Below are 54405 nucleotides of genomic sequence, written 5' to 3'. Positions count from 1 at the left end.
TCCCCTTCTGCTACTACGATATGGGCCGTACCCGTCACTTCCTCCGGTATGATCTGAACATGCGTGACATCGACATCGTGTCGTTTGAAGTTTTCAACAACCTGTTGACCGAACGGATCACTTCCCACGCAACCGACCATCTGAACAGTGCCGCCTAATTTGGAGGCAGCGACCGCTTGGTTCGCACCTTTTCCCCCTGGAACGGTGCGGAACGACTCACCGATGACCGTTTCTCCGGCTTGTGGCCGTTTGTCGGATGTGACGACAAGATCCATCGATATACTGCCAATGACAACAATGCGTTTCATTCTTTATCTCTCCTTCCGCTTTGTCGTGTGTCTTTCAAGTAACGTGACCGGTAATAACATCTCTTTCGGTCGCGTGTCTTTTTTCTCAATCAAATCGAGCAATCGTTCTGTCGCCACTCGCCCCATCTCATAGATAGGCTGGACGATGGTCGTCAGCGGCGGAGACGTCATCTCGCCTAATTCGATCCCGTCATATCCGATGACCTGTAGCTCTTCTGGGACACGAATGTCTCGACGGACTGCTTCCTGTAATACGGCGGCTGCAATCACATCGTTCGCTGCGAAAATGCCATCGAATGGCCAAGCATGGTCGAACAGCTCTTGGGACGCTTTCAAGGCGTCTTTGAACGTGAACGTGGACTCGGTCATCCCGACGAGCTTCTCTCCCGCTACTTCGACAAATCCTTCGGTTCGGCGTTTGACCGTTTTGAGATGATCCGGTCCGGCAATGTGTGCCAGTCGTGTCGCACCACGTTGTAACAGCGTGTCGGCCGCCAACTTTCCACCCTCATATCCATCTGATACAACGGCGTCGATCCCCGCTTTTACGATTCGGTCTAGTGCGACCATCGGTAAATCCAACGTCTCATAATTCGGATTGTGCGAATGATTTGTTGTAATAATCAGGCCATCGACGTGCATCGTTTGCAAGGCGACTAAATACGTCTGTTCTTTTTTAAGTTGTTCATCCGTGTTACATAAGACGACTTGATACCCATGTTGATTGGCGACATCCTCAATCGCCCGAGCCAGCTGTGGAAAGAACGGGTTCGTGATATCTGGCATGATAAGTCCAATCAAATTCGACGATTTTTTATAGAGCGAACGAGCAACTCGGTTCGGCGCGTAATTCAGTTCCGCAATCGCCTTTTCGACCGCTTCTTTCGCCTCTTCGCTCACATATCCGCTTTTATTCATAACGCGTGATACGGTCGCCACTGAGACGTTCGCATGTTTTGCTACTTGTTTGATGGTCGCCATTTGACATCCTCCGTTCTGGAAACGCTTACAAAACCATCTTAATGTGTAACCGGTTACATATCAAGAGATTTTTAAGATTTCATGAAAAAACACATTGAAATCGTGCTTCAATGTGTAGAGAACGTAGGATTTAGTTGAACATAGACGAGACATTCTACCGTTCGTCCATCGAGCCGGGTCAATTCCTGTTGTTTTGTAAACGCATAAGTGAATCCAGACTTTTCAACGACGCGTCGCGATTGGTCATTGAAGCTGAAGTAGCCGCACCAAATCCGCTCTAACCCTAACGCTTCGAACCCAAATCGAATCATCGCCTGAACGGCTTCCGGCGCGTAACCATTCCCCCAATTGTCTGGACTGAGCACATAACCAATCTCACGCTGTGCCTCATGTTGAATCGAAGGGTCTGGTCTTCGGTCGTGTAACCCGATGCTACCGATTACTTGCCCAGTCTCTTTCAAGACGATGGCCCATACATCTGCTTCCTCGATAAACAGTTGAATGACGTCCCTTGTTTCTTCAATCGATTCATGGGGTGCCCAACCAGCCATCGGTCCGACTCGTTCATCTTTTGCATAATGATACATATCTTCTGCGTCTTTTAACGTAAATGCCCGTAAAATCAATCGTTCTGTCTCTAGAGTGATCATATCAACCCGTCCTTTTCCTTCAAGTTGTTTTCTCCACCGACCTAATGGGAAACGTTAGGCGAGGAGGAATGAACATGCCATTTGATTATGACTTAAACTTCGATGAAATCGACTTCCGACAACAACCCGAATTGTATCGGGTCGGGCGTGGCGAACAAGGCGTACTACTCGTCGAACCGTATAAAAGTGAGATTTTGCCACATTGGCGATTCAAGACGCCCGAGATTGCGAAGCAATCTGCTGAAGAAATTATGGAATTGTTTGAAGCGTATCGCGCGAATGACGATTTCGTCGGGATGGACATGGCCCGAAAGTTCATCCAAATGGGCTACACGCGGGCCCGACGCTATGCCAATTATAAAGGCGGTCGTAAATATAAAGAAGACGGTGACCTCCATGAGCGCGAAATCGACGAAGAGAAGGCAGAGTCTGCTCGCATCTTCAAAACGTATTGGGATCAACTTCGTGCCGATGAGGATTATTTACGACGTAAAAAGGCACATCAAAAACAATATGGTTAATCGCGCACCATCACTTTAAACGGGGTACCATTCCGCTCGAATGATGTGATGGTGCGAAATCCGACCGTATCGTATAGATGAATCGCTCGTTCGTTAAAAGCGGCGACGGTCAAGCGAAGCGGTTTGCCCCGTTCCATCGCTCTCTCCATGACGTACGTCACAAACAATCGGCCATGTCCTTTCCCCGTCATATCGGGTCGCATCCCCAACCCGATATCCGTAAATTCTAAACAATACGGATATGTCGAATTGGGCACTTGAGCCGGGGAACCGATGCAATAAAATCCAATCAGCTCATGCTCCTCTACAATCACCTGATACGTCATCAACTCGGCGATTCCCTCTTCAGAAGGCGATTGATTATAGAAGTCATAAGGAGCTTCATAGGTCCATTCTTGAATTTGACATGCCCATTCACGCGTCATCGGTCGGTGATGCATTCGTCTTCCCTCCGTACTCTTTTCACGATTTCTATGTAAAAAAGATGAGGTTGCCCTCATCCTTATTTTCGAGTCCATTCTGCCGTCATCGCTACGTCTGCTGCATGCATGAGATTATGAATTGGACAACGTGCCTCGACAGCCTTCCTTAATGCTTCGATTCGCTCATCCGATTCGGTCGTATCCAATACGATTTTCATATGTGTCGACTCAAAGTAAGTTCGGACACCTTCCATCCCTTGGAATCCTCGAGGATCGAGCGTCCCTTCTGTTACAAACTCGACCCCTTCATACTCAAAGTTCAAATCCTGGGCGGCATAGGCAATCATGATGGTCGTACAGGACGACTGGGCACCGAGAAGATACTCGAGTGGATTCGGTCCCTTGTTCGTCCCACCGAGTCGTTCTGGCTCATCCACGATAAATGGGGTGTGATCGCCTACACGCACAGTCGTCTTAACGCCTCCGGCTTCTCCTTCGGCGCGCATCGTTACTAATGGTCTTTCTGACATGTTGCATCCTCCTCTCCATAATCAAACACAACTATTTTCCCTTTATTTCGGACCATGTAACGCCTCGTCATAGATGGCGTAATCATTTTTTTTTTTTTGCTTGATCTGATACATCGCCTGATCCGCTTTATGGATCAACGTGTCTAAATTTGTTCCTTGGTCGGGAGCATGACTGACCCCAATACTCGCACGGATTGGAATCGTCACATCGGACGTGTGGTAAGGGTTTTGATTTAACGTCATCTGAAGTTCGTGAATAAATGCAAGCACTTCCGATTCTGTTAGATCCACTAAATAAATATAAAACTCATCCCCGCCAACACGAGAGGCCAAGCCAACGTCTCGTGTCGACGCTTCCAGCAATCCACCCAAATGAGTTAAGAAATAATCTCCAATCTGGTGACCGTACGTATCATTGACTGCTTTAAAACCGTCCAGATCAATAATCAATAAAGACAGCATCGAGGAACTAAGCAACGCCTGGTCTGCGCGTTCATAAAATGCACGTCGGTTCGCCAGCTTCGTCAGTGGGTCATGATAGGCAAAGAATCGGATTGTTTGCTCGGCCTCTTTAAACGAGTGGACATCCCGAATGATAATCATCCCGTGAATCGTGCGGTCGATATCGACAAAATCACCATCGATGACGACGTAAAGCTCTTGCCCAGACTTTGTCATAATCTTCGTTTCAAACTCTATAAACTTTTTACGTGTCCGAAAATGTTGGCTGTAGTGTTCCATCCACTCTGCTTTTTTCTTTTCTTGCAACAAATCGATAAACCGTTCATTCACGACACGGACAGTATGAAATAGCGTGCGTGCGGCCGGATTCGCACTTTCCACCCTCCCATCCGGGTCAATCAACAAGATGGCGGATGGATTTAAATTATAAAGTGTCCCATATCGTTTTACATAAGAGGTTAAGAAGTCTAAACGATTCATCGCAACGACCAATGCTACCGCCCAAACAAGCCCCCCATACATGTATGAATAGGGTGGGATCAACCCACGAAATTGAAAGTAGCCGAATACAATATCCCATATTAGTACGGCATTTGCAGTCCAAAAAAGCATGCGCAATACGCGTTGGTGTTCTCTTCGTTCCGCACGCTTCAATGCATAAAAAATGAGACCAATAATCAATAGATGAAAAATGTTTCCGACGGTCAACGTAGTTAAATACGATGAGTTGAACTCAGGATAAATCCAAATGCCTACTTGTTCAAACTGTTGACTGTTGATGATATTCTCCTGACGGACATACGTCAACACAACAGGAATCAATGGTAAATAGACGACCCATGGATACAACCACTTCGGTGCCTTTGCGCCGACGCCTGTGATACTTAATATGAAATGAACAGAGAAGATAAAAATGAAAATCCCAGCGTTCCCAAACCAATAGGCAATGAGTGCCGGACTGTATTCAATCGGCGATAGATGGCGGACAAATTCAGCCAAGAAGAGCATCGAATAACCGAACACAAACAGGCTCAGCAAACGATGCTCGACTTTATTCGGATTTCGTTGAAAGAAATCGAGTGCTAAAAAGCCGAGTAAAAATGACGGCAACAAATAGACCGCCAGATAAATGAACATCTCGGTCATGCGGAACCTCCTCACCTGTTCGTATTCTTCTATTTCGTTATCCTGCGTTCTTTTCCCTCTTTAACGCAACAAAAAACGGGATGGTTTTCTCATCCCGTTTTTGATGTCACACACTTATAGCGTTTCTTCGATTGGGGTATCCCCTTTGATCAAATCAATTGCTTTGTTCTGCACGTTTGAATGGTTATGAAGGACATGCACCAAGAATGATGCGACGTCTTCGCGTGGGATCTCTCCACTTCCCTCGAATTTCGTGTTCACTTTGCCCGTTCCCGCATCATCTGTCAATGCACCCGGACGAACAATCGTGTACGTGAGTCCACTCTGTTCGAGTAAACGATCTGCATGATGCTTCGCTACGTAGTACGGCTTCATCGAATCTGGCCAAGCTGAGCGATCCTCCGCTTTCAAGGCACTGACCATGACGAAGTGTTTGATGTTCCCGTTCGCTTGTGCTGCTTCGATACTCTTCGCTGCACCGTCTAGGTCGATCAAGAGTGTCTTGTCTGCTCCAGTACTTCCACCAGAACCTGCCGCGAATACGATAACATCCATTCCATCAATCGCTTTTTGCAAATCATCTACTGAACCTTCGAGGTCACCGAGTACCGCATTGTACCCTTTTGACTTAAAATCCTCGAGTTGTTTTTTTTTACGCACCATCGCCGTGACGTGATGCTTTCCTTCCTTGTGTAACTTCTCCACCAATTGATGGCCAATTTGACCGTTTGCACCGATTACAAATACGTTCATCTGTCTTCCTCCTCAAAAATGAATTCAGAGACAAGCGAAACGCCGGGTAGCCGTTGCTACATCCGGTGCAGAAGCAATGGCAGAAATGACGGCAACGCCGTCTGCCCCGTCACGAATGATTGAAGGCACATGCTCTGGACGAATACCTCCGATCCCCACAATCGGAAGCAGTGGATAGTGATGGCGAACTTGTTGAATCAGTTCCGTGCCACGCACATGTCCTGCATCCAGTTTACTTTGCGTCTCATGAATCGGACCAATGCCGACATAATCTGCAAATGGAAGAGCCGTTCTGACTTCCTCCATCGTATGGACAGACACCCCCAACCATTTATCTGGTCCTAGCCGTTCTCGAACCTGTTTGGCAGGTAAGTCGTCTTGTCCGACGTGAATGCCATCCGCGTCAATCGCGAGCGCCAAGTCGACGTCGTCGTTGATTATGAACGGAACACCCGTTTCTCGACACAGACGTTGGAGCGTCCTTGCCATCGCTTCTTTTTTATCTCCATACAATGCATCTTTACCTTTTTCGCGAAATTGAAAACATGTCACACCACATCGAAGTGCCGTTTTGACGGTCGCCACCAAATCGGACGCGTCCGTCGTTCCACACACAAAGTAAAGGCGAAGCTGCTTAGCGAGCGCTTGTTTCGTACAGAACGTCAACGGTAATCACCTCTTCTTTCGCTAAACGATGTCCCCAATGATTCGTCGGTCCATGCCCCTGTCCAATCGATAATCCATGTGCAATCGCCTGATGAATAAACTGCTTCGCATCTACGACGGCTTGGCGTAGTGTCTTCCCATACGCTAGTTCGGCCGTCAATGCGGCAGAGAACGTACATCCCGTCCCGTGCGTATCTTTCGTTTGGATTCTAGGCGCTTTTACACAGAACGTTTCAGTCTCGCTCATAATCAAATCAACGGCCTCCACATCATCCGTATGCCCACCTTTGATAATGACGGTATCGACACCAAGTGCTCGAATCGCCTGTGCGGCTTTCATGCGGTCTGCCTCGGTTCGAATTTCCATTCCTGCCAGCACTTCTGCTTCAGGAATATTTGGGGTCACGATGGTCGCCTGTGGTAGCAGCTTCGTGCGCAGTGCTTCGACTGCACTAACTTGCAACAAGGAAGCGCCACCTTTCGCCACCATGACCGGATCGACTACTACATGTTCGAAACGATATCGTTCGAGCCCCTTCGCTACCGCTTCAATTCGTTCAGCGTCCACCAACATCCCGGTTTTACAGGCGGTGATGTTAAAATCATCCGCTACCGCATCAATTTGTCGGATAATCATTTCCGTGGAAATCGCCTCGATTCCATGGACCCCAAGTGTGTTTTGAGCGGTAATCGCAGTCAACACGCTCGTCCCGAATACACCGAGTTCTTGAAACGTTTTAAGATCGGCTTGAATACCGGCCCCTCCTCCTGAGTCAGATCCTGCAATCGTCAACACTTGAGGTCTCATGATGTCGACACCTCAATTCGATTCGTCGGGATGGTATGCTGTGCCAATTGATGAAGAGCATTTACAAAGTGAATCGCGAAGTCTCCAGGTCCTTCCGCTCGTTCACTCGCCAACTCACCGCAGTAGGCATAACCTGACATGGCGGTCACCGTCGCTTTAAGGGTGTTCTTTTCGACTGCTAAGCAAGCCCCGACCACTGCACTGAGTAAACATCCCGTACCGGTCGTCTCGGTCATGCGTTTCGTCCCGCCATGTATTTCCATAACGACGTTCCCGTCACTTACCATATCTTCTTTTCCTGTCACGGCCACGACACATCCGTATCGTCTCGCTGCTTCAAGCGCCAATTGTCGAGGCTCGCATGCACCGTCACCAGCATCGACACCACGAGCCGCCCAATCGACGCCAATCAATGTCGCAATCTCTCCTGCATTCCCTCGAATGACCGATACACGAACATGACGCAAAATGCGTTCGACCACATCTCGTCGAAATGACGTCGCTCCGACACCGACCGGGTCGAGTATAATCGGGCATCCCGCTTCGTTCGCAGCCTGACCTGCGCGAATCATCGTCGCTTCCGTCATCGTTCCAAGTGTACCGATGTTAAGTACGAGCGCATCGCTCACGAATGTCATCTCCGCTACTTCTTCGATTGCATCCGCCATGACAGGAGAGGCGCCGATGGCGAGCAATCCATTCGCCGAAAAGTTCGCCACGACCGTGTTCGTGATATTGTGAATCAATGGCGCCTGCTGTCGAATCTCATTCCAAATCTCATGTCTCATTGGTTGACCTCCTGCGACAATGACCACGACTCAAGCGTCCAAACCATTTCCCAAAAAGCGACTTCGTAATAGCAACTCTTCAAGAATAGTTTCGTATAGCGCACGCGCTCTTCTTCTGTCGCTTGACCAGCCAGTTCATCCAACCGATCAATTTGCTCTTCCACCAGCTCACGGAACCACTCCGAACCATACGTCGCAATCCAAGCTGAATAAATCGGATGATCAGGACGCTTGTCTTTAAGACGTTCTCCAATCTCGTAATACACCCAATAACACGGAAGGATTGACGCCAATACGTCCCCGAGAGTCGGTCCTGCCTGTTGCATATGAAGGGCATATGCATAAGCGGTCGGTGCTGGCTCAAATGTCGCCAATTCGACATCCGTCACGTTGAGCATCGTAAAGAACTCTCGATGAAGGGAGAGTTCCGCCTCAATCGTGTGTAGCGCATGCGTCAAAAAGCGGCTCGATAGTTCCATCGTCGGAGCGAGGGTTGCCCCTTTGGCCTGCACTTTTGAAAACTGATTCAAATAGTATGAGTCTTGCATGACGTAATGTCTGAATTTCTTCTCATCGAGCGTCCCTTCTCCGAGTGAACGAACAAATGGGTGATGAAAGCTTGCTTCAAACAATCCATCCGCCTCTTGACGTAAGTGATCTGTAAATTTCATAATAACTCCCCCTTATAAACTGATAAAAAAGACGCCGCCTCCCATAACGGAAGCGGCGTCTCGAACAATCATATCTAGGTGAAGCCATATGAGTCGTCTCGCCCACTTCCCTACGCTAGCGTGAACTAGATCAGGTTCGAAGGGTCTGGACCATGTCCATCTCAGCCGCGTGACGCGACTCCCCTAGTGGCAAACATTATGAAATTCAGTCGTCTTCGACCACATTCTATCAATCTTTTCATCAATTGCAAACCTTTTCTGATTCCGTTTCCTATTCTTCGTTACGGGAATGGGTAAGTGACTCTGTTCGTACTGAAAAGGATGTGTAGAGATTGAATACCATTTTATTGACGATTGCCTTACTGTTCATCAGTTTGAACGTATTTTGGTTTTTCAAACGTCGAACGTACAAGCAAACAGGATTTGATGGAAGATTGTTCACTCAGTTGTTCGTCAGCCTATTCGGTGTCATGTTAGGATTCACATTGATTTATTATGCACTGTCTCGTGATTCAGTCATTCTCGTGACTTCACTCGAATCCATGAATGCCGTCGAACCGACTTGGGAAAATTTATTGTATTTTAGCGGTGTCACTTTACTTTCGATTGGCTTTGGTGATTTGTTACCGGTCGGTTTAACCCGATTATTCGCTATCATCGAAGAAGCCATCGGTATTTTGTTACCGAGTGCCTTCTTCATCAAATCGATTTATCAAAAAGACAAGTGAAAATCTTCCTATCGTCCCGTGATGAGTAAAAACATATTAAATGCCACAAGACCAAGGGGAAGCATCGCAACCAGAATGATCGGCCATTTCTTTAGACGAATGCCGACAAAGAGGACCAGACTCCCAACAAGTAGGGCAATAAATGTCGTGTAAAAATTCATGAAAAAACGCTCCTTTCTCTATAAGGAGCGTTTCCCGGCTCTCGCCGTCATTAATCGTTTGAATGTCGAAGTGTTGCACATGCGGCACGAACGCGTCTGGCTTCCTCTTCTCGAAACACGAAATCCCCTTGTTCGGCGACACGTTGTGCACAAAAGAAGAAGAGCGACTGCAACCGATCATGTGTATCTTCAATGGCACTCAACTCAGCTGAAGCGTATGTTGCCGTGAGCATCTCCCATAACTCTTCTGGCAAATGGTCGCGGATCCCGTCACCGGACTTCCCTAGATTCACGGAGAATTCCGTCGCATAGCCAATGTTCCACTCCATCATCTGACGGAGCATATTCCGCATGATATCGAGGTGGTCGAGCGCGTATAACACCTGGTGTCGCTTGATTCCTTTGACAACATAAAGTGACACCCACCAAAACTCATTCCAACATGCCGCATACTCGTCAGCAGACGGACGTTTCACGCGATACGACAGGTCAGAAGGCGTGACGACCGGATGATGATCTCGGTCAAAGATTATTTGACTGAGCGAGTCGGCTTCAAGCATGGTTTCAAGTTGATCCACACTTCGAATCGTCAAATCAATCCGATGTCCGTCCACATATTGCACTAAAAACGTTATATGTCGTTCGGAATCAGTCGTTTCAGGTGTCTGCATGATCAAGACCTCTCCAAACGTGTCAATCCATGAGCGATCGACCGCAACCGCTCGGACGTCTTCCACATAAAAGGCAAGGTCGACATCCTGGTACGGGTCTGGTCGGATGTTCGGATTGACGAGTGAGCCGTTCAAGACGACCGTTCGAATGTGTTCACGTTCTTTTGCGAACGCAGTCAATTGCTCAATGATTTGTTCTGGTTTCATTCTACAATCGCCCCCAATGAGCGCGCGACTTGAATCGCCTGCATCGCGTCTAGTTTTGTTTGTTGTAACGTCACGTTCGAAAAATCAACCCCATCGACGAGTGCTCCTTTGAAGTCGGCACCACGGCACACCGCATGTTGGAGTGTCGCACGGGTCAAATCGGCCTGATGCCAAACGGTTTCGGTCAAATCGGCACCGTACAGGTCCGCCTCAACCAATCGTACGTGGGACCAATCCATCTTCTTGAGCGACACGTGACGAAGGTTGACGAACGACCAGTCCCCCTCTGTTACAAGGACGCCTTCAAACTGACTTTCTTCAAAAGATGACCCGGTCATTTTACATTGTTCAAACTCACTCGTGAACAAATTGGCACCATGAAATTGACAGTTTAAAAATGAACTCCCGACATGACGGGACGCATTCCATTTCGAATCCGTGAAATCACAGTTGATGAACTGACAGCGCTCCGTCTGTAGTTCCGTCGCATCGACGTATGTGAAGCGACAGTTCTCGAACGTGACGTGTGACAACACTTCGTCACGGAGTGTCACGTCACGGAAATCTTCATCTCGATATTGCGTATGTGGTTGAAACATATGATCCCTCCTTCAGGTATACTAGAACAGATTACAATGATTGGAAGTGATATAGATGGATCTCGTATTTCCTACTGAACACGGCGTTTTCAATTACCGCGTTGCTGGTATTTTTGTGAAAGACGGTCACTTATTGATTCACCGAAACATCCGAGATGACTTTTGGGCATTACCCGGGGGGCGCGTCACGCTCGGTGAAGAAGCCGCAACCGCCCTCGCACGCGAGCTACATGAAGAGTTGAACATGCACGTGACTGATACCACGTTCGCTTTCGTGCACGAGAACTTATTTACGTACAACAATCAGCCGTTTCATGAGATTGGACTGTACTTTTATGTAGACGGTGACCTCCCGCTCCAAGACGGAGACTTTTATGGACCTGAAGGAGATCACCTGATTTATCGTTGGATAAAGCTTGACCGTCTACAAGACGTCACGCTTTATCCGGAAATACTCGCTCAACTCCCGAACCGTTTGCCAACTCATTCACTCAATCCAGCTTGAACTTAGAGTAGCGATTTCAACTCGTTTAAATGTCGAATCTCATACGTTGACTCAATCGTCGCAGCCACTTCGTTCGGATTGAACCAGCACGTATCCAAACCATACATCCGCCCACCGGCGATGTCTGCCGTGACCGAGTCACCGATAATCAAACCTTTCTCTGGCGCTACATTCGGGATTCGGTCGAAGACGTAGTCGAAAAACGGTTTCATCGGTTTTTGCGAGCCGGTCGCATCCGATACGAAGACATCTTGGAAGTACGGCAATAGTCCAGATGACTCTAACCGTTTGAATTGCGTCTCCGTCACACCGTTTGTGACGATATAGAGCGGATAATCCTTGCTCAGCTTTCGCACGACCTCCAAAGCACCATCAACCATGTGCACGCCTGCATGTAAATAGTCTCGATATTGCTGTTCGACATATGGTCCATCGACCGTGAGACCGAGCGAATCGAACAGTTTCGTGTGACGACCGATGAGCACTTCTTCCCGGTCCACTTCGCCGCGCTCAAACGCACGCCACAGGTCCGTGTTGATGTCGACATAGCGCGACTTCACTTCATCCGTCATCCGGACGTTGTAGGATGCAAGTAACTGTTCCAAGGCGACATGTTCACTTTGTTTAAAATCTAGTAGTGTGTCATCAATATCAAATAAAATCGCTTCATAACGTTTCATATTTCTTTCTACCCCCTCTCTTCGTCTTAACTGTACAGGAAGTAGAAACAAACATCAAAAAAGGGAGATATGCCGTATCCCCCTCTCAATGTCTATTAGATGACTGGTTTTATTTTTGAGCTCCATAATTAATCAATATCACGAGTACCCCAATCAATATCGCGACCGACCATGCGTGAACAACCCCACTGAGCGTTAACGGCTTGAAGAAGTATCCCCAATCGTTCTCAAACAAGTAGGCCAAATAAACCGACACACCATACGATCCAAGCAAGAAAGCTAATACAAAGCGTATTTGCAAATGCCTCAAAGATTGTTTTGTTACCCACCAAATGATCACCGGTACAATCAAATATCCAAATGGAAAACCCCATACATAATCCATTGCCGCCACAAAAAATGCCCAAGGCACGAAGAGGAATAAACTCACACAGCAAGTTTTCATCGTCTGCTCCTAAACTTGTTGAATTTACTTGATTCAAGTTTACCAAATCCAATACATTGATATGTTTATTTTTCTAAAACAAGTGAATACTTCTTATGGTGAAGAAAAAACAAAGGAGTGTTCAAATATGCATACAGATTTTACGAACATGTACATCAATGGTGAGTGGGTAAATGGATCAAGTGAAAAGTCGATCGACAACGTCAATCCATTCTCGAACGAGACTCTCTTCTCGATTCAATCAGCGGATGAAGAGGACTTGAATCGTGCTTATGAAGCAGCGAAAGCGTCTCAGACGGACTGGGCCGACATGCTTCCACAAGCACGACGTGAGTTGATTGAGAAGTTTGCCCAGCTGACGATGGACAACAAAGACTTTATCGTCGACTGGCTCGTGAAAGAGTCCGGTAGTACACGTATCAAAGCAGAGAGTGAGTTCGCTGCATCAATGGCAATCATCAAAGAAGCCGCGACGTTCCCTTTCCGTATGGACGGGCTCATCAAACCTTCGATCGTTCCGAATAAAGAGAACCGGGTATATCGCAAACCACTTGGGGTCATCGGCATCATCAGCCCATGGAACTTCCCGTTCCACTTGGCTGTCCGTTCAATCGTGACAGCTCTCGCGACGGGGAATACGGCCGTCGTCAAACCGGCTACGGCGACACCAGTCACGGGTGGTCTCCTATTCGCATCCCTCTTCGAAGAAGCAGGACTTCCAAAAGGTGTGCTCAACGTTGTCGTCGGACGAGGGTCTGAAATCGGGGACGCCATCGTCGAACACCCAATCCCGCGCCTCATCTCGTTCACAGGTTCGACCGAGGTCGGTCAAGGGATTGCGGAAAAGGCAGGTCGTTTGTTGAAGAAAACAGCACTTGAACTCGGTGGGAATAACGTGTTTGTCGTTCTCGATGATGCCGACCTCGACCGTGCCGTCGAATCAGCCGTCTATAGCAAGTTCTTCCACCAAGGACAAATCTGTATGTCGACGAACCGAATCCTCGTCGCCGAGTCGATTCATGACGAATTCGTGGAGCGCTATGTCGAGCGCGTTAAACAGTTGAAAGCGGGTAAACCGAATGAAAAAGATACACAAGTCGGCCCGCTCATCGACCACGATCAAGTCGATCGCATCTTAGACCAAATCGAGAAAACGGTTGATGCCGGTGCGACCGTTCATACTGGCGGGACAGCGGACGGCAACGTCCTCGAACCGACCGTCCTCAGTGGCGTCACGAATGACATGCCGCTCGCGAAAAACGAAATATTCGGTCCGGTCGCGGTCATCCTTTCGTTTAAAGATGACGAAGAGGCTGTTCGTCTTTCGAACGAATTACCGTACGGATTGAGCGGTGCCGTTCATGGCTCGGTTTACCGTGCAACCAATTTTGCACGAAAAGTCGAAACTGGCATGATTCACGTCAACGATCAGTCGGTCAACGATGAACCGCACATGCCGTTCGGAGGCGAGAAAAACTCTGGTCTCGGACGCTTCAACGGTGAATGGGTACTCGAAGAGTTCACGACGCTTCAATGGGTGTCCATCATGCATGAACGTCGCGAGTACAAACCGTTCTTCTCGTAATACAAAAAGTGTTTCGGCAACTCGCCGAAACACTTTTTTAGATTTTCTTCACGAACTCCGACTTCAGTTTCATCGCACCAAGTCCCTCGATTTTACAGTCGATATCATGGTCACCTTCCACGAGTCGAATCCCCTTCACTTTCGTTCCTTGTTTGACGACAAGCGAGGTTCCTTTCACTTTCAAATCCTTGATCACGGTGACAGTGTCTCCGTCTTGAAGCGGGTTTCCGTTCGCATCTTTGATTTGTGACGCTGCTTCTGCTTCTGCCGCCTCACTCGGTGACCATTCATAGGCACATTCTGGGCATACAAGCAACGGGCCATCCTCGTACACATAAGATGATTGGCATTTTGGGCAATTCGGGTACTCAGTCATTCTATTTCCTCCATTCGATTCACTCGTTCCAGTATATCGTATGGTGGCTCCATCTTTCTAGACCGTTCACTCTTCGGTAGGCGATGCAGGACCTTCTAAATCAAGTTGATAAAACGATAAATCGAGCCATTTGCCGAATTTATATCCGGCATTTCGAATCGTACCGGAATGAACGAATCCAACTTTTTCATGCGCACGGATACTCGTCACGTTCGATGCGTCAATTCCACCAATCACCGTTTTCATTCCTCTCACTTCGGCGATACGGATGATTTCTTTTAACAGTTTGTTGCCAATGCCTTTCCCGCGGTAACCGGGATGCACGTATACAGAATGTTCAACCGTATAATGGTACGCTGGCCACGGACGGAACGGACCGAACGTCGCAAACCCCATGACGACGTCATCCTCTACCCATACGATGATTGGACAATCTTGCTCTTTCTTCTCCTCATACCATGCCACTCGATTCTCGAGTGTCACCGGTTGATAGTGATAGACGGCCGTACTGTTTACAATCGCATCATTGTAAATATGTAAAATCATTTGAAGATCATCTCGTCGACAATTGCGAATCATCCCCATACCACCTTTTCGTTTTTTTTTTTATTCGAATCCCCTCTTCAAAAGACACGAAAAAAGTGACCGGTCCCATCAACCGGTCACTCAAATCATGCGGCCAAGCGGTCACACATTGAGGCGCATTCTGTACAAACTCTTGCGCATTCCTGGCAATGTGCGTGCTTATGTTTCCCGCACTCCTGTGCGCATGCTTTACAGATGACTGCACACGCTCGCGCGAGTTCAGGAACGAATGCCGAATCACGCGTCATCGCTTCCGCAAGAAACGCACAGGCAGCGGCACATTCCCGATCCAGTCGGATACAATCAACCATCATCTGTACATCTTTTTCTTCTAAACAAGATTCCAGACAATAGTTGCACGTTTCCACACATTCGTGGAGCATTTCGAGTTCGTTCGCATAGATACGATGAGCCATACATCATTCCCCTTTCGTTTCTTCTGCAATTTCGGACACGTTACTCCTGTTCCCTAATCGGCAAAAGAAAAACGATCCGGCTCAAGAATCCGGATCGTTCACGAACCTGCGATACAAGTAAGCGATTCGATTCAGTAATGTCTCGTCATATTGTTTCGGCATGAAACGATAGCGATATAATCGATACATTCGTTTCAAGTCTTCCCACTGATGATCGATTTGTTGCCCTTGTCTGAAGCGTGCCAAATCAATCAAGAATATCTGTCCGTTTGGCGTCAAAATGATATTACGCAAGTGGACATCCGATGGTGTCAGTCCTAGTAAACGTGCCTGTCGAAGCGCTTCATCCACTACCTCGATGTAAGAAGGGTCAATCCAGACGCCTTCCGTCAGACACTCAAACAGCGTCTTTCCTTCGATGTAATCCATCACTAAATATGACGGACCAGAATCATAGCACTTCGGAAAGTAAGGGAGTCCCTTAAGTTTTTCATAGATTGCTGCCTCTTCGGTTGCGATTTGTTCATAACCTGGAAAGAACACTTTAATGACACGATCCTTTTCCTTTAAACGAAACACGGCCGCACTTCGTCCAATCCCATGTAAACGAAGATCTGGGTGCATCGAGGCTACCTGAAACGAGTCACCCACCTGTTCGAAGGTGACGTCCGCATATTGTTCATAGTCACTCATCTGTCACGCCTCTTTCCTATTTCTCTTCCCTCTCATCATAGCGCATACAAGCTCATTTGACGCCAAAACTGCTTGAGTAGGTGACAAGTGACGTCCATTCTCGTAAGACGTATAATGAAGAGCGACTGACAACCAAGGAGGAGTTATAATGCAACGTATCGCTTTGACAGAAGAATTATCATTCTCACGCATCGTCCATGGGATGTGGCGGCTCGCTGATTGGGACATGACCCCACAGGAACGCCTCACATTCATCGAACAATGTCTCGAGCTTGGCATCACGACATTCGACCATGCAGACATTTATGGCGGTTACACATGTGAAGGTTTATTTGGAGAAGCCTTAAAGTTAAAGCCTGAACTCCGAGACCAAATGGAGATCGTCACAAAGACAGGAATTAAATTGACGGGGTCATTTAACCCAGGTCAAACACTCAATTATTACGATACGACAAAAGAGCATATCATCGCGCAAGTAGAGCGTTCGTTAAAAGAGTTGGCCATTGACCACATTGATACATTACTCATCCACCGTCCAGATCCGCTGATGAATCCGGATGAAGTGGCCGAAGCCTTCATCATCTTGCGCGATAGTGGTAAAGTACGTGAGTTCGGTGTATCTAACCATGTTCCGGCTACACAGAACTTGCTTCAATCTCGTCTTCCATTCCAACTTGTGACGAATCAACTCGAACTCTCTCCGATGCAATTGAAACATTTTGAGGATGGATCGGTCGAAATGTGTCACGAAAAACGAATGCCACTTATGGCTTGGAGTCCACTAGCCGGTGGTCAACTCTTCAAAGATGAACTGTATGCACCCCTTCGTGAAAAACTCGAGGAAATTCGTTCACGTCACAATGCAAGCGGAATTGACTCGATTGTGTATGCATGGCTCGTCAAACATCCTGCAAACATTATGCCGATTATCGGATCCGGAAAAATCGAGCGCGTTCAGACGGGAGTCGACGCCCTTCAAATCGACCTCACTCGTGAAGAATGGTTCGAAATTTTGAAGGCGGCACGCGGTCGAGATGTTGATTGAAGGAAACTTCATCAAATAAATCCCACTGAATTATAAAGTGATAATTTAGAAGAATAATCGACTTTTTTCAATGTCTCATAATATCAACGTTTTTTCGTCAAAAATCGACATACGAAAAAAGTTAAAAAGTAAAAATAAGTCATAAATGGTTTTATCCCCCGTCCAGTTCAAGTTGGACGGTTTTTTTTTTTTTTTTTCTAAATAACAAATTAATTTTCCTAAGAATAAAGTCACAAAAAATTGGTGCTAGAATGGTGAAAGTGATTCATCGAAGGAGAGTAACGATGTGAAAAAGTACCTGATTTTCAGTACCCTCGTCATCCTGTTTTTTTTTTTCGGATGCGAGGAAGAACGCGCACTCCGACTCCAACCCGCTCCTGAATATTATCAAGGACGTGCCCTGTTACCAAACGGACAACAAATTGAAATGCCCGAATCGGATCGTGCAGCGATTATCGAGTTATGTCAGCCTGACAACGCGATTCAAAGAATTCCAAGTGGTGAAAGACATTGGCTCGGGACGGTCACATTGAACCAACCGTTGACTGATGCCGCCACCGAATCTTCTTTTCCAACCGCAACTTTTTTCACTGTCGAAAATAAATCATATGTCCAATGTCAACTCGATTCCGTCACATATGCCACCGAAATTAACACGCTTCCTGAAAGTTTAAACGATGTTCAGTATACGGCCGAACCTTATCCGGATGTTCCGAAATTCCGATTTGCTGAGCCCCATGAATATGAGCATTTCGAACAAAAAAAGAAAAAGCCGATAGGTAATGAGCCCTATCCAGAAAGAAAAGGGATCGAGCATACACTTTTCCATATCACGATGCCTTTCAGTGGTGAATTTGAACTGACCTTTACATCGTCCGAAGCCAAAGACCGCCTCGTCATTCCTGTCGAATCAATAAGGCATCCCTATTTGTCACTCGGGCTCGGGACAGAAAAGTCTGATGAGGTGTTACAATACGCGATTTATACGAGCCGAGATCAAAATGACTATCAAGAAGTATTGCGACCGAAAGAAGCGCATATTTCACAAATGTTCGGAGCCAAAACAGCTCCGCAACTCCCTTCGGTTCTTGTACCGGGTCACGAGTATCCACTCTACAGTTATACGTTCATGAAAAACGGAACGGCCCATCGTCAGAACGTCTCCTTGACGTATCATGAACCCAAGTTGTTGTATGGAAAAGAATTGAGTGAACAAATTCACGACAAATTAAGTAGTCAACGTCATGTCATTTTTCATGACTTGGCACTCCTTGGAACGGAATCAAAAGATGCCTCCTTCCTACAACATGTCGGTCAAGATGAAATGGAATTTATTTTTGGCGCCATCAAACGAGCTAACGCGACCGCCTATGCAGGCAAGACCGCTTCCACACCTTATGTGACCCTATTTCAAGGGATATGCGCCCAAACGTTTGATGTTAGCTATGATGGTGCAGATGTGTACGTGACCAATTCAGAGACAGGCGCCCATTTTAAGCTACTACGTGAGGATGCCATCAAGTGGTATAACCTGTTTGAACAAAACACTTAATCTGACAGATGCGAATGCGTCTGTCTTTTTGCATATTCATGAAGCAAATATAGTACGATGAGACATATTTTTTGGTAAGATAGGAAGGGAAAGGAGTGAATTTTTGTGACAAATCCATTTATACGTGACGTGAACCATCATTGGCGCGTCTCCTATCGACAAAACGGGTATCCCCATGTGCAACAGGGCTGGGTGTTACCTCCAGAACAAAAAGAGGAGTTCGATCCATTTATTTTGATGGCAGAAGACTGGTTCAAGCGTGGGACGTTTTCGGACCATCCCCATCGTGGGTTTCAAACCATCACGTATGTCATCGATGGTCGTCTAGAACATATTGATAATCATGGGGGACATTCGATTTTGGACGCCGGTGATGTTCAGTATATGAACGCCGGATGGGCCGCTAGACACGCCGAAGAAGCGGTTGACGATGATTTGATCCATACGCTGCAGCTCTGGTTGAATTTGCCGAAGTCGTTAAAAACAACAACCACTTCCTATCAGAACGTATACGTCGAGGACGCACCCCTCGTTCCTTTCGACGGCGGGCAGCTTCGTGTCTATTCCGGCGAAATTGTGGGTGTAAAAGGGCCGATGGAAAGTCTCGTCCCCATCACGATGACAGAAATAACGCTGAAAGAAGGTGGCGAATACGAACACATCTTGCCTGCGAATCATAACAGCTTTTTGTACGTACTCGCTGGTTCAATTGAAGTTGGGTCTTCCAAAATTCCGCTCAGTAAAACTGATGTGGCGACACTGACGTTCGATGAAACATCTGAAGCGATGAGCACACTTCAACTGAAGGCCACGACGCGTACACGGGTGCTCATCTATTCCGGAAAACCGATTCGCGAAGACTATATTGCGCATGGTCCATTCGTGATGAACACGGAAGAAGAAATCCGCCAAGCTTTCCGCGATTATCATAGCGGCGGGTTCGGTCCCCCAGCCGTCAAATAAACAAAGGGAGTCTCTCGACTTGAGAGCTCCCTTTTCTGATTATGATCGATCCGGTTGTAACACCGTCTGTTGTGTCGGAACATGACCAATCGGTACGGTCCGTTCGACGAGAACGTAACGCTTGCCCTCCACTTCAAACTTGCGGTCGCCAAGATAGTGAGCGCTTTTCCCATCTTCGTATAGTTTCGACAAGATAGCAGGTACGTACTCTTCTAGTTTTGTATAGTGCTCATCGAGGGTCATGACGATATTGCCCCCTTTATATCCGAGCCAGTAACTATAAAAGAACCAACCTAACGACAGAACTCCGAGAATACCAATTCCAATTGTAAGTAACTCCTCCATGATCTCATTCCTCCAATTTTTTCATGACAATCTGACGTTTTGGGGTGAACCCGATTTCGCTATAAAACGAGGCGGCATCCGTATTGCTCATCCAGTAATCTAGTTCAATCGATCTGAATTGGTGGTCAAGTGCCCATTGCTCCATCCATTCCATCACACGTCGACCGTAACCGTTCCGTTGATACATGGGGTCGATACTGATGTGATGAACATACACCACGCGAACGGCTTGACGAAACGCGTTCGCCTCACCCACTTTCTCTTCGAACCATATGTAACCGATTGGAGTTGCTTCAAGCTGCATCACCATATAGTGATGGCCGGGTCTTCCAATCAGTGTCGAAAAGGCTTCGTACATCTTCTCTTCCTAATACTCCGCAAAAAAGGTCGGATTCATATGGACGTGATGCTCATGGATGGAACGATTCAACCGTGCGATGAGACGGGCATCAATCGTAGGGATAAATGTGATCTCCATCATCAGGTATAGTTTGAATGGTTTCGATCTTCGTTTACACCGTGCGGTTTTTCAGTTCCGCGCAACGTATGCTCACTCGAAGCCTCCGTTCCTTTCCCATTTAGGCGACGTTGAAGCGGACGGGCCAAAAAGTAACCAATCAAGAGCGAACTAGGAAAGACGAGAAAAAATGTACCGAGCAATGTCAACATGTACCCTTTGTCCGAGTCACCGGCAATCGCGCGAAGGACAAAGAACAGACCGACGAAGACAAGTGCGGCCAAAGAGTATTCCACACATTTCCCGAGAAATCTTTTCATATGACATCTCCCCCTTTAAGGTTTGATGTATTATACGACCATTTCCATAAAAAGGTTTCACGCGTCTTGATTTTCTTTATACCACTTCGTCGCCAACCGTTCCGTCTCGATGACCCAGTCATGCTTTCCTTGAATGTATCCTTCCATGTCTTCTGGGTGCTGTGCCGCAAGTTGAAGCTTCAGCTCACCATACGCATCGCGAACGTCAGGATAAGCTCGCAAGTAATCCCGGAAGGCAAGGTGTCTTATGACATCCGGATTCCCTTCTTCAAACACATGCACGTGAACCGTCCGTTCTTCTTCTCCTTTACGGAAATAGCGACGCTTCGGAATCCCATATTCACCAAGTCCACGGTACCCGAGTGCCTCCATCCGCTCCGTGTAGTCATCGACTCGTTCGATGTCCCGTACGACCGGCATCATGTCGATGATTGGTTTTGCCGCCAATCCTTCGACCGATGTACTTCCAATGTGATGGATCGCGACAAGCTCCTCTTCGAATAACCGACTCAATTTACCAGCCTCTTCTTCAAACTTTTGATTCCATTCTGGATTGTATTTCACTACTTCGACTTTTCTCATGATTCGTTCCTCCTTTTTTTAAAGAACTCTTTATTCTCATCATACCCTTTCTAAACATCGCTCGACATGAGGGATTCCACTTCAAATGGTTTGTACACAAATAAAATGGGAAACCTTATATTAATGACTTGAGAACTGGAGAGTGAATGGATATGTTGACTGAAGAACAAATCGAAACGTTTAAAAAACGATTATTGAAAAAAAAAACAAAAACCGAAGGATACATGGATAATCGGGAAGAGACATATGATGAAGGAGAGCTCTCTCATTACGACAACCACCCTGCCGACTCGGGCGAAGAGCTCTTTTTACGAGAACGAGACCAAGCCCTTAATGAGCTCGATGAAGAGTTCTTGAGTGACGTCGATAAGGCGCTATTAGCCATTCAGAATGGGACATATGGACAATGTGAGGTGTGTGGGAAAGACATTGAACTAGACCGTCTGGAAGTCATTCCAGAAGCCACCCTTTGCATCGAACACGCCCGGGCACAAGAAGAGGAAGAACACGCGCATGAAGTCGATCGACCGGTTGAAGAAGACGTGTTGAACCCTAATGAGACAGCTCGACGCAAAGAGTTAGACGGAACGGATCAACCTGGTCAAAAAACGGACGCCTTCTCCCAAGTAGAAGACTACGGAAGCTCAGATACGATTGCCGACAGCGAAGGCAACCACGATCCGACGCGCGAACAGTAAAAAATGCCCTGACCTCATCCGAGAGGCTCAGGGCATCTGTCTGCTTAAAACGTGGCTTTTACCGGAGAAGCACCACCGAGGCGCTCTGCCAGTTTCATCGGGTCGACGGCATTCCCAGCTGAACTAGCCGAGAAATTGTAGTCCCCTTTATGAATCTCAAAGTGTAAGTGCGGACCTGACGAGTTGCCCGTGTTTCCGATTTGACCGATCGGTTCACCTTGGTGTACCAACTGACCTGTCTTGACATCCACTTTGTGCAAGTGTGCATACACGGTCGTCCATTTTTGACCGTCTACGTTGTGTTCGATTTGTATGTGGTTTCCATATGGTCCACTGGAGCTGACTTTTGTCACTTTTCCAGCTTCCGCGGCGTATACAGGTGTGCCTGTTTTGGCGGCGATATCGAGACCGTTATGGAATGTGTATCCGAACTGCCCACTCGCCGAACCGAATCCTTGAGAGAGGCGACCTTCCGCCGGCATTAAGAACCGATCGGGTGCCATCGCTTCATACTGTTTCTTCAAGTCACTCAATTGATTCGTTTGTTTCTTATATTGTTTCGACTTTTCGTCATACGACGCTTTCACGTCTTGACGTGTCGCTTCAATTTGCTCTTGCTCTTCTTTCAGTTGCTTCAATACTTCGTTTGCTTGGTTTTTTTTTTTAACAAGCTCTTGATGCGCTTCTTCCGCTTCAGCGGCCTCAGCTTTCGCACTCGGCAACACGGAAGAAACGACTTTTGCGAAGAGTGACTGTTCTGCCGGAACGAGCGACTCTTCCACTTCTTCTAATTCTTTAGAAGTCCCTTCAATTTTATCTCGCAACGCCTCCGCCTTATGGTCGACTTGCTTCAACTTTGTTTGAATGGCTTGAATCGATTGCTTCGTATCTTTAACCTGCTGCTTCGTTTGTTGCAATGACTTTTCAGTTTGAACGAGATCTTGCGGGGACATGTTGTCGGCAGATGCGGTTTGTCCTTGGAATAAGAGAACACCAACACCCGCTGTCATGATGAGTTGTTTCCACATATATATAATAAACCCTCCAAATTGATACATTCAAGAAATTCAAAAAAGCTACATGTGCGAATATACCACTGGGGGTTAAAAATTTCAATATATGAAGTTTTTCATTTTCATGTCATACATGACAGCATGATGTGATATTTTCAAGTGTCACTTCACAAGGATTTCACTAGCGTTTTTTTGTATTTTATCCCACCCAGACGATACCACCGATGGAAAGGAGTGTTACACTCACACTAACTACTAGTATACCTCGCGACAGGTCGGGAGAAAGATTTGTTGTCAGCGCAATCAGGGTCGCGGTATTTCCACTAATCAGCGCAATGATACAGATGACCAACAACCGCTTCATCAAGCGTCCTTCACCATTTCAAATTGGGCAATCTCGTCTTGGACAAATCCCAATCGTCGTGCCGCTTCAACCCATTCAGGACGGTCTGATGTCAACGTGATATGAAGTGGCGATCGGCTCGCGGCCGCCCGCAATAGCCATTCCGCTTCTTCTGCTTGTCCAAAAACATCGAGCAAGACGTGATCGCGGTATAACAAAAATCCTATTCGATTCCCTTCTACGACTTTCACTAACTCAGCAGCTTGTTGGGTCACGCGCACATCGCGTTGCCAAATCGGAACGTGACTCGCCGCCGGATACAACTCATCAAATAACGTTTGAATCGGTTCATACGTTATGTCTGCGTTCGTTTCTAATGACACCGCTTGGAAGTAGAGGATTTCTCGAGTCGTTTCGTAACCTAGTCGTTCATAGAGAGACACTGCCGCATCATTGCCTTGAATGACTTCGAGTAAACGAGTGCCTACTGCCGCCTCTTCAAATCGTTTCATCAATTCGGTCGCGACTCCTGCTTTTCGGACATGTGGGGCGACAGCAAGCCCACCACAACGTGTCTGCCATCCTGAATCAAGATGTGCAATCCCGGTTAACACGACACCGACAGGTTCTTCACCATCATAGGCTACAATGGAACGGGACGGCTGATTTTGAACAAGAACAAGAAAAACATCTTCGAAAGTCTGCTCATCGAATTGAAACGGAATGATGTAATCAGAAAAACCGCTCATAAACGCACGATATAAATCTTGTAATGGTGGATTTTGACGGTATGTAAACTGTGTCGACATATAATTCCCCTTTCTGAATGAAAATCAATAAAGCCCGAAGGAGACTCCTTATGAAAATTACGCTCGAATATCGAAATGATACGCATCAATCGATTCTCGATACGTTCGCACTACCGACGGACCAAGAAAAGTATACGACCCTGCCCAAAGACATGGATGATTCATTACCTAATGGCGTTCATCCGATTGTCATCGTCGCATCGAAACCAGTCGGGATGTTCTTACTGCATGACAACGAACGCGTCACTTCCTATACGACCGAGTCGAATGCTTTGCTCTTCTCCGCCTTTGCCATTAACTATGAGGACCAAGGGAAAGGCTACGCTAAAGCGGCACTCCAAGCACTTCCGCAGTTCGTAAAGCAACATTTCCCTCACATTCGTGAAATCGTCCTGTCGGTCAATCTGAAAAACGAAGCCGCCTTCTGCCTTTATATGAGCGTTGGGTGGAGCGATACTGGACGTCGAATCGGTGGACCGATCGGCGAACAGCGTATTCTTTCCTTAACGATTTAAAGCATCCATTCGTGTCAAACTCTCAAATATGTTTTGCCAGTAAGTCTGACGATGCGGAACTAAATCGGCTTGCGTGATTTGAACAAGATGATTCGTCATAAGAGAGCATCCTTCAATCGTACACATGCATCCTTCTGTCAGCGACCTCAGTTCATTTCTTTGAACAGCTACGACATCCATCACTTCCTGGTCGTCAAAATGAATCGGCTCACCTTGATAGAGATAGCAATACGTATGTGCAAACTCGCGATCAAGAAACTCGTCCAGTTCAATCACGTCTTCAAAGATTCCCATAAAGGTGAGCTGTTCGAACGTCAATGACAGTCCGAGCTCTTCTTCAATTTCACGAACGCCATTCGCTATTGTCTCATCTGTTGCGAGGTGTCCCGCTGCCGTAATATCATATTTCCCGGGGAAATCCTGTTTCTCCATGCTTCTTCGCTGAAGATAAATGAGGTCTTCTTTCCAGAACCAGCAGTGGAACGTCTCATGCCAATCCCCGTCAAGATGAACTTGATTTCGCTCCTTCTCCCCTATTTTCCGGAGATTCTCGTCAAAAATAGTGAGGTGCTCCTTCATTCCGACACCCCATCTTCTAAAAATCGGATAATCCCATTCGTCGTATCTAACTCAACTTGAATCCCAATCGGGAAAACGTGTGATGGAAACGTGTGACCGATATCGACATTCGTCAAAATCGGAAAATCTTTTTCTCCGATGATTTCAAGCAACAAGTCGTTGAATGAGAAGGGAGCTGATTGATCTTGAAAATGCTCGTGCTTCCCGATAATCAGACCCGAAATCTCATCAAACACACCCGCCAGCTTCAGCATACTAAGCGAACGTTCTTCTTCAGCCATCGTCTTAAACGAGTCTTCTAGGAATAGAATCGCGCCTTTCAAATCGGGATAATAATCCGACTTGAAGAACCCAGACATCGTGTTCAGATTCCCGCCAATCAACGTTCCTTGTGCCTTTCCATCCTTCAGAGAAATCCATCCTTCATTCGGTTGGAACGTCTTGACACGTTGTTGCGTCGACCAATCGAGCATCTCTTCCGTCCATTCATCAGGGATATGTAACTGAAACGGAGCCGTTCGTTCTAAACAGAGGATGTCTTTGACATATTGCTCCCCCGTCTCGAACATCCCTCCGTATTCACCGAATGAGGGGACGATTGCCGGACCGTAAAATGTGACGACGTCCGTTTTGGCATAACAGGCCATCAAGATTGCCGTGACATCACTATATCCCATGATGATTTTTGGATGACGTCGGAGTTGTTCATAATCGATATATGGTAACACCGAGTTCGAATTTGTTCCACCAATTGTACTGATGATCGCTTTCACTTCAGGATCATGTAAAAATGCGTTCAATTCGTCAGCACGATCCCGAATGGACGAGGACCGATATCCTTCTGTTTTATATGTACACGTGCCCTCTTTCACCTTGAATCCCATCCGCTTGAGCTGTTCAACCCCACGTTGGTAACGCCCCTCAAACTGAACAGGTGCCGGAAAAGAAGGCGTAATGATCCCTATCGTATCCCCCACTTGCAACATTGGCGGTTTAATCATGATCCCCACTCCCTCACAACATCATTATGACCGCATTATACCGTAGGAGTGGTAAGTCATGCTTCAAAATAAATCAGGGTCTTCTGATAACGTTCTCACTTTTCGAACTTTCGCCGGGCGTCCTGTCCATCCGAGTGCAACAAAGAAAAATGCACCTGCGAGTACGCCGAATAAAGCGGTCAACCCTACTTGAATCCCAACAAAACCATACTGTTCTCCCAGTTTCACGAGGAAGAGCGGTGCAAACAGACAAGTCATACTGAGTGAAAAAAGACCTCCCCATACCCGTCGCTTTGCATTACCAATGGTGAACCAACCGAACGCGATCCATACACAAGCAACCAATCCTAGCGCACCAACCATCATCCACATGCCCACACCTCACCTTTTCGTTTTCCTTTCTATTCCCCATTTTTCTTGTTATTCCTACTATTTTTTTAAGTAATGAGAGAATTTCCGGGTAAAGGTAAATTAGACAAGATGCGAAACGGGACAACAAAGGAGTGAGGTGTGCATGCGTTCACGATTAACCTTTGCCTTAATCTTTCTCGGTCTTTTTTTTTTCGCCGTTTATTGGATGAGCACGTGGAATGACAACTTAGTCGAGGGACAGATTGAACGAGTCGATATCCCCCAAATATTGATTGAATCTACCGGATCCTCGGAAGAAGTCACATTGCGCGTCGTCTTGATCAATGATCAAACCGAAGTCACCGGCATCGTCAATAGCGTACAAGGGTTACAGAGCGGACAACTGGTGACAATCGAGGTCATCCCGACGGATTCGAATTTGAACATCGCACGCACCATCGAAGTCAACGCTCCATGATTTTTTGAAATGAAGCGTAACTTTTCCAGAACTGTGGAATATGAGAACAGAAACATAAAAAGGAGTGATCGGATTGATTTCAAATAAATTACTATCTGGAAAAGTAGCTTTTGTGACCGGGGCAGCCTCCGGAATCGGACGTGCCGCGGTCATCCGCTTCATTCAAGCCGGAGCGAAAGTCGCCATTGTCGATTTGAATGAAGAAGATGCGATGCGTCTCGCAAGCCTTGTCGGGGAAGAACGCGCCATCGGCATCAGTGCAGATGTGTCAGATGAATCTGCAATGAAAGAGGCCTACGAACGGACAATGGAACGATTTGGTCAACTCGATATCGTCTTCGCTAACGCCGGTCGAAACGGGACCATCACACCGATCGAACATTTATCATTGGATGATTGGAATGGAGTGGTGGAGACGAACCTCACGGGAACCTTTTTGACCGTCAAACATGCTATTCCCCATTTGAAAGAGAATGGCGGTAGTATCATTATCACTTCATCGATTAACGGGAACCGCTATTTTAAAAATTTCGGATTCAGTGGCTACGCGACGACGAAAGCAGGTCAAACCGGCTTTGCGAAAATGGCTGCTGCGGAACTCGCTCAATTCGGGATTCGTGTCAATTCCATCTGTCCCGGGGCCATCGATACGAATATTGACGATTCGACCAATCGAGACGATGCGTTGCTCGAAGAAGTCGTTATTCCAATCGAATATCCACTTGGGAATCAACCGCTTGCCGGAAAATCGGGCTCCGCGAAACAAGTCGCCGATGTCGTCTTATTTTTCGCGAGCAACATGTCGAGCCACGTGACCGGCTCTGAAGTATACGTCGATGGGGCTGAATCGCTCTTGTAATCGAAAAGCAGGTCACCTCACCCGAGGCGACCTGCTTATTTAAGGATTGGACTTTTCATGACCGCTTTTTGATAGAACGGCTGAAATCCAAGCCGTTCCATATTGCGACCAGACGCCGAATCGACTTTCGTCGTAACCGTCAACAGATTGCATCCAAGTGCTTTCGCTTCGGCAATTCGTTCCAAAATAAGTTGCGTCTGGTACCCTTTTTGCCGATACGTCGGAACGGTGCTCGTCAGAAACAACTCTCCAATCCCGTCTTGCGTGGCTAAAATCCCACCCGCTACGACAGCATCCTCTTCTCGCACGAGATAAGCATGATTACTCGGTAGTGCGTAAAAGCCTTTGGCTGTATCGACCGTCTCTTGAAGGATTGTGCCCGACTCGGCGAATCCAGCCGCAACGGCGTATGCCCACTCATGGAGTGTCTCATCCTTCACTTTTTTGACCTGAGTCGGTACAGATGTGGAGGCATGCTGTGTCAAATCCAACGTCCATACGTCCAAAAAATGATCGAGCGTGTAGTTACGTTCTTGCAATAAGCGGAGCAAGGAGTCTTCCGCTAATGGACAAACCTCAATATGTAGACGCGAGACATTTTTCCCGCGTACCCATTTTTCCATTTGATGCAGGTCGTAAAAGCTTGTCGGCCGATTCAATCCAAATCCGACCGCAAAACTCATATTTCCCATTTTGAACACATGCCCTTTTCCTTCTACGTGTAGTTCCGCACCTTCATAGGGAGGGGTTTGTTTACGATGTCGAATGTAAGCAGACGTCCCCTCTGCTTTGATGCGTTCGATACGCCTTGCCAATTCTAAACGTTTCACGCTCTTCCCTCCCTTGTATATTCCATGTTGAGTGTAGCATATGTTCACGGTCGGATGAGATGACCGTATTGAATCAGCCGTTCCCGGACAGAAGGAACAAGTTCTACACACTCAAGGACCGTCTCCCATTCTTGTAACGTCACATCGACGACTTCATCTGCTTGCAGTGACAGTTGTTCGAAGTCGATTGGTTTCTCGCACACGAGACAATACATATCCAAGAAATATGTGCCCCGCTTAATCGTTGTCACGAACCGGAGTTGCTCAGGCAATACATATAGTCCCAACTCTTCTTTTAGCTCACGGACCGCACCTTGTCGACTCGTTTCTCCAGCCAAAATCGAGCCGCCCGTTCCTTCCCAAAGAAGCGGATACGTCTTATCCGGATGACGCTTCGACAGCAATAATCTCCCATCCGGATTGAACGTGAACACTTCGATGACCGTGTGAAACGTATGCGGCTCTAATTCATCCCCACGAAAGTGCGTTCGACCGAGCGGTTGCCGGTTTTCGTCGAGTAAATCCCATACTTCTCGATTCATGGACGAATCTCATCAATCACGAACGAAGAGGAACCTTGAATCTCTTCGATAAAGTGAGATCCGAATAGCATGGCTGGTGTGAAGCTTCCGGCAAGCATCCCACCCGAACCGAGCAACCGCTTGACGACGGCGAGCGCCCCGTACACGGTGAAGGCATACGTACTTGCCGTTTGAATACGGACGACTACTTTTCGTCCTTCCTCATTCGTTGCTTCGCCCCATACGTACGTCGATGATTTTTCACGTACAGCCTCATCTGGTCCCGATACGTTTTCGTCGACATAACGGAGCAATCGTTCCTGCACGGCCTCTTTTCCGAGAATCGGGCTGAACCATGACAAAGCGCGAGCAGCATAGGCGGCCGCTGTCGGTACAGGAACCCAAGTCGTAATATTCGGAATGTCTGTTGTGTAGTAGGCGGTCGAAACGTCTCCCCACGGAATCGCAATGGCGGTACGGCTTCCGCGACCAAAATCAATCGTTCTCCGCTTTGCCCCAATTGGAAATGATGATAATTTGCCGTTCACACGTTCCACACTACTCGACCCTAGTCCACGAACGGCCGTCTTCATGGTTCCTGGTGAGATGCCGGCTGCCGCCGAAAAGCCAAGAGCGAGTGTTGTCGCATCCGGTATCAACTCTTTTAATTTCCGCGCGACACAGTCGGTCGGAATGACATCAAATCCGACACCCGAGCATAAAATCACACCACGTTCTTTGGCTTGAGCCGCTCGCTGTTTAGAATGGACATATTCGAACACGTCGATTTCCCCGGTAATATCTAAGTAATGCGTACCTGTCTCTAGACATGCCTCGATCATCACTTGGCTCGTATCCGTGAAAGGACCTGCACAATGAAGGACTAAATCTACATCGTGAAGCGCCTCGATTGCGGCTTCACGACTCAATGCGAAAATCGATGTTTCGCAACCCAGTTCATCTCCTAGGCGATGAATCGCTCTTGCGTTTCGTCCGGCAAGAACCGGACGCATTCCGTCACGAGCGGCTTGTCGTGCAATCAGCTCACCCGTATAGCCATTCGCCCCATAAATCATCCATCTCATTTTTACCCCTCCTTATGTTAATGTATCCTTGTTCGTTTCCCTAAAAGAAGTTGAATCGAACGAAAAGATCTTGGATGACATCGATGATATACACACTTCCCGTTACAATAAGCAAATATCCGATTGGGATGAGCAGACTTTTCACTGTTTGTAGTTTTGTTATGTCTCCCCGATGCTGTAGTAGACGATCCACCAAGTAAAACAAAGTCGCTGCGAGAAGACTGAGCCATGACAAGACGAGTCCGAATAGTATATGTAAAACAAACGAAGTGAACCACCTGAATCGTTTCGAACTGAGTCGATTCGCCAACCAGTCACTGCACCATGAGGTCACGACACCGTAGGTCAACATAATCGGAAAACTGACCGCTACATAGGCAACCGTCATCAAAAGGAAGCCATTCAGTACGCCACTCATCCCTCCATTTTCTCGTAGACCCATCATAGTGACCCCACACGCTAACAAAATCGCATAGACGGGCGAAGCGATGGATGCTGTGACGATTTTACGATTCCACATCTGCACTCCCCCTAATCCCTTCCAACTTTACACGACCTGTTCTGAAAACGCACAAAAACCAGCCTAAATTCAGGCTGGCTTCGCGATTTGTTAATTGTTTGCAACTTCTCCGGCTTTCGTACGGACCGATTGCATCGCTTCCGTCCATGGAAGGAGTTGGTCGAGCATATCGTTGACCGATTGTGCTTGAACTTCTTTCGGAGCGAAATGCGTACCGTTCTCGAAGTCCGTGAAGAGTGAGAGTGCAGGATGGACACGTACGTGAGCGATTGACAATTCACTCAAAATGCCCCGTAAATGTTCTGTTGCCCGTGCTCCACCAACAGAACCGTATGAGACGATTCCGGCTGCTTTGTTGTTCCATTCGACGCGTAAGTAGTCGAGAGCGTTTTTAAGAGATGCTGAGATGGAATGGTTATATTCTTGGACGATGAAGATGAATCCGTCCATTTGCGCAATTTTCTCCGACCAGGCTGCAACGCCAGATGCGTCTTGACCCGCTTCGCCGAGAAGTGGCAAGTTGTAGTCTGCGATGTCGATGACTTCATAGTTGGCATCGCCACGTTTGTCGGCGAGTTCTTTCACCCATTCCCCGACTTGTGGACTGACGCGACCTTCACGAGTTGATCCGAGTACGATTCCGATGTTTAACATAGTAGTTCCTCCTTGGTTATGTTGTGATGCATCTGATTTTCCAAACAAGCGATTTAAGAAACTCATTTCATGCCCTCATATTCTTTCTCAAATGTTTTCGTGCTTCTGACCGTATCGATTGGTCGTACCATCGCCTCGATTTGCGAACGTTTCGCTTCGAGGAACGGCGGGAGTGACAACTTCTCACCGACCGTCTCGTACGGCTCGTCTCCCATGAATCCAGGTCCATCTGTCGCCCATTCGAACAAGATTTGCGGCGCGACACGTGCATAGGATGATTCAAAGAAGAAGCGATCGACGTAGCCAGAAGTCGGCAAACCGAACTGTTGGAGACGTGCTGTCCATTCATCGAGGACGCTACGGTCTTCGACACGGAATGCGACATGGTGCACGGTACCGAACCCTTGACGCGCTTGTGGAGATGTCTCGTCGTGAATGACGATCACTTGCGCTCCGTTTCCACCTTCACCTCCTTCAAAGAGATACACATCACCTTCTCGCCCGATCTCTTTAAATAGCATCACTTGCTCCATCACTTGTTTGAAATATGTGATATCGGCGATGCGAATAAAGATTGGACCGAGTCCCGTGATCGCGTATTCAAGCGGGATTGGACCGTTCTTCCACGGCTCGCCCGACGCGATGCCTTCGTTGAACTCATCCGAGATGAGTTGATACGCCTGCTCATCAAAGTCGATGAACGAGAGCGTCTTCTTCCCGAACTGTTCTTGAATCCCTTCGTGCTCGACACCGAGACGGTCGAATCGACGGACCCAATACGTCAACGCTTCATCTGTCGGTACGCGGAACGACGTCTTCGCGATTTCATTTGTTCCGTGCTTACCTTTCGGGATACCTGGGAAGTCGAAGAAGGTCATGTCTGTCCCTGCGTTTCCTTTATCGTCCGCAAAGAATAAGTGATACGTTTGAATGTCGTCCTGGTTGACCGTTTTTTTCACCAAACGCATGCCTAACACGTGAGTGAAGAAATCGTAGTTTTTTTCGGCACTACTCGTGATTGCTGTGACGTGGTGAATTCCTTTAACATGATTCATCATTCTCTCTCCTTTTATATCTTGATTTCAAGATACATGATTAAAATTTTTTGCTGCTTCTGCCCGCTTTCCTATTTGTTTCAACTGTTCAATCGTTTCGTTTAATTGCATCCCTTCAAACACGGCGTTCATATGCTCCGTATGCTTAGGGAAAATATCTTGCATCAAGCGCTCTCCGTCATCCGTCAGCGCCGCGTATGTGATGCGACGATCGCTCGGACAAGCCTTACGAATGAGATACCTTTTTTCTTCTAACCGGTCCACGACGTACGTCATACTTCCGCTCGAGAGGAGAATTTTCTTCCCGATGACTTGAATCGGTTGATCTCCTTTATGATATAAAAACTCGAGTACGGCGAACTCGGTCGCGTTCAATCCGTAAGACGCCACTTCCTGCTTCACCAGGTCTTGTAACGACTGAGAGGCACGTAACAGCACAGTAATTGTTTTTAATGCATCAGATGGTTCCATCTGTCTCCCTCCTTTGTCCAAGAGAGCCATTAACTTAAATTTAAATATCTTTAATTCGAGATAAATATATCATGCGAAGATTTTCCCGTCAATCGATTTGATTTAAAAAATAAGACGGGTTGTTCCCGTCTCATTCCCCTCGCCGAATTACAGCCATTTCACGACCGAATCGATGGCCTTCATCAACGAATCCTAGGCTTCCATATAAGTGATGCGCTGCCTCGTTCTCGAGGTGATAGCCGACGACAATCGGTTTCCCCTCGCCGATTTCTTCAAGCATCAGCTCTGCCGCCTGTCGACCAATCCCTTTGCCTTGATGAGCATGGTCGATCATGATTCGGTAAATCCACAATGCATCCAACTCTTCAAGTTCTGTGTTGTACATGAGGAAGCCGACCATCGTCTCATCTTCATAAATCGCACGTGGACGTAATGTCGGTTCGTACATCGCTTGAAGTAACGAAATCGCATTCGGCTCCATATACGACTGTTGTTGGTCACTTAATGCCAATTGACAGCATGTATACCAATTTTGTGCATCAATCGGACGTAGTGAAATCATGTCATTCTCCTTTAGTCATATGTCTCATTTAAGTTTCTTGCATAAAATGCGATGGCACGCCGGTACCGCGCGATGCTCTCGTCCGCTTTCGGACTTGCAAGCAGTTCAAGTAACGTTCCCGTCGCTTCTTCATGGCGACCGACGTTGTAATGGGTCATCGCTTGAAATACCTTGAGCGCCCCGTGATTCGGGAATTGCTCAATCGCCTCTTTAAATAACTGTTCCGCCTCTGCGTATCGTCCGAGTGCCCGATACGTACTGCCGAGTCCGAGATATGATTCCGCCAACTCTTCCCCCGTCAACCCGAGTCGGATGGCCCGTTCATAATGCGGGACCGCTTGACGTTCTTCACCGAGCGAGTCATAGCACCACGCACAGTACGCATGTAGCCTCGGATTCTTTTCATCTTTCCGCAAGAGCGACAAGAACAGTTGCTTCGCCTGCTCGAGTTGTCCATCCTCACGGAGACGAACGGCTCGATCAAACTCATTCTCTTCTGTCACGTCGGTCCCCTCCTGTGCGAATTCTTGATCTAACCATGCTTGTAACGTTTCATAATACTTACCGATATGTACTCCATCGACGAGTGCATGATGGGCTTGGACGGATAACGGCATAACCAGACGCTCGCCTTGACGTTCGAACTTGCCCCAGGCGATGCGCGGCACGCTGTCATGTTGTTGCTGATGCGTCGGGTGCATGATACTCGTGAACGTGACCCACGGAACACTCGTGATATACAGTAAGTCGTCGGGCTCGTCATCCCCGACCACGACTTTATCGGCAGCTCGCTCCATCCGCGTCGTCACTTCCTGTAAGAATGTCGGTAAATCTTCATAGAACGTAGCCGCACAAAAGTTGAAGACATCCTCGTCTAACATGACCGTGAACGAAGGGTGGACCACCTCGTGTTCGACGACCTCTTCACCACGGATACGATAGCGCAATTCCGGAGTCGCGTTCGCCGCTCTCACCGCACCGTATAAAAAGAGTTTGAAGAACGATTGATTGCTCTCCTTTGCATATGTATATAGGTTCGTGACATCTACGTTTGCCGTCACGTTGAAATGTGGCGCATCAAACGCTTTGAAAAACTCGAAGTGCTTACGTCGTGCCCACGTCTCAATTTCAATTTTTTTCATAAAAACTCCCCCTCCTACGCTCTTACTGTAGCAGAGAGAGTGAATTCGCTCATAGCTTTTGTTTTAACTGTTCGTAATGTCCTTTTGCCAAATCAAAGTAGATGAAGTCTCCACGTTCGATTCGTTCGAGTGTCGCTTCGAATTCACGCCATCCACGTTCGACCTGTTCAGGTGTCAGCTCGCCGCTCTTGGTCGCCTCTTCAAACTCATCCTCATCCTTTTTGACAATATCTCCGTTCGGAAACACAAGAATATCGAGCAACAAGTCATCCATATAAGGGATACCCTCTTCTTCGCCGATTCGGTCAACGAGGTCGATATACCACTGCACGATTTCGCCTTCCGGATTGATCATCGCTGTCACACCGAACGGTTCATTGTCCGGGAAATATTGGAGCCAAGCAAACCCGGCATCCGCCACGATGAATTCTTCCCCTTTATGCTTTTTATATAATGGTGCCCGAACCTCATCGATTTGGAATAAGGCGACGACGCCTGAAAATTGTTCCGTCTGAACACGAATTTGCGCGTAGCGGTTCTTTAAAATTCGTTCCCAGTCTCGTCGATTCGCATACTTTCGTTTTGCCATATGGATCTCCCCTTTGGTCATCTCTGTATGATACAGTTCGCCAGAAGAAAGAAAGTTCCTTGTTAGTCATACAGGTTATGCTGATTGAACCAGACGAGATGACTTTGCTTCAAGCGTTTCCGCTCGACCATACGGACGAACGCGTCTGTCGAGATGAAACGGTTCCCGGGATGGAGGTCGGCCAGCATCAAGAGGATGAGGCGTGAACCTCGCTCTCCCTCTTGAAGAGAGATATGTTCCATCTTCCCTTCTCCGTTGAAGCGGTTGATGAACAGCTCGACTTTACACTCTTCTTTTAAGAGTCGGGTCGTCACATATGCGACTTGGCTGATGATCGACTCGAAGTCGTGATGTAACGTGTAGCCGGACGGCCCACTCAAATCTACTGCGAACGTGAACGTATCGAGCGATGTCTTTTGAAAGACTTTCGACTGGACTCGTCCAAGTTTTGCCGTCGCGACCCAGTCAATCTCTTTTACCGGTTCCCCTTCATAAGGCTTTGACCCCAGAACCTGCAGTGGATTCCGAAGTGGTGATGCGGTCAAAGGCCGGTCACCAAGCGCTAAACGTTTCGTGCCGACCGGTGGGTGTAACGTAAGGGACGGTAATACCGTCCACCGCTTCTCGATGGGGCACTCGAGTAAGTACGTCCCGAGATGAAACGGGAGCGTCACAGCAAGTATGCATTCTTCGATGTAGGCAGGACCTCGGAATTCGGCTTGAATGTGAAGCATCTGACGAGCCTGATCTGTCCGTAATGTCAAATCCAAACTATTCGGGGACCGGTCGTGGGCTGGAAAACTGAGCGCTGTATTGGATTTCAGCCGAACACGAACCGGAAGCCCGAGTCGTTCGACGACTTCACTTCCATCTAAAATCAGTTGTACCTCCGTCTCATCCCCGACAAAGAGAAGGGATTCATGGCTATGTATGTGAAGCCGAAGAGCTTGTTCCAACTGTTTCCGTGTCCGTTCAAAGAACCAAACGATGCCCGCAAGTAAACAAAGCGCATATCCGACAATCTCCATGTACGGGACGAATACGAGAATCACCCCAGCGAATCCATAAACCGGAATCCATTGTTTCTGTAGGGCGTTATGTGTCGAGAAGGTCATCTTCAGCCCTCTACCGGCACAGAGACGGTGTCTAAGATGTAACGGATAATGTCCTGTTTCGTCGATTTGATGCCTCCTTCAAGCGTCAACGTCAAACGATGGGACAAGACATAAGGTGCCACGGCTTTCACATCTTCCGGAATGACGTACAATCGATCGTTCAGATAGGCATAACTTTGAGACGCTCGCATGAGCGCGATGGCTCCACGTGGACTGACACCGACCTCGACGGATGCATGTTCCCGGGTCGCGTGAACGAGCCCGAGTAAGTAATCGAGGACATCATCTTGAATCGATACTTGCTTCACTTCCTCCTGAGCACGGCGTAACTCGTCTAACGTCGCAACCGCCTCTACGGTTTTCCTCGTTTGACGCATCACTTGTAAGAGGAGTTCTCTCTCTTCCGCAACAGCAGGATAACCGACTGGAATCGAAATCAAGAAGCGATCGAGTTGGGCATCCGGTAAGGGGAACGTCCCCGCTGATTCAATCGGGTTTTGCGACGCGATGACGAAAAATGGTTTCGGCATCGGATATGTCTCTCCCCCGATGGAAACTTGTCGTTCTTCCATCGCCTCAAGCAAGGCGGACTGCGTTCGTGGAACCGCTCGGTTAATTTCATCAATCAAGACGATGTTCGCAAAGATTGGTCCTTGGCGATGATCGAACGTCTGCGTCTGCATGTTGAAATAGTCTGCTCCGATCACATCAGACGGTAACAAGTCGGCCGTGAATTGAATCCGGGAAAACACCCCGTCGAAGCTGGCCGCAATTGTTTTGGCAAGTAACGTTTTTCCCGTGCCTGGCACATCTTCTAATAGAATATGTCCTTCCGCGAGTAACGCCGTACAACAGAGGCGTACGACATCCTCTTTTCCTAAATACACTTCGTTCAACTGTTTGATGACCTGCTCCATGCCCATATGACGACCTCCATTTTTTGTTTTTTTCAAACTTTACCTTTTTATGGTAAGATAAACAACAAATAGTCTGAAAATTCAAAAGGAGGTACCCTCTTGCGCTGGACGAACAAGTTTCTTCTCATGATTGTCGCCACACTCCTCGGCACCTTTACGATAATGGTGATTGCGACGAGTGTATTCGAGTGGCTCTATAACCCGGAAACGATACCGGTCGAGGAAAGTCATAGTCTTCCAACTGATCTCCTATCGGATGAGGATGATGGAATTTTAATTGGTGAATCCAAAGCAGATTACCCGTTTGAATTGGATCCTCAAAAAGGAAAACATCACTTTTTTGTTAGAATCACGGGATCTGGAGAATCAACACGACGAAATCTCGGACTATTCGTCGCTTTGATCGCATTCTGTTGCTTCAGTTTCTATGTCTATCGAAAACGAAAATGGCATTTGACGAACGCACGAGATGATGATGATTCAAGCATAGACCCGCTTGTAGAATCGCTACAACACAAGAACGCCTCGTCCGTTTCGACGCTCACAGCGTTCACGAACGTCCCGATTCGCGATGCACTGATCACATTCAACCAATCTCTCGTACCAGTCAAGCGATTGCGTGCTCATGAGACATTGCAAGAGTGGTTCCAACGCATCGATTTACCGATGAACCCGTCCGTTTATCATGCGGTTCGCTACGGCACCTCTTCAGGTGTGACGATTTCTGAAGAAGACACACTTCACTTCAAGAGAACACTCGATACCTACGCGACACGTCCTCACCCCGAGTGAGAATGTGCACAGGTTCTGCTTTTTCATCATGAATGATAAAATGGTGGAAAATGTCAGTTAAGGGGATGGAAACATGAAACGATGGGCGATATTCGGATTAAGTGCACTTTTACTCACGGGTTGTACAGATACGGTGGCAGACAATCCAATCCCAATCGAATCACCCGATGAACCCATCACCGAATGGACGCGTGAGGACTTTAAAGACGTCTATGACCAATACGAACAAACGAAACCGCTCCTTACTGCCCTTGAACAACAAGGAATCAAACCGTTTCGGGAGACGTTCGAACGGGTCATCATCGCCGGCAACGGTCTCGAGCATACGTATGCGGATATTTACCCATTTAAGCTCGATGACGGGACGTATGCTACCATTTTCGATAGTCAGGACGGAACGGTGATCAATGGTTCTGAGTCGGTCGCTCCGCTATTTTGGCAAGAGGAATCCTTCCTTCAATACGTCGAAGAGATTGAAAATCGGAAATTCGGTACAAGTGCCCCACCTACCGATGTCGTCCTCACGCAGGATGAATTCCAAACGGTCTATGACCGCCATGCCTACACGTCAGCCCTCCTCGTCGAACTCGATGAAGCGGGCGTCGAACTGGCACGGGAGCCAATCGATGACGTGATCATTGCCGGGAACGGCGTGACCGAAGTCACTGCCGACTTGTTCGTATTCGATGTCGAGAGCGGGTATGCCATCGTATATGATCAGGACGGAGAAATTTTAAAAGGCCCCGAATCCATCTCACCGCTCTTTTGGAACGAGAAGGACTATGTGGACCTGTTAGCCAAGAATGAAAGTTAATGCGTGTCACGTTGTAACTTACGATATTCCAGCAACAACTTGAGCCATTGTGCCGGTTTGTCGCTGGGATCTTTTTTGTCCCGACGATGTGCTGTGACGTAGGTGTGCCATGAGATGGCCCGATACACGCATCCCAATTCCTCCGCAATCTTCATATGACGCTCGAGTATTTCTGTTGGCGCGACGTGTCTCCATTCTTTCAAATAAACCTTTCGTAACTCATGGATTTTCTCTATCCATAATGTATCGTCCTCTTCCGGCAATAAATCGAACAAGATGTTCCAAAAGACACGCATGCTAAAGAATGGATGTGTGATTGTTGCATCTCCCCAATCGAGAATCACCGGTTGATTGCTTTCAGGCTCCCAGAAAATATTCCCTCCATGCAAATCGCCGTGGTCGAGACTCATCGGTATACCACTTTCTAGTTCTTCACACATCGACAGAAGTTCAGGTTTTAGTGCCAACACTTCTTCCCGCTGCACCCGCTCCAGATTTAGACTCATCTCAACGAACGTCGATTCGATTTCCTCCCTGAGCATAGACGGACGACGGTCTGGAACCCCCATTTTTAAAAGTTGCTCCGTCTCACCACTCATTCGTTGCTGTAATTTGGCATACTCTCGTAGCGCAACCTCATACTGTTCCTGATCAGGTACATCACGTAACGGGTGACCGGAAACTTTTCGCAAGATGAACCATGGATGAACCGGATGCACAGCGACTACGTCTGGCACGAGCCCAGGCAACATATGAGCAAGATATTGTGACAACATTCCTTCACTCTGACTGATTGAAGTGACCGCTTTAGCATAGACGCCATTGCCATGAACCAGATACGTCAAATCCGTATCTTTTTCTAGATGCCACGTCTCATTCGAAATATATTCATCAATCCACTGATCAAACTCATGCTTGAGATCAGTGTTTTCCCAGAAAACAGATAGTTGTTCCATATTCGTCCCCTTCCAATTTATGCTATACTCAAATCAATAAACGACCACTAGGGGAGCCTTCGGGCTGAGACGGCATTTGCCGGACCCTTTGAACCTGATCTGGCTCATACCAGCGTAGGGAAGTGGCTTGGAATACGTCTCTGTATGTCCACGCCATTTTTCCGTCTGGAAACGTGGCGTTTTTATTTTGAAAGGAGACTATTCATGCGTATTCAACAACTCACTTGGATGGCGATGCTCGTTGCCATCGCCGTCGTCGGTTCGATGTTCATCTCGATTCCTACAGGTGTCGCCCGCGCTTATCCGATTCAACATATGGTGAACGTGATTGCCGCAGTCACCGTCGGTCCAATCGGAGCCGTTCTCGTCGCTTTCGTCACCGGACTCATTCGCGTCATGACCGGTACAGGATCACTGCTCGCATTCCCTGGTGGCATGATTGGCGCGTTTCTTGCCGGCATTTTCTTCGTTCGCACGAACCGCGTCTATGCGGCCGCTCTCGGAGAAATCATCGGGACCGGCGTCATCGCTTCGTTGATTGCCGTCCCGTACGCAAAACTGTTGATGGGTTCGACGTTCGGTGCATTTTTTTTTTTCCCGGCGTTCCTTGCCTCTAGTTTGACGGGCGCGCTTCTCGGTTGGCTCGTCTTGTCGCGTATCAAACAGTTGCGACCGAGCGTACTCAAATAAAAGCTCCCTTTTTGGATGAAAATGGTAAACTATAGACAACATCTACAGAGGAGGGGTTTTATGTCTCGTTTCAATCAACTTGTAGCGGGTGGTATTTTGTTGTTTTTGTCCGGACTCTTATATAAGCTCGAACGCATCGCACTCTACATACGTTGGTACGCCGAAATCTCAACCGGGAGCTGGTTGGAAAAACCGTCGTTTGTCGATCCATTTCTCCAAAACTGGTTCGTTACCTTGTTTCTCTTTGCCGCTATTCCCTTCTTCTTGGCAGCTATGAATGTCACGCAAAAAATAAGTCCATCCGAGAATCCGACCGACTCATGACGGTCGGTTTTCTGTATGATAGACCCAAATCGCTTCACCATTCCATTCATCGATTAAGCCGCTGTCGACAAAGCCGTTCTTCGCATAAAATCGTTTCGCGACTTCATTCTCTTGATGGAGACTGAGGATGATATCATCCACGTCGTATTGTGTCTGGATGAATTCCACTGCCATGCGTAGGCACTTCGTTCCAATGCCTTTCCCCTGTTCGTTTTGATCAATCATGAAACGGTCGAGCCACATGTAACGTTCTGACTGGTTTTCCGCTCCGACCATCATGAAGCCAACCGGTCGCTCGCCTTCATAAAATGCAAAGCTCTGCCAATTGTATTTCGTATCCTCAATCATCTCTCGAAGGGATTCGGCATTCGTCTCGATGAATCGAGATTGTTTCTCGTCCACTGTCAGGGCGATGACCGCCTCTCGATTGACTGCATCAACCGGTTGAATCGTGATTTCGTTTACTTTCATACATTCACCTCATTGATTTTCTCTCTTCCATACGATTTCTCCCGTAAAAAGTTTCTTCTCCCGTATCTTCGAAGGCTTGTATTCGCTACACTAACAATAGAAAAGGAGGGGATCTTATGTTCCGAATCGGAAGTATCTTTATTCCCGTATCAGATGTAGAACAGTCTCTGAACTGGTATACAACTTATTTTCATGCCCAAGAAATCGGGCGCTGGGAAGGGGGCATCGGAATCTGTCTGCCAGATGGCTCAACTCAACTCGGATTGATTCAAACTACTTCAACGCAACCCACAACATTTAAGGATGCGTCCGGACAAGCCCATGTTTATTTCAATATCATCTGTGAAGACATCCAGCTCGCGTATCAATCGTTCGAACAAGCAGGGTTAATTGCGACCCCGCTTCACGATTTCGGTGGTATGTCCTGTTTTGACGTACGAGACCCGGATGGACATACGATCAGCCTCATCTCAGAAGAATTGACTTCCCCGTTCCACCGTGATCGAGTGAAAGAGTTGCAAACGAAAGGAAACAACCAATGAAACAAATCCATCATATCTGTATCCAAACCCCGGATTATGCCGCATCGAAGTCATTTTACGAAGCGCTCGGTTTTGAACTCGTCCAGGAGTCGCCAAACTTTCATACGCGTGACTTCAACAGTTGGCTCAAGCTCGGTGATTTTTATATTGAGCTCCAGACTGCTAAAGCGGATGAAACGTTACAAGACTACTCGAAACATGCGGCCGGTCCCGTCCATTTCGCCCTCTATGTAGATGACCTCAAAGCGGAAGTCGCACGACTCGAACAACTCGGCGTCACGTTTTTACCGAAGCACGGTGGCAACATCTACTTCGTCGTCGATGGACATTTAAGTAAATTAAAAGCACCGGAAGGAACCATCATTGAACTGCGTGATACGTTCGAGATTACATAATCAGAGCTTCACAGTTATCCAACAAAACCAGGTCCATGTTTGCATGGGACCTGGTTTTGTTATGCACTCTTAAAGACATAGATGTCCTATTTGAAGTAAAACGAATATATCACCTCGGTCATGAAAGCTCACGATTTTTTCTAAATGACCGTTGAAGTGAAATGAATTGTGCGACCAGAAGTAACCCATTTGTAAGAAGTGTCATTGCTAACAAGTCCACCCAAGAGTAAACCACTACACCCGTCACCTTTAATGCTATTGCCACTCCAGCAAACAAAACAGCAAACTTCGATGTAGAACCAATCAGTTTCCTTAGTTCCATTTTATATTCAGATTTCTCAACAACGTTTGCATACTCCATACCTGAGACAATATAACGAATCCATACATAGAGACTTAGAATTGCTATAACACTCAATAAAATATATGAAGACTCAGTGTTGAATATACCTGAAAATCTATTCAATAGAAAGACTACTCCCAAAAATCCAATGAACAAAACGAAAGCCTCGGCTATAAAGTACAACATCCGCCTTTCTTTATATTCGTCATTTGGTAAAAACATTGTGACCCATGATTCTTTCATCTTTTACTCCTCCCAGAATAAATCATTTAGAGTGACGCCCAGAACCCTCGCAATGGCAATACAGAGTTTCAAAGAGGGATTATATTTATTCGATTCGATCAAACCGATTGTCTGTCTAGTCACACCGATCGCCTCTGCCAAATCGGTTTGAGTAAGATTCTTTTCTACTCGATGTTCTTTTACTCTATTTCCCATGTCTGTCTCCTAATTTAGTTGCGCAATACCTAAAATGTAATATATATATTCCATTAACGCAATATATATATTACATATTTTTGATTACGAATGAATCTCCATCACACTTTCTACGTTTTCTCTGTTCATAAGAAAGGAAAGGATACAGTAACTACATTTTGAGTTAGGAGATCACTAATGAAATATCTCGATTATTGGAGCTACTTGTCACTCTCTCTGGCAAAGCTCTTCTTTTTTAGCTGGTTGACCGCGACGGCGTTCGACTTCTCATTCTTCCTCATCAATTTGGCGACGATTTTGCTCCTGACGAGTTGGGCACTCGCCGTGTCTTATCCGATCCGCCGATGGATTTTATACGTTTCTCTGTTCCTGCATAGTACCCTGCTCGTCTCGGACGTCTGGTACTATCGCTATTTTGAAGACTTATTATCCGTCGCCTTACTATCTGATATCGGGCAGATGGGAGATGTCGGGGGTGGCTTCTTGACGCTCATCCGCCCAATCGATGCGTTCTTCTTCATCGACCTCATCATCTACGGTTTGATTTTGCGTTATATGAAACGTCATCCTGTCCGTGAAGGGAAGCGGAACGGAAGACGATTGGCGCTCGCTGGCTTCGCACTCGGATTCCTTCTCTTCACAATCCCGCTCACCCTCAGTTTTCAGCGTGGAGAAAAGTGGATCGCAGATGACCCCATCTCGAATATGCGTGAATACTATCATCTTGGATTTTGGGGCTATCACGCGATGGATGTCGCCCGAGGCGTCGAACGTGCTATGGGATGGAACGAAGCCCTGACAGACGAAGAGCGTTCTCAAATTCAAGCACTCTCTTATCAAGAATTAAGTGCCCCAAGTCCAGATACGAACGTTATCGTTTTACAACTCGAATCATTCCAAACATCCGTCATCGATCAACAGATTGATGGACAGGAACTGACCCCGAATTTGAACCGACTGCGACGTGACATGCTTTACTTCCCGAACGTGTATCATCAAACGCATGAAGGGCGAACGTCTGATGCAGAGTTCATCGTCAACACGTCACTTTATCCTGTCAAATCTGGTTCCGTCTACACGCGTTTCCCGGGGAATCAATTCAGCGCGCTCTCTCAATCTTTGAATGAGGCGGGCTACGATACGGCAGCCATGCATTCGTTCCGAAAAGACTTTTGGAATCGCGATGACTTTTATGACAATATCGGGTTCAATCATTTCTTTAGCGACAAAGACTACCCCGATCAAGGAATCATCGGGATGGCACTCAACGATCAGGAATTCTTAAATACGTCGGTCGGATTTATGGAAGAGTTGGATGAACCATTTTACGCATTTTTAGTCGCTTTAACGAGTCATACACCGTACGATATCCCGGAAGACGAGAAGCGGTTGGACCTATCTGATATCGACGATCCCCTTCTCGAAAACTATTACCATACCGTTCATTTCGTCGATGCCGCTGTCGGTCAGTTCATCGAACGATTGAAACAAGATGGTTTCTGGGATGAGACGCTTCTCGTCATGTATGGTGACCACGATAGCGGTCTGACGGCACCAGGAGAAGAGATGGCTACCCTCGAAGAAGTGAACTCAACGGTTGACGCGTTTCAACTTGACCGTGCTGTCCCTCTCTTCATCAAACCATCTGGACCGACGACAGGAGAAGTCATGGAGGCGAGTGGTGGACAAATCGATATCGCCCCGACGATTCTCGATTTACTTGGAATCTCTCCAGCATATATGCTTGGCGACTCCTTATTGAATGATACGTCAAATCTAACCGTCTTTCGGACGGGCGCTTTCCGATACGAAGATCATTACTATGAACCAGACTTGACCGAACGTGCTGGTAACGGCACATGCTATTCCATTGAGACGGAAGAACAAGTCGCATTCGATCGATGCGCCCCTTACATCGACCGTGCGGCCAGTCAGCTCCGGCTCTCGGATACCATCATCGAGAAGGATGCCCTCTCGCAAATGAGTCCATGAAAAAGCTCCCGAGCATTTGTCTCGGGAGCTTTGTTTAGTAAGCTTTACGCAACGTTGCGATATCAAGCTTTTTCATGGGCAGACATGCCTGTACGACCTGTTCAATCTGCTCTTGCGAACCAACCGCCATCATCTCTTCCATTTCCCACGGGATGATTTGCCAGGAGACGCCATAGCAATCTTTCAGCCAACCGCACTCCTCTGCTTCCGGTACAGCCGATAGTTGCTCCCAGTACGAATCGACTTCTTCATGCGACTCACAAAAAGCAATGAGCGACTGGGTCTCGTTAAACGAAAATGTATGATTTTCATTACTGTCCATCACGACAAATTCTCGACCGGATAAGACGAAACGAGCATAGTTGATTTTCCCGTCAAGCTCGTCCCCATCTTCTTCTGTATATCTTACCGTATGTCCGTCCAATACATATGAATCTTTGAAAATAGAGATCCAATCGTTCATCGCCGCCTCGGCACGACCGAACGCTTCTTTGACAAACAATAGACATGGCGTCACGAGCTGAATGTCCATCCCGCCATCATGCATGATTTGCCAAGAAACCCCATAGCGGTCCTGCAACCACCCATAACGCTGACTGAAGTCGTACGTGTCTAATGGAATAAAGATATCCGCTCCGTCAGATAATCGTTCCCAAAGCGCATTGATCTCTTCCGTCGTCGGAAGCGACACCATGTAGGAAATGGACGGATTCCGTTCTTGCACCGTCCCTCCCCCAAGCAACTGAAAGAATTGTCCAGCGAGTGATAGCGTCACAATCGTCGTCTCGCCTGCTGGTGAACTTGAAAATCTCGTCGTATAGTCGACAAACGAATCTGGAAAGATGGATACATACCACTCGGCAATCTCTTCAACGTCCTGCTCAAACCAAATACATGGAATCACGGGTTGCGTAATCATGAGAATGTCTCCTTTCAGACTTCATGCAAACGATAGACCTCACGTACGGCGAGAAGCTCTCCGGCTTCATCACGATACGCCTGATAGTGCGACGAATGGATATGGTGATTGAGTGCATTTTCATCCTTATACTTTTCATAGAAGACAAACGTACCTGGTGCATCAATCGCCTCGTGAAGAACGTACGCGAGACACCCTTCTTCCGAACGCGACGGCGGAATCACACGGTGCAGCGCGTCACGTAACGCCTCTTCTTTTCCGGGATGGGCTTTCAAGATTGCAGTAATGACGATTTCCATACAGTATTCCTCCTTCAATAATGGACCTGCCTTTCTGTTCCCGAATCCACCAAAAAAAATCCCAAAAAACGGATATCTCATCATACGAGACATCCGTTTCTGCTTATGACTGTTTCTTTTGTCGGAATGGCCACCAGACACCATCGCCAAATGAAATCGTAATGGCTGGGATCAAGAGGGGTAACACAATCAAGCCATACAATAACAAACCGGTGATGACGATTGTCGCGATTTGGACGAGACTGAGCACGCCTGACGGAATCATGGCACCGAACGTCCCGGCGAGGATGACCGCGGCGGTCATAATGACGGTACCCATCTTCGTCATCGAGTGGATGAGCGCCTCACGGACCGTCTTCCCATTGATTGTCTCTTCCCGGAATCGATCTAACAAGAAGATAGAGTAGTCAATTCCAAGGGCAATCAACATGACAAAGCCAAAGAACGGAACGGCCCAGCTAATCCCGTCATAGCCGAGTCCTTCTACAAAGATCAGCTCTGTGATTGCCGCTGACGTATAGTACGTCAAGAGAAGCGAAGCGATCATATAGAGTGGCATGATCATCGAGCGGAACAGTGCTGTCAAAACGATGAACAACGTCACGAGCATGATGGCTACCGTTCGATTAAAATCATTCGTCGATGTTTCATTTAAATCGCTATTGATACTTGAGATCCCGGCATATCCGATGGTCGCATCCGCATACGGTGTTCCCGTCACGGCACGATTCATCGTCTCTTTGATTGTCTCAACGGTATCAATCGCTTCTGGCGAATACGGGTCCATCTCTAAGACGACCTCGAGCTGAGTCGCCATTCCTTCATCGAAGACATATCGTTCGACTGCAGGTGAGAACTCATCTGATGTGAGCGTCCCTTCCGGAAGATACACGCCTGTCTCCCGAAGCGCATCTGCTTCACTCAACTGTTGTAAGAACGAAACGGCTTCGCCGAGACCAGACTCAATTTGTCCTAGCCCGTCGTTCGCTTCCGCGACACCTGTCGCCAGTTGCGCTAACCCGCTACCAAGTTCACCGACCTGAGAACCTTGTGCATTTAATGCGGACGCCGCTTCGTTGATTCCTGACTCAATTTGTGTGAGGCCAGCTGATACTTGACCGAGCTGTCCGACTGCGGCCGGGATGTTTTGAGTCGCTGTCAATCCTTGCCCAATGAGACCAAGTTGACCATTCAACTGATTTAGTCCCGCTGCTGCTTCTGCAAGCGGTGCCCCAGCATTGGTTGAACCGCTTGGTAGTTGTCCAACAATCCCGTTCAATCCTTGCTCAATCTCATCCAATCCAGTTTGAACATCCCCGAGACCCGTCTGCGCTTCAGACAAGCCATCGCTGACTTCACTGAGCTGCGTATCGACATAAAAATCGTCGATGACTTCACCAGTAGGACGTGTGAGCGCACGGACACCATTCACACCTTCGACTTTTTCAAGCTCACTTGCAAACTTTTCGATATAGGGAACTTCTGATTCTGTAATGGCTTGATCTTGTCTCAAAATGACTTGTACCGGAAGGGATTCCCCTTGACCGAACCCTTCTGAGATCAAATTCAGTCCACGAACCGAATCGTACCCGTCTCCAATCTCATCGACCGTATTGAACGAACGGGCATCGTCATATGTGAATAAGACGGGTACTGTAATCAACCCGACGACCAAAATCGATACGAACGGGCGATTGACCGACAATCGGCTCAAGCTAGCCCAAAGCTTGCTGTCATGATGCTCGCCTGCCTTTTTCGACTGCCAAAACAGTCGCTGTTTGAGCGTCGCCATAAAGAATGGGACGACCGTGAAGAGAATCAGCAGCAACACCGCAATCCCGACTGCGACGGCGACCGCTGATTTAAAGATTGGAAAATCAGCAAATCCGATGGCGGCAAAACCGACGAAGACCGCGAGTCCACTGATGAGGACCGTCCGTCCTGCCGTCTTGTACGTATTGACGATGGCGTCTTCGATGGCATGTCCTGCACTGAGTTCTTCTTTATAACGGCTAAGAAGCAGGATACAGTAGTCTGTCCCAATCCCGAACAAGATGGCGACAAGGAAGATCTGCGTGTAGTTGGACACCGGGAACCCGAACCAATCCACGAAGAACGCGACAAAGGATTGACTCAATAGATAAGTGAATCCGACCGCGATGAGCGGGATGAACGGGGTCACGATGGAACGGAAGACGAGAAGGAGTAATCCAAAAATCAACACGACCGTGATGATTTCTGTCTTTTTCAACCCTTCCTGTGCACTTAGATTCACATCATTGTTAATGATTTCTTCCCCGGTGATATATACTGTCTCCTCTTGCGGGAGCACGTTTTCACGGACATCATCAGCAAACGCATTGATTTCTTCCGTCGTACCTTCTACCGTGATGGGGACGAGGACGATGCGTCCGTCTTCCGAGACAAGCTGTGCCTCTGTCTCCTCGTTTTCGAACGGATCGAGAACATCTGTCACGACCGTTTCATTTTGTTTAAGTTCTTCGATGACACGCGCGACATCTGTTCGCTCCGTCTCTCCGATTGATTCAAACTCATAGACGAGGGAGATGGTCTTGTCACTCTTCCCGGCTTCATCTAAAATCGCTTGTGCGCGTTGTGAGTCCATGTCGTCCGCAAGTTGGAAGCTCCCTGCCTCTTCTGCTTGTTTCGTTAAGTTCGGTGCTGCGACAAATAATGCTGCCGTCAATACGATGAGGGAAATGAAAATTCCCCAGCGCCATTGAATGATTTTATGCATGTGTTATTCCTCCCCGATTCGGAGCAATTGCTTTATTTTTCGGAACGTCCGAACAAACTGCTCGATTTCAATTTCGTCTACTTCTCCATCGATGAGGGATTCCACATATCGATAGACGGCACCGTCCACTTCTTCGACGAGCCGTTTCCCTTCTGGGGTCAATTCAATCAACCGTTCCCGTTGATCTTGTCCTCGTCGACTCGTGACGAGTCCTTTTTCGACCAACTTTTTCAGGCGATTCGAGACCGCACTTTTATGGACACCTTGTTTTTGCGCCAATTGCCCAGCAGGAGTTGGTCCAAACTGATCGAGTAACTTCAACAGTTGGAGCTGTTCACGCGAATACTCGTGCCATACATCCCCTTCCATCGCTTCGATGACATGTTCCGTCCCATGGAACATCACTTCTTCAAACAACTGCACCGCTTCACGCATCAATGCTTTCATTTTTAGTTTACCCCCTAAACTAGATGGTTATAGTTTATGCCCTAAACTAAATGGCGTCAAATAAAAAGACCGATAAGGGATGCCCTTATCGATCCATGTTCTTTTCAATGGTTTCTGCCACACGTAACCCAGACAGATAGGCACTTTCGAATCGCGTTCGTCCGGATGGATCATCAGCTTCAAGGAAGACATCCCCTGCTAAATAGATGGGATGATGGCTTACTTGATAAAACGGCTCATGCCATACATCTTTCGCTTGCGCGTAACGCCAACGTTTTAACTGCCGTGATTGGATGCCGAGGTCTCCGACTTCTTCACGCACTAACCGCTCTATTTCAGCAAGTGTCTCCGCTTCCGGTCGCTCATACCAGTCCTCACTCCACGCCTCTTCCATATAGACACTTACGAGTGGTGTCGCAGAGATTCCTTTTTTCCGATTATCGACGATTTTTAATACACCAGGTACTAGTTCTTGATCGAGAATATCGTCTGCTCCAATCTGTACATCACCGGCACATTCAAAAAGACCGACGAACGTCGGCGAATATATAAGACGACGTAATGCGGGCTTAATCTGGTCGACCAAACTTCCCAGTAGTTCAAATGACTGTGGAAGGGGTGCCGTCATCACGAGTCGATCATAGGAACGTGTCGTCACGTCTGTCTTGACTGTGACGGTTCCGTCTTCTTCTACTTGAACGTTCTCCACCCGTTCATTCAACTGTACGGTCAAATCTTCAGACAAACGCTTAGCGAGTGCATTCATCCCATTAATCGCGACATAACGTGGATAAGGGTCGGCATACCAGACTTGCACCCAGTTTGCATTCATCCACGACTGTACCTCTCGTTCGAGCTCTTCTCCACGCACCGTGAAATATACCGCTCCATGGTCGGCTCGTCCATCACCGATTCGACGTGTCGCCAAGCGTCCCCCGACGCTTCGACTCTTTTCAATCAGTTCGACGTCATGACCTTGACGCGCGAGTTCACGCGCTGCGATGATTCCGCTCAGACCGGCCCCGATGATCCCAATCTTCATTCCGCATTCCCCTTTCTCTTCATGAAGATTGTAGCACGTTCATTCAATTCTCCCTCTGTTCGATATGCTTCAGGCTGGCTCGTTCCATTGTTCGTCGTACACCCGACGCGTATCTTCATACATGACAGCGAAGCGCGCAACGACGAATGGACGAATGAGGATTGTCGCTATAGATAGTGATAATGCGGCGAGTAAGACAGAATTCACGACCATAAACAATGTGAAGCCAATCAAATAAATCGGGATGAACGGCAAAATCAGTTTGAACGCCTCCCATTTCCGCCCATGCATCAACGCGCGTGATTTCGTGATGGATTCTCTGACCGATAATGATGGTTCATCTCGCAAAATAAAGTACGTAAACGCGTAGGAGAAGAACTTCACGATTCCCGGGACAATGAACAAAAGTGTCCATAGCGTCTGAAAGATGGCTAGTAAGATGACAGCAGTCACATTCTTACCAAATCGTTCTTTCATCGGTCGAAATACATCACGAAACTGCGCGTCTTGTCCGCGAATGATGGAAAGGATGACCCAGTGATAACCGATAATGATTGGATATAACATGAAGGATACTACCATCGTACTAAAAAGGAATACAATCGCCTGTACTGAATCGGCTTTCGCCCCGTAAAGCGTTGGGTCAAATATTGCAATAAACTCTAATATCACGGCACAGAGAAACGACCAGACTAACAGTAGACCTCGTTTCCCATTGATTGCTTCATGTGTCCGTTCCGTCCATGTTTGAACCATTTTTTCTAATCTCCCCTTAAACGATTTATCTTTTATACGTAACTTGAATCAAACACGTTTCAAATTCATATAAAAAAGCAGAGATTCACTCTGCTCGTTCGTCCGCTCGATATTCCAATATGTCTCCCGGCTGACAGTCGAGTGCTTCGCAAATCGCTTCAAGTGTCGAGAAACGAATCGCTTTGGCCTTTCCGTTTTTCAATATCGATAAGTTCGCCATCGTGATCCCGACTCGTTCCGACAGTTCCGTCACACTCATTTTCCGTTTCGCCAACATCACATCCAGATTCACAATCATCGCCATTTCTCTCACCTCATACCGTCAAATCGATTTCTTGTTTCATGTCGATGGCGCGCTTCAATAGTTTCTGTAACAACTCAGCGAAAACCGCAATGACAAATGCGGCGAAGACGAAGACGAATCCGATGACTAAAAATCCTGGCGAGTCGTCACGCTCAGCGAACCAATAGAAGAACGGGAGTGTCGCCATATAGATGGCCGTGATGGTCAACGCACAATATTTAATGACACGAAGTGCTTTCACCGACCGATAGGAGAATGCCTCATTCCGATCAATCAATCCAAGTAAGATGAATGACTGTGACAAAAAAAAGAAAAAGGGAATCGCTGCTACATACATCCCTCCAATAATCGGTCGCATCGAATTCGCAATCCATCCTCCGCTCTCCACCGCCTCTCGCCAAAGGAAAGGGAGTAAAAAGATACAGGCCGCGAGAATCGGGAGCGACAAGACAATCACTGCTAGTTTCAAAAAGATGGTTTCCCGTTTCATCTGCCAAACACCTCATTTAGTTTTATTTTCTTTATCATATGCTATGTTTTATCGTTTATCAATAAATATTTATCGAAAAAAATAGACCACGAGATGTACTCGAGGTCTATCGCATTCATTTCATTGTTTCTAATTCACTTTCGGTCACCCATTTATGGTTTGTGACCTCTTCCCCGTCTTCGGTCGTGTAATCAACCATGTAAACGGTCGTCTCTTCCGCTGTATCGATTGTCGCTTCTGCGCCGTCCATCCCTTCCATATGGTCGGCGGCCAATACGACCTCATCCCCTTCAGACAACGGTTCCTCATCTGGATTGTCCAATTCTTCGTGAATCACCCATTTGTGATCCTCTACCGGGTCACCGCCTGTTGTCGGTGTATAGCTGACGGCGTAGACGGTCGTATTGTACGCACCGACAATCGTGGCCTCCACACCTTCCATCCCTGGCATGTGATCCGCTGTCATCATCGCGGTTGATCCGACTGGAAAAGTCGGATCACTGGCTTCCATCAGCCCGTCTGGAACTTCTCCAGACCCGGAGTGATCCATCGCTGAATGGTCCATGCTTTGCTCTTCTGACATCTCCATCGATGTGTCCTCTGCCGTATCCCCACAAGCGGCCAATGATGTCGCGAGAATCATGACACCGAGACCTGTCATCCATTTCTTCTGTTTCATCGAATCTCTCCTTCTCTTCATTTTCATGTTGAGTGTACCCGTTCCCGAGAATGAACAGACATATTTGAGAACATTACGATGATTTGTTAACTCATTGCAACAAAAAAGACCAAAATCCCGAAAGATTTTGGTCTTGAACATTATTCAACCGTTACAGACTTCGCCAAGTTACGTGGCTTGTCGACATCGCAGTCACGAGCAAGTGCTGCATAGTACGAGATGAGTTGAAGTGGAAGAACCGTCACGAGTGGCGTGAGAAGTGGTTCAACACGTGGAAGAACGAATGCGTCGTTCTCATGTTCCATTCCTTCCATTGAAATCGTACATGCGATGGCACCACGCGCCACAACTTCCTTGATGTTTCCACGGATGTTGAGGTGTGTGTTTGGTTGAGACACGAGCGTGATGACCGGTGTCCCGTCTTCAATCAAGGCGATCGGACCGTGTTTGAGTTCCCCACCTGGGTACCCTTCCGCTTGGATATATGAAATCTCTTTCAGCTTCAATGCGCCTTCGAGACCTACATATGAATCCAATCCACGTCCGAGGAAGAATGCGTTACGTGACTCTTTCAAGAACTTATCTGCAAGCTCTTCAAAGATTTCTTTTTGTGCCATGATCGAGTCCATCGTTGTCGCAACGAGTGCAAGTTCTTGCATGAGATCAAACGGTAGTTTCTTCCCGTTCGCACGAGCGATGTCGTATGCGAGAATTGCGAGGACGGCAATCTGTGCCGTGTATGCTTTCGTCGAGGCGACCGCGATCTCTGGTCCTGCGTGGAGGAGCATCGTCTCGTTCGCTTCACGTGACAATGTCGATCCTGCCACGTTCGTTAACGTGAGCGCTTTATGGCCCAATTTTTTCACTTCGACGAGGACGGCACGGCTGTCCGCTGTCTCACCTGATTGTGAGATGAAGAGGAAGAGTGGCTTCTCTGTCAAAAGTGGCATGTTGTAACCGAACTCTGATGCGACGTGTACTTCAGTCGGTACACCTGCAACGCGCTCAATCAATTGCTTCCCGACAAGACCAGCGTGGTAACTTGTACCACATGCGACGATATAGACGCGGTCTGCTTCCGAAACGAGTTCACGCACGCCTTCTGCGAGCTCGATGTCGCCGTTCTCATTCTGGTAGTGCTGGATGATGTTACGGATGACGGCTGGCTGTTCGTCCATCTCTTTCAACATGTAGTGCGCGTACGTGCCCTTCTCGATGTCTGACGC

73 protein-coding genes and 2 riboswitches (1 of these 75 running past the window's edge) are annotated in these 54405 nt (G+C 47.5%); of the genes, 18 read left to right on the top strand and 55 right to left on the bottom strand.

All coding sequences use genetic code 11. The annotated features are described in order from the left end of the window. The 3 genes from rbsK to BBB58_RS03455 form a co-directional block, all read right to left on the bottom strand. Nucleotides 1-308, bottom strand: partial view of a ribokinase gene (rbsK, locus tag BBB58_RS03465; RefSeq protein WP_074035466.1) — the 5' end (the start) only. Its footprint begins 577 nt before the window's first position; 308 of the gene's 885 nt are visible here — the first part of the coding sequence; it begins with the start codon at nt 306-308; its stop codon lies off the left edge, out of view. 3 nt (nt 309-311) lie between these two features. After that, a complete protein-coding gene (locus BBB58_RS03460; protein ID WP_074035464.1) occupies nt 312-1289 on the bottom strand; it encodes a LacI family DNA-binding transcriptional regulator in 978 nt (325 codons plus the stop codon). A 107-nt stretch (nt 1290-1396) separates the two neighbouring features. Beyond that, nucleotides 1397-1939 (bottom strand): GNAT family N-acetyltransferase, encoded by a 543-nt coding sequence (locus BBB58_RS03455; RefSeq protein ID WP_074035463.1) that lies wholly within the window; start codon nt 1937-1939, stop codon nt 1397-1399. A gap of 74 nt (nt 1940-2013) precedes the next feature. On the opposite strand from BBB58_RS03455, the gene BBB58_RS03450 reads away from it, so the two are divergent. Beyond that, a complete protein-coding gene (locus BBB58_RS03450) occupies nt 2014-2460 on the top strand; it encodes a DUF4385 domain-containing protein (protein WP_074035462.1) in 447 nt (148 codons plus the stop codon). Here BBB58_RS03450 and BBB58_RS03445 read toward each other — a convergent pair. From BBB58_RS03445 to tenA, 8 genes are all read right to left on the bottom strand, one after another. Beyond that, the gene (locus BBB58_RS03445; RefSeq protein WP_074035461.1) at nt 2457-2900 is read right to left on the bottom strand and encodes a GNAT family N-acetyltransferase; all 444 of its coding nucleotides are present in this window, start codon (nt 2898-2900) and stop codon (nt 2457-2459) included. The genes BBB58_RS03450 and BBB58_RS03445 overlap by 4 nt on opposite strands. A 62-nt stretch (nt 2901-2962) precedes the next feature. Then, a complete protein-coding gene (locus BBB58_RS03440) occupies nt 2963-3412 on the bottom strand; it encodes an OsmC family protein (protein WP_074035459.1) in 450 nt (149 codons plus the stop codon). A gap of 42 nt (nt 3413-3454) precedes the next feature. Continuing rightward, nucleotides 3455-5020 carry a GGDEF domain-containing protein gene (locus BBB58_RS03435; protein WP_074035458.1) on the bottom strand — a complete coding sequence of 522 codons (1566 nt, stop codon included), beginning with the start codon at nt 5018-5020 and terminating at the stop codon, nt 3455-3457. 114 nt (nt 5021-5134) lie between these two features. Next, entirely contained in the window at nt 5135-5773 is a 639-nt protein-coding gene (locus BBB58_RS03430) for an SDR family oxidoreductase (RefSeq protein ID WP_074035457.1), read from the bottom strand. A gap of 24 nt (nt 5774-5797) precedes the next feature. Further along, nucleotides 5798-6439, bottom strand: a complete 642-nt coding sequence (thiE, locus tag BBB58_RS03425) for a thiamine phosphate synthase (protein WP_074035455.1) — start codon at nt 6437-6439, stop codon at nt 5798-5800. Beyond that, nucleotides 6408-7247 carry a bifunctional hydroxymethylpyrimidine kinase/phosphomethylpyrimidine kinase gene (gene thiD, locus BBB58_RS03420; RefSeq protein ID WP_074035453.1) on the bottom strand — a complete coding sequence of 280 codons (840 nt, stop codon included), beginning with the start codon at nt 7245-7247 and terminating at the stop codon, nt 6408-6410. Before thiD ends, thiE begins: the two co-directional genes overlap by 32 nt. After that, nucleotides 7244-8035, bottom strand: a complete 792-nt coding sequence (gene thiM, locus BBB58_RS03415; protein WP_074035452.1) for a hydroxyethylthiazole kinase — start codon at nt 8033-8035, stop codon at nt 7244-7246. The genes thiD and thiM overlap by 4 nt, the downstream gene beginning before the upstream one ends. Next, the gene (gene tenA / locus BBB58_RS03410; RefSeq protein ID WP_074035451.1) at nt 8032-8706 is read right to left on the bottom strand and encodes a thiaminase II; all 675 of its coding nucleotides are present in this window, start codon (nt 8704-8706) and stop codon (nt 8032-8034) included. The genes thiM and tenA overlap by 4 nt, the downstream gene beginning before the upstream one ends. Before the next feature lie 90 nt (nt 8707-8796). Then, a riboswitch (TPP riboswitch) is annotated at nt 8797-8901 on the bottom strand. Nucleotides 8902-9038: 137 nt separating this feature from the next. On the opposite strand from tenA, the gene BBB58_RS03405 reads away from it, so the two are divergent. Continuing rightward, the gene (locus BBB58_RS03405) at nt 9039-9434 is read left to right on the top strand and encodes an ion channel (protein WP_074035450.1); all 396 of its coding nucleotides are present in this window, start codon (nt 9039-9041) and stop codon (nt 9432-9434) included. Between the two features lie 8 nt (nt 9435-9442). Here BBB58_RS03405 and BBB58_RS15120 read toward each other — a convergent pair whose 3' ends face one another. Genes BBB58_RS15120 through BBB58_RS03395 form a run of 3 tightly spaced genes read right to left on the bottom strand, consistent with a single transcriptional unit; the run spans nt 9443 to nt 11072 of the window. Continuing rightward, nucleotides 9443-9595 carry a hypothetical protein gene (locus BBB58_RS15120; RefSeq protein ID WP_167365510.1) on the bottom strand — a complete coding sequence of 51 codons (153 nt, stop codon included), beginning with the start codon at nt 9593-9595 and terminating at the stop codon, nt 9443-9445. A gap of 50 nt (nt 9596-9645) precedes the next feature. Then, nucleotides 9646-10473 carry an aminoglycoside 6-adenylyltransferase gene (locus BBB58_RS03400; protein WP_074035448.1) on the bottom strand — a complete coding sequence of 276 codons (828 nt, stop codon included), beginning with the start codon at nt 10471-10473 and terminating at the stop codon, nt 9646-9648. Next, nucleotides 10470-11072, bottom strand: a complete 603-nt coding sequence (locus BBB58_RS03395) for a pentapeptide repeat-containing protein (RefSeq protein ID WP_074035446.1) — start codon at nt 11070-11072, stop codon at nt 10470-10472. The genes BBB58_RS03400 and BBB58_RS03395 overlap by 4 nt, the downstream gene beginning before the upstream one ends. Nucleotides 11073-11127: 55 nt before the next feature. On the opposite strand from BBB58_RS03395, the gene BBB58_RS03390 reads away from it, so the two are divergent. Then, nucleotides 11128-11577: an NUDIX hydrolase gene (locus BBB58_RS03390; RefSeq protein WP_074035444.1), complete on the top strand. Its 450-nt coding sequence runs from the start codon at nt 11128-11130 to the stop codon at nt 11575-11577. A gap of 2 nt (nt 11578-11579) precedes the next feature. Here the strand turns inward: BBB58_RS03390 and BBB58_RS03385 are convergent, their stop codons facing one another. Both BBB58_RS03385 and BBB58_RS15035 read right to left on the bottom strand, forming a co-directional pair. Continuing rightward, nucleotides 11580-12257 (bottom strand): YjjG family noncanonical pyrimidine nucleotidase, encoded by a 678-nt coding sequence (locus BBB58_RS03385; protein WP_074035442.1) that lies wholly within the window; start codon nt 12255-12257, stop codon nt 11580-11582. 227 nt (nt 12258-12484) lie between these two features. Beyond that, nucleotides 12485-12739, bottom strand: coding sequence for a hypothetical protein (locus BBB58_RS15035; protein ID WP_143180215.1), 255 nt, complete (start codon nt 12737-12739; stop codon nt 12485-12487). A gap of 90 nt (nt 12740-12829) precedes the next feature. Between BBB58_RS15035 and BBB58_RS03375 the strand changes: the two genes are divergently transcribed. Further along, the gene (locus BBB58_RS03375; RefSeq protein ID WP_074035438.1) at nt 12830-14287 is read left to right on the top strand and encodes an aldehyde dehydrogenase family protein; all 1458 of its coding nucleotides are present in this window, start codon (nt 12830-12832) and stop codon (nt 14285-14287) included. Between the two features lie 37 nt (nt 14288-14324). Here BBB58_RS03375 and BBB58_RS03370 read toward each other — a convergent pair whose 3' ends face one another. The 4 genes from BBB58_RS03370 to BBB58_RS03355 form a co-directional block, all read right to left on the bottom strand. Continuing rightward, entirely contained in the window at nt 14325-14663 is a 339-nt protein-coding gene (locus BBB58_RS03370) for a zinc ribbon domain-containing protein YjdM (protein ID WP_031421951.1), read from the bottom strand. Between the two features lie 66 nt (nt 14664-14729). Beyond that, entirely contained in the window at nt 14730-15242 is a 513-nt protein-coding gene (locus BBB58_RS03365) for a GNAT family N-acetyltransferase (RefSeq protein ID WP_031421949.1), read from the bottom strand. 92 nt (nt 15243-15334) lie between these two features. Next, on the bottom strand, nt 15335-15664 hold the full coding sequence (locus tag BBB58_RS03360; protein ID WP_012727586.1) for a four-helix bundle copper-binding protein: 330 nt from the start codon (nt 15662-15664) through the stop codon (nt 15335-15337). An 81-nt stretch (nt 15665-15745) separates the two neighbouring features. Beyond that, nucleotides 15746-16357, bottom strand: coding sequence for a serine/threonine protein kinase (locus BBB58_RS03355; RefSeq protein WP_074035436.1), 612 nt, complete (start codon nt 16355-16357; stop codon nt 15746-15748). Nucleotides 16358-16505: 148 nt separating this feature from the next. Between BBB58_RS03355 and BBB58_RS03350 the strand changes: the two genes are divergently transcribed. From BBB58_RS03350 to BBB58_RS03340, 3 genes are all read left to right on the top strand, one after another. After that, entirely contained in the window at nt 16506-17402 is an 897-nt protein-coding gene (locus BBB58_RS03350; RefSeq protein ID WP_074035434.1) for an aldo/keto reductase, read from the top strand. A 286-nt stretch (nt 17403-17688) separates the two neighbouring features. Beyond that, nucleotides 17689-18954 carry a hypothetical protein gene (locus tag BBB58_RS03345; protein WP_074035432.1) on the top strand — a complete coding sequence of 422 codons (1266 nt, stop codon included), beginning with the start codon at nt 17689-17691 and terminating at the stop codon, nt 18952-18954. A gap of 105 nt (nt 18955-19059) precedes the next feature. Further along, nucleotides 19060-19917: a pirin family protein gene (locus BBB58_RS03340; RefSeq protein ID WP_074035431.1), complete on the top strand. Its 858-nt coding sequence runs from the start codon at nt 19060-19062 to the stop codon at nt 19915-19917. 39 nt (nt 19918-19956) lie between these two features. Here BBB58_RS03340 and BBB58_RS03335 read toward each other — a convergent pair whose 3' ends face one another. From BBB58_RS03335 to BBB58_RS03320, 4 genes are all read right to left on the bottom strand, one after another. Then, nucleotides 19957-20262 carry a hypothetical protein gene (locus BBB58_RS03335; RefSeq protein ID WP_047794750.1) on the bottom strand — a complete coding sequence of 102 codons (306 nt, stop codon included), beginning with the start codon at nt 20260-20262 and terminating at the stop codon, nt 19957-19959. A 4-nt stretch (nt 20263-20266) separates the two neighbouring features. Further along, nucleotides 20267-20620, bottom strand: a complete 354-nt coding sequence (locus BBB58_RS03330; RefSeq protein WP_074035429.1) for a GNAT family N-acetyltransferase — start codon at nt 20618-20620, stop codon at nt 20267-20269. 122 nt (nt 20621-20742) lie between these two features. Next, nucleotides 20743-21039 (bottom strand): hypothetical protein, encoded by a 297-nt coding sequence (locus BBB58_RS03325; RefSeq protein WP_074035427.1) that lies wholly within the window; start codon nt 21037-21039, stop codon nt 20743-20745. 57 nt (nt 21040-21096) lie between these two features. Continuing rightward, complete coding sequence (locus tag BBB58_RS03320) at nt 21097-21621, bottom strand: GrpB family protein (protein WP_074035425.1); 525 nt, start codon at nt 21619-21621, stop codon at nt 21097-21099. Between the two features lie 152 nt (nt 21622-21773). Here BBB58_RS03320 and BBB58_RS03315 point away from each other — a divergent pair, with 152 nt between their 5' ends. Next, a complete protein-coding gene (locus tag BBB58_RS03315; RefSeq protein WP_074035424.1) occupies nt 21774-22319 on the top strand; it encodes a TraR/DksA C4-type zinc finger protein in 546 nt (181 codons plus the stop codon). Nucleotides 22320-22363: 44 nt separating this feature from the next. On the opposite strand, the gene BBB58_RS03310 is transcribed toward BBB58_RS03315, so the two are convergent. Together BBB58_RS03310 and BBB58_RS03305 are read right to left on the bottom strand one after the other, a co-directional pair. Then, the gene (locus BBB58_RS03310; RefSeq protein WP_074035423.1) at nt 22364-23347 is read right to left on the bottom strand and encodes a M23 family metallopeptidase; all 984 of its coding nucleotides are present in this window, start codon (nt 23345-23347) and stop codon (nt 22364-22366) included. Nucleotides 23348-23695: 348 nt separating this feature from the next. Next, nucleotides 23696-24484, bottom strand: a complete 789-nt coding sequence (locus BBB58_RS03305; RefSeq protein ID WP_074035422.1) for a GNAT family N-acetyltransferase — start codon at nt 24482-24484, stop codon at nt 23696-23698. Nucleotides 24485-24534: 50 nt separating this feature from the next. On the opposite strand from BBB58_RS03305, the gene BBB58_RS03300 reads away from it, so the two are divergent. Then, nucleotides 24535-24999, top strand: a complete 465-nt coding sequence (locus BBB58_RS03300; protein ID WP_074035420.1) for a GNAT family N-acetyltransferase — start codon at nt 24535-24537, stop codon at nt 24997-24999. Here the strand turns inward: BBB58_RS03300 and BBB58_RS03295 are convergent. The 3 genes from BBB58_RS03295 to BBB58_RS03285 all read right to left on the bottom strand — a co-directional run bounded on the left by BBB58_RS03295 (nt 24988) and on the right by BBB58_RS03285 (nt 26951). Further along, on the bottom strand, nt 24988-25578 hold the full coding sequence (locus tag BBB58_RS03295) for an NUDIX hydrolase (protein WP_074035418.1): 591 nt from the start codon (nt 25576-25578) through the stop codon (nt 24988-24990). The genes BBB58_RS03300 and BBB58_RS03295 overlap by 12 nt on opposite strands. Continuing rightward, complete coding sequence (locus tag BBB58_RS03290) at nt 25575-26579, bottom strand: S66 family peptidase (protein ID WP_074035416.1); 1005 nt, start codon at nt 26577-26579, stop codon at nt 25575-25577. Before BBB58_RS03290 ends, BBB58_RS03295 begins: the two co-directional genes overlap by 4 nt. Nucleotides 26580-26642: 63 nt before the next feature. Continuing rightward, nucleotides 26643-26951 (bottom strand): hypothetical protein, encoded by a 309-nt coding sequence (locus BBB58_RS03285; RefSeq protein ID WP_031421923.1) that lies wholly within the window; start codon nt 26949-26951, stop codon nt 26643-26645. A 142-nt stretch (nt 26952-27093) separates the two neighbouring features. On the opposite strand from BBB58_RS03285, the gene BBB58_RS03280 reads away from it, so the two are divergent. Then, the gene (locus BBB58_RS03280) at nt 27094-27408 is read left to right on the top strand and encodes a hypothetical protein (protein ID WP_074035414.1); all 315 of its coding nucleotides are present in this window, start codon (nt 27094-27096) and stop codon (nt 27406-27408) included. Nucleotides 27409-27481: 73 nt separating this feature from the next. Continuing rightward, on the top strand, nt 27482-28267 hold the full coding sequence (locus BBB58_RS03275) for an SDR family oxidoreductase (protein WP_074035413.1): 786 nt from the start codon (nt 27482-27484) through the stop codon (nt 28265-28267). A gap of 35 nt (nt 28268-28302) precedes the next feature. Here the strand turns inward: BBB58_RS03275 and BBB58_RS03270 are convergent, their stop codons facing one another. The 12 genes from BBB58_RS03270 to BBB58_RS03215 form a co-directional block, all read right to left on the bottom strand. Further along, nucleotides 28303-29097 (bottom strand): GNAT family N-acetyltransferase, encoded by a 795-nt coding sequence (locus tag BBB58_RS03270; RefSeq protein ID WP_074035412.1) that lies wholly within the window; start codon nt 29095-29097, stop codon nt 28303-28305. Nucleotides 29098-29141: 44 nt separating this feature from the next. After that, nucleotides 29142-29639, bottom strand: coding sequence for an NUDIX hydrolase (locus tag BBB58_RS03265; RefSeq protein WP_074035410.1), 498 nt, complete (start codon nt 29637-29639; stop codon nt 29142-29144). Beyond that, nucleotides 29636-30703 (bottom strand): saccharopine dehydrogenase family protein, encoded by a 1068-nt coding sequence (locus BBB58_RS03260; protein ID WP_074035408.1) that lies wholly within the window; start codon nt 30701-30703, stop codon nt 29636-29638. The genes BBB58_RS03265 and BBB58_RS03260 overlap by 4 nt, the downstream gene beginning before the upstream one ends. A 40-nt stretch (nt 30704-30743) precedes the next feature. Then, nucleotides 30744-31223, bottom strand: a complete 480-nt coding sequence (locus BBB58_RS03255) for a hypothetical protein (RefSeq protein ID WP_074035407.1) — start codon at nt 31221-31223, stop codon at nt 30744-30746. A 90-nt stretch (nt 31224-31313) separates the two neighbouring features. Beyond that, nucleotides 31314-31943, bottom strand: coding sequence for an NADPH-dependent FMN reductase (locus BBB58_RS03250; protein ID WP_031421917.1), 630 nt, complete (start codon nt 31941-31943; stop codon nt 31314-31316). Then, nucleotides 31940-32932 carry a ring-cleaving dioxygenase gene (locus tag BBB58_RS03245; RefSeq protein ID WP_041917956.1) on the bottom strand — a complete coding sequence of 331 codons (993 nt, stop codon included), beginning with the start codon at nt 32930-32932 and terminating at the stop codon, nt 31940-31942. Before BBB58_RS03245 ends, BBB58_RS03250 begins: the two co-directional genes overlap by 4 nt. A gap of 27 nt (nt 32933-32959) precedes the next feature. Continuing rightward, nucleotides 32960-33403: a MarR family winged helix-turn-helix transcriptional regulator gene (locus BBB58_RS03240; RefSeq protein ID WP_047794740.1), complete on the bottom strand. Its 444-nt coding sequence runs from the start codon at nt 33401-33403 to the stop codon at nt 32960-32962. A 130-nt stretch (nt 33404-33533) separates the two neighbouring features. Beyond that, a complete protein-coding gene (locus tag BBB58_RS03235; RefSeq protein WP_074035406.1) occupies nt 33534-33965 on the bottom strand; it encodes a GNAT family N-acetyltransferase in 432 nt (143 codons plus the stop codon). A gap of 11 nt (nt 33966-33976) precedes the next feature. Further along, nucleotides 33977-35107 carry a tetratricopeptide repeat protein gene (locus BBB58_RS03230; RefSeq protein WP_074035405.1) on the bottom strand — a complete coding sequence of 377 codons (1131 nt, stop codon included), beginning with the start codon at nt 35105-35107 and terminating at the stop codon, nt 33977-33979. A gap of 49 nt (nt 35108-35156) precedes the next feature. After that, on the bottom strand, nt 35157-35696 hold the full coding sequence (locus tag BBB58_RS03225; protein WP_031421906.1) for a ribonuclease FAU-1 family protein: 540 nt from the start codon (nt 35694-35696) through the stop codon (nt 35157-35159). Between the two features lie 62 nt (nt 35697-35758). Beyond that, nucleotides 35759-36811, bottom strand: a complete 1053-nt coding sequence (locus BBB58_RS03220) for a DUF58 domain-containing protein (RefSeq protein WP_074035404.1) — start codon at nt 36809-36811, stop codon at nt 35759-35761. Nucleotides 36812-36813: 2 nt separating this feature from the next. Then, nucleotides 36814-37734 (bottom strand): AAA family ATPase, encoded by a 921-nt coding sequence (locus tag BBB58_RS03215; RefSeq protein WP_074035402.1) that lies wholly within the window; start codon nt 37732-37734, stop codon nt 36814-36816. 93 nt (nt 37735-37827) lie between these two features. On the opposite strand from BBB58_RS03215, the gene BBB58_RS03210 reads away from it, so the two are divergent. Then, nucleotides 37828-38520 carry a hypothetical protein gene (locus tag BBB58_RS03210; protein ID WP_074035401.1) on the top strand — a complete coding sequence of 231 codons (693 nt, stop codon included), beginning with the start codon at nt 37828-37830 and terminating at the stop codon, nt 38518-38520. Between the two features lie 73 nt (nt 38521-38593). Continuing rightward, complete coding sequence (locus BBB58_RS03205) at nt 38594-39334, top strand: hypothetical protein (protein WP_074035399.1); 741 nt, start codon at nt 38594-38596, stop codon at nt 39332-39334. Here BBB58_RS03205 and BBB58_RS03200 read toward each other — a convergent pair. Then, nucleotides 39331-40290 (bottom strand): phosphotransferase family protein, encoded by a 960-nt coding sequence (locus BBB58_RS03200; RefSeq protein ID WP_074035398.1) that lies wholly within the window; start codon nt 40288-40290, stop codon nt 39331-39333. The two genes, BBB58_RS03205 and BBB58_RS03200, sit on opposite strands and share 4 nt — an antisense overlap. A 39-nt stretch (nt 40291-40329) precedes the next feature. After that, a riboswitch (TPP riboswitch) is annotated at nt 40330-40428 on the top strand. 66 nt (nt 40429-40494) lie between these two features. Between BBB58_RS03200 and thiW the strand changes: the two genes are divergently transcribed. Together thiW and BBB58_RS03190 are read left to right on the top strand one after the other, a co-directional pair. Next, the gene (gene thiW, locus BBB58_RS03195; protein WP_074035396.1) at nt 40495-40980 is read left to right on the top strand and encodes an energy coupling factor transporter S component ThiW; all 486 of its coding nucleotides are present in this window, start codon (nt 40495-40497) and stop codon (nt 40978-40980) included. 60 nt (nt 40981-41040) lie between these two features. Next, a complete protein-coding gene (locus tag BBB58_RS03190) occupies nt 41041-41304 on the top strand; it encodes a hypothetical protein (RefSeq protein ID WP_074035395.1) in 264 nt (87 codons plus the stop codon). Here BBB58_RS03190 and BBB58_RS03185 read toward each other — a convergent pair. Further along, the gene (locus tag BBB58_RS03185; RefSeq protein ID WP_084543024.1) at nt 41299-41775 is read right to left on the bottom strand and encodes a GNAT family N-acetyltransferase; all 477 of its coding nucleotides are present in this window, start codon (nt 41773-41775) and stop codon (nt 41299-41301) included. The genes BBB58_RS03190 and BBB58_RS03185 overlap by 6 nt on opposite strands. Nucleotides 41776-41891: 116 nt before the next feature. On the opposite strand from BBB58_RS03185, the gene BBB58_RS03180 reads away from it, so the two are divergent. After that, nucleotides 41892-42317, top strand: coding sequence for a VOC family protein (locus BBB58_RS03180; RefSeq protein WP_074035394.1), 426 nt, complete (start codon nt 41892-41894; stop codon nt 42315-42317). Next, the gene (locus BBB58_RS03175) at nt 42314-42712 is read left to right on the top strand and encodes a VOC family protein (protein WP_074035393.1); all 399 of its coding nucleotides are present in this window, start codon (nt 42314-42316) and stop codon (nt 42710-42712) included. The genes BBB58_RS03180 and BBB58_RS03175 overlap by 4 nt, the downstream gene beginning before the upstream one ends. A gap of 118 nt (nt 42713-42830) precedes the next feature. Here BBB58_RS03175 and BBB58_RS03170 read toward each other — a convergent pair whose 3' ends face one another. Both BBB58_RS03170 and BBB58_RS03165 read right to left on the bottom strand, forming a co-directional pair. Further along, complete coding sequence (locus BBB58_RS03170; protein ID WP_074035391.1) at nt 42831-43298, bottom strand: hypothetical protein; 468 nt, start codon at nt 43296-43298, stop codon at nt 42831-42833. Nucleotides 43299-43301: 3 nt separating this feature from the next. Beyond that, complete coding sequence (locus BBB58_RS03165; protein ID WP_031421892.1) at nt 43302-43493, bottom strand: helix-turn-helix transcriptional regulator; 192 nt, start codon at nt 43491-43493, stop codon at nt 43302-43304. A 177-nt stretch (nt 43494-43670) separates the two neighbouring features. Between BBB58_RS03165 and BBB58_RS03160 the strand changes: the two genes are divergently transcribed. Further along, nucleotides 43671-45485, top strand: a complete 1815-nt coding sequence (locus BBB58_RS03160) for an LTA synthase family protein (protein ID WP_074035389.1) — start codon at nt 43671-43673, stop codon at nt 45483-45485. A 34-nt stretch (nt 45486-45519) separates the two neighbouring features. Here the strand turns inward: BBB58_RS03160 and BBB58_RS03155 are convergent, their stop codons facing one another. The 10 genes from BBB58_RS03155 to glmS form a co-directional block, all read right to left on the bottom strand. Beyond that, complete coding sequence (locus tag BBB58_RS03155) at nt 45520-46404, bottom strand: VOC family protein (protein ID WP_074035387.1); 885 nt, start codon at nt 46402-46404, stop codon at nt 45520-45522. Between the two features lie 14 nt (nt 46405-46418). Then, entirely contained in the window at nt 46419-46703 is a 285-nt protein-coding gene (locus tag BBB58_RS03150; protein ID WP_074035385.1) for a putative quinol monooxygenase, read from the bottom strand. Nucleotides 46704-46806: 103 nt separating this feature from the next. Next, complete coding sequence (locus BBB58_RS03145) at nt 46807-49461, bottom strand: MMPL family transporter (RefSeq protein WP_074035384.1); 2655 nt, start codon at nt 49459-49461, stop codon at nt 46807-46809. Between the two features lie 3 nt (nt 49462-49464). After that, on the bottom strand, nt 49465-49908 hold the full coding sequence (locus BBB58_RS03140; protein ID WP_074035383.1) for a MarR family winged helix-turn-helix transcriptional regulator: 444 nt from the start codon (nt 49906-49908) through the stop codon (nt 49465-49467). Between the two features lie 85 nt (nt 49909-49993). Beyond that, complete coding sequence (locus tag BBB58_RS03135; protein ID WP_074035382.1) at nt 49994-50950, bottom strand: NAD(P)/FAD-dependent oxidoreductase; 957 nt, start codon at nt 50948-50950, stop codon at nt 49994-49996. 69 nt (nt 50951-51019) lie between these two features. Further along, on the bottom strand, nt 51020-51706 hold the full coding sequence (locus BBB58_RS03130; RefSeq protein ID WP_074035380.1) for a DUF975 family protein: 687 nt from the start codon (nt 51704-51706) through the stop codon (nt 51020-51022). A gap of 85 nt (nt 51707-51791) precedes the next feature. Next, nucleotides 51792-52010, bottom strand: a complete 219-nt coding sequence (locus BBB58_RS03125; RefSeq protein ID WP_012727632.1) for a helix-turn-helix domain-containing protein — start codon at nt 52008-52010, stop codon at nt 51792-51794. Nucleotides 52011-52020: 10 nt separating this feature from the next. Beyond that, complete coding sequence (locus BBB58_RS03120) at nt 52021-52500, bottom strand: DUF2975 domain-containing protein (protein WP_074035379.1); 480 nt, start codon at nt 52498-52500, stop codon at nt 52021-52023. 115 nt (nt 52501-52615) lie between these two features. Beyond that, a complete protein-coding gene (locus BBB58_RS03115) occupies nt 52616-53179 on the bottom strand; it encodes a YdhK family protein (RefSeq protein ID WP_074035378.1) in 564 nt (187 codons plus the stop codon). A gap of 140 nt (nt 53180-53319) precedes the next feature. Next, nucleotides 53320-54405: glutamine--fructose-6-phosphate transaminase (isomerizing) (gene glmS, locus BBB58_RS03110; protein ID WP_074035377.1), on the bottom strand; the 1086-nt coding region annotated here is incomplete at its 5' end.

The sequence above is a fragment of the Exiguobacterium profundum genome, assembly GCF_001909285.1.
In the GTDB taxonomy this organism is placed as follows: domain Bacteria; phylum Bacillota; class Bacilli; order Exiguobacteriales; family Exiguobacteriaceae; genus Exiguobacterium; species Exiguobacterium profundum.
The sequence above is the reverse complement of the archived record's forward strand: the minus strand, read 5'-3'. Positions and strand labels throughout refer to the sequence as shown.

Bases quoted from the DNA above. Each gene is read 5' to 3' on its own strand.
- BBB58_RS03460 (WP_074035464.1), bottom strand. From the start codon at position 1,289: ATGGCGACCATCAAACAAGTAGCAAAACATGCGAACGTCTCAGTGGCG.
- BBB58_RS03455 (WP_074035463.1), bottom strand. From the start codon at position 1,939: ATGATCACTCTAGAGACAGAACGATTGATTTTACGGGCATTTACGTTA.
- BBB58_RS03450 (WP_074035462.1), top strand. From the start codon at position 2,014: ATGCCATTTGATTATGACTTAAACTTCGATGAAATCGACTTCCGACAA.
- BBB58_RS03445 (WP_074035461.1), bottom strand. From the start codon at position 2,900: ATGCATCACCGACCGATGACGCGTGAATGGGCATGTCAAATTCAAGAA.
- BBB58_RS03440 (WP_074035459.1), bottom strand. From the start codon at position 3,412: ATGTCAGAAAGACCATTAGTAACGATGCGCGCCGAAGGAGAAGCCGGA.
- BBB58_RS03435 (WP_074035458.1), bottom strand. From the start codon at position 5,020: ATGACCGAGATGTTCATTTATCTGGCGGTCTATTTGTTGCCGTCATTT.
- BBB58_RS03430 (WP_074035457.1), bottom strand. From the start codon at position 5,773: ATGAACGTATTTGTAATCGGTGCAAACGGTCAAATTGGCCATCAATTG.
- thiD (WP_074035453.1), bottom strand. From the start codon at position 7,247: ATGAGACCTCAAGTGTTGACGATTGCAGGATCTGACTCAGGAGGAGGG.
- thiM (WP_074035452.1), bottom strand. From the start codon at position 8,035: ATGAGACATGAGATTTGGAATGAGATTCGACAGCAGGCGCCATTGATT.
- tenA (WP_074035451.1), bottom strand. From the start codon at position 8,706: ATGAAATTTACAGATCACTTACGTCAAGAGGCGGATGGATTGTTTGAA.
- BBB58_RS15120 (WP_167365510.1), bottom strand. From the start codon at position 9,595: ATGAATTTTTACACGACATTTATTGCCCTACTTGTTGGGAGTCTGGTC.
- BBB58_RS03400 (WP_074035448.1), bottom strand. From the start codon at position 10,473: ATGAAACCAGAACAAATCATTGAGCAATTGACTGCGTTCGCAAAAGAA.
- BBB58_RS03395 (WP_074035446.1), bottom strand. From the start codon at position 11,072: ATGTTTCAACCACATACGCAATATCGAGATGAAGATTTCCGTGACGTG.
- BBB58_RS03390 (WP_074035444.1), top strand. From the start codon at position 11,128: ATGGATCTCGTATTTCCTACTGAACACGGCGTTTTCAATTACCGCGTT.
- BBB58_RS03385 (WP_074035442.1), bottom strand. From the start codon at position 12,257: ATGAAACGTTATGAAGCGATTTTATTTGATATTGATGACACACTACTA.
- BBB58_RS03375 (WP_074035438.1), top strand. From the start codon at position 12,830: ATGCATACAGATTTTACGAACATGTACATCAATGGTGAGTGGGTAAAT.
- BBB58_RS03370 (WP_031421951.1), bottom strand. From the start codon at position 14,663: ATGACTGAGTACCCGAATTGCCCAAAATGCCAATCATCTTATGTGTAC.
- BBB58_RS03365 (WP_031421949.1), bottom strand. From the start codon at position 15,242: ATGATTCGCAATTGTCGACGAGATGATCTTCAAATGATTTTACATATT.
- BBB58_RS03360 (WP_012727586.1), bottom strand. From the start codon at position 15,664: ATGGCTCATCGTATCTATGCGAACGAACTCGAAATGCTCCACGAATGT.
- BBB58_RS03355 (WP_074035436.1), bottom strand. From the start codon at position 16,357: ATGAGTGACTATGAACAATATGCGGACGTCACCTTCGAACAGGTGGGT.
- BBB58_RS03350 (WP_074035434.1), top strand. From the start codon at position 16,506: ATGCAACGTATCGCTTTGACAGAAGAATTATCATTCTCACGCATCGTC.
- BBB58_RS03335 (WP_047794750.1), bottom strand. From the start codon at position 20,262: ATGGAGGAGTTACTTACAATTGGAATTGGTATTCTCGGAGTTCTGTCG.
- BBB58_RS03330 (WP_074035429.1), bottom strand. From the start codon at position 20,620: ATGTACGAAGCCTTTTCGACACTGATTGGAAGACCCGGCCATCACTAT.
- BBB58_RS03325 (WP_074035427.1), bottom strand. From the start codon at position 21,039: ATGAAAAGATTTCTCGGGAAATGTGTGGAATACTCTTTGGCCGCACTT.
- BBB58_RS03320 (WP_074035425.1), bottom strand. From the start codon at position 21,621: ATGAGAAAAGTCGAAGTAGTGAAATACAATCCAGAATGGAATCAAAAG.
- BBB58_RS03315 (WP_074035424.1), top strand. From the start codon at position 21,774: ATGTTGACTGAAGAACAAATCGAAACGTTTAAAAAACGATTATTGAAA.
- BBB58_RS03310 (WP_074035423.1), bottom strand. From the start codon at position 23,347: ATGTGGAAACAACTCATCATGACAGCGGGTGTTGGTGTTCTCTTATTC.
- BBB58_RS03305 (WP_074035422.1), bottom strand. From the start codon at position 24,484: ATGTCGACACAGTTTACATACCGTCAAAATCCACCATTACAAGATTTA.
- BBB58_RS03300 (WP_074035420.1), top strand. From the start codon at position 24,535: ATGAAAATTACGCTCGAATATCGAAATGATACGCATCAATCGATTCTC.
- BBB58_RS03295 (WP_074035418.1), bottom strand. From the start codon at position 25,578: ATGAAGGAGCACCTCACTATTTTTGACGAGAATCTCCGGAAAATAGGG.
- BBB58_RS03290 (WP_074035416.1), bottom strand. From the start codon at position 26,579: ATGATTAAACCGCCAATGTTGCAAGTGGGGGATACGATAGGGATCATT.
- BBB58_RS03285 (WP_031421923.1), bottom strand. From the start codon at position 26,951: ATGTGGATGATGGTTGGTGCGCTAGGATTGGTTGCTTGTGTATGGATC.
- BBB58_RS03280 (WP_074035414.1), top strand. From the start codon at position 27,094: ATGCGTTCACGATTAACCTTTGCCTTAATCTTTCTCGGTCTTTTTTTT.
- BBB58_RS03265 (WP_074035410.1), bottom strand. From the start codon at position 29,639: ATGAATCGAGAAGTATGGGATTTACTCGACGAAAACCGGCAACCGCTC.
- BBB58_RS03260 (WP_074035408.1), bottom strand. From the start codon at position 30,703: ATGAGATGGATGATTTATGGGGCGAATGGCTATACGGGTGAGCTGATT.
- BBB58_RS03255 (WP_074035407.1), bottom strand. From the start codon at position 31,223: ATGTGGAATCGTAAAATCGTCACAGCATCCATCGCTTCGCCCGTCTAT.
- BBB58_RS03250 (WP_031421917.1), bottom strand. From the start codon at position 31,943: ATGAGTTTCTTAAATCGCTTGTTTGGAAAATCAGATGCATCACAACAT.
- BBB58_RS03245 (WP_041917956.1), bottom strand. From the start codon at position 32,932: ATGAATCATGTTAAAGGAATTCACCACGTCACAGCAATCACGAGTAGT.
- BBB58_RS03240 (WP_047794740.1), bottom strand. From the start codon at position 33,403: ATGGAACCATCTGATGCATTAAAAACAATTACTGTGCTGTTACGTGCC.
- BBB58_RS03235 (WP_074035406.1), bottom strand. From the start codon at position 33,965: ATGATTTCACTACGTCCGATTGATGCACAAAATTGGTATACATGCTGT.
- BBB58_RS03230 (WP_074035405.1), bottom strand. From the start codon at position 35,107: ATGAAAAAAATTGAAATTGAGACGTGGGCACGACGTAAGCACTTCGAG.
- BBB58_RS03225 (WP_031421906.1), bottom strand. From the start codon at position 35,696: ATGGCAAAACGAAAGTATGCGAATCGACGAGACTGGGAACGAATTTTA.
- BBB58_RS03220 (WP_074035404.1), bottom strand. From the start codon at position 36,811: ATGACCTTCTCGACACATAACGCCCTACAGAAACAATGGATTCCGGTT.
- BBB58_RS03215 (WP_074035402.1), bottom strand. From the start codon at position 37,734: ATGGGCATGGAGCAGGTCATCAAACAGTTGAACGAAGTGTATTTAGGA.
- BBB58_RS03205 (WP_074035399.1), top strand. From the start codon at position 38,594: ATGAAACGATGGGCGATATTCGGATTAAGTGCACTTTTACTCACGGGT.
- BBB58_RS03200 (WP_074035398.1), bottom strand. From the start codon at position 40,290: ATGGAACAACTATCTGTTTTCTGGGAAAACACTGATCTCAAGCATGAG.
- thiW (WP_074035396.1), top strand. From the start codon at position 40,495: ATGCGTATTCAACAACTCACTTGGATGGCGATGCTCGTTGCCATCGCC.
- BBB58_RS03190 (WP_074035395.1), top strand. From the start codon at position 41,041: ATGTCTCGTTTCAATCAACTTGTAGCGGGTGGTATTTTGTTGTTTTTG.
- BBB58_RS03185 (WP_084543024.1), bottom strand. From the start codon at position 41,775: ATGAAAGTAAACGAAATCACGATTCAACCGGTTGATGCAGTCAATCGA.
- BBB58_RS03180 (WP_074035394.1), top strand. From the start codon at position 41,892: ATGTTCCGAATCGGAAGTATCTTTATTCCCGTATCAGATGTAGAACAG.
- BBB58_RS03175 (WP_074035393.1), top strand. From the start codon at position 42,314: ATGAAACAAATCCATCATATCTGTATCCAAACCCCGGATTATGCCGCA.
- BBB58_RS03170 (WP_074035391.1), bottom strand. From the start codon at position 43,298: ATGAAAGAATCATGGGTCACAATGTTTTTACCAAATGACGAATATAAA.
- BBB58_RS03165 (WP_031421892.1), bottom strand. From the start codon at position 43,493: ATGGGAAATAGAGTAAAAGAACATCGAGTAGAAAAGAATCTTACTCAA.
- BBB58_RS03160 (WP_074035389.1), top strand. From the start codon at position 43,671: ATGAAATATCTCGATTATTGGAGCTACTTGTCACTCTCTCTGGCAAAG.
- BBB58_RS03155 (WP_074035387.1), bottom strand. From the start codon at position 46,404: ATGATTACGCAACCCGTGATTCCATGTATTTGGTTTGAGCAGGACGTT.
- BBB58_RS03150 (WP_074035385.1), bottom strand. From the start codon at position 46,703: ATGGAAATCGTCATTACTGCAATCTTGAAAGCCCATCCCGGAAAAGAA.
- BBB58_RS03145 (WP_074035384.1), bottom strand. From the start codon at position 49,461: ATGCATAAAATCATTCAATGGCGCTGGGGAATTTTCATTTCCCTCATC.
- BBB58_RS03140 (WP_074035383.1), bottom strand. From the start codon at position 49,908: ATGAAAGCATTGATGCGTGAAGCGGTGCAGTTGTTTGAAGAAGTGATG.
- BBB58_RS03135 (WP_074035382.1), bottom strand. From the start codon at position 50,950: ATGAAGATTGGGATCATCGGGGCCGGTCTGAGCGGAATCATCGCAGCG.
- BBB58_RS03130 (WP_074035380.1), bottom strand. From the start codon at position 51,706: ATGGTTCAAACATGGACGGAACGGACACATGAAGCAATCAATGGGAAA.
- BBB58_RS03125 (WP_012727632.1), bottom strand. From the start codon at position 52,010: ATGGCGATGATTGTGAATCTGGATGTGATGTTGGCGAAACGGAAAATG.
- BBB58_RS03120 (WP_074035379.1), bottom strand. From the start codon at position 52,500: ATGAAACGGGAAACCATCTTTTTGAAACTAGCAGTGATTGTCTTGTCG.
- BBB58_RS03115 (WP_074035378.1), bottom strand. From the start codon at position 53,179: ATGAAACAGAAGAAATGGATGACAGGTCTCGGTGTCATGATTCTCGCG.